Below are 57,103 nucleotides of genomic sequence, written 5' to 3'. Positions count from 1 at the left end.
CGCATTTCGCCGTATATGTTGCGGCAGTATTTAAAAGAAGCGTGTGCCCGCGGCATCTTGGAACACAAAGGAAAAAATCGCTACAATTTTCCGAAGCAAGAAAAAAAATCTTCGGATACAGAAATTCTTTTCATCACGCGTTCAACAGCGTGGGGATCTTTTTATCCGGCGAGTGAGCGCGAAATGGATTTTCTGCGGTTCACTTATCGCTTGGGCGCAGAGAAACATTATAAATTACGCCTTCTCGGATTTGATGAAGACGCAGAACGTTTCGTCGATCGCAACGGCAATGTGCGCCATTTTTCGGATTACCCGAATGCGGTGGGCGCAATCGTTTCGACCCTTTTAATTTTAAAACCATTTAAATTATTGCACGCACTTCTCGCGGCGAATTTTCCTATTTCCATTTGGTGGGAGCACCCTGCAAATTCTTTGGAAAAAATTTTTCTTAAACAAGATGGCTGGGCATTTTTCAATTCATCGTTTGGGAAAAATCCGGGAAAATCCGTCGGCAAATTTTTGAAGCAAAAAGGCATTTCGCAAATCGCATACATTTCGCCGTATCATGCGAGTTCGTGGTCAATCGACCGTTTGCAAGGTCTGCGCGAAAGCGGCATCGAAGTGGTGGAATGCGTCGATTCGAAATATGCGAGCCCGTGGGATTTTCGTCATCTCGCCAGTCAAAATGGTCCGAAATATACGATTGAATTGCGGGCAAAAAAACATGAGAAAGAAATTTTGCGACGACTTTTAAAAGAAATTCCCGCCGAGATGCCGTGGGTCACCGTGAATGATGAAGTCGCGGGTCTTTTGCGGGAATTAGAAGAAGAAGGGGAATTAAAAAATATTCCGTATTTAGTCGGCTTTGACAATTCCGCAGAAAGCTTTTTGCTTCGCTTGGATTCGTTTGACTTCAATACGGAAAATTTGGTTATCCAAATGTTTTACCATTTGGAACTTGGAAAGAATGATCCTTTCCGCACCGGCCTTCTGCGGGAAATTCCCGGGAAGGTCGTGGAAAAGTAATCGTTACTTTAACGCATCCAATTTGAGTGCATCGAAGAGGGCGAAGACCATTCCCGGACGGAAATATTTTCCGGCGGTGTATTTGAGCGCAGTGCTGTGCAGCAATGTGAACAAATCTTCTTCGGAAATTTTCGCTTTCTTGGCGAGTGTGCCGTAAGCCTTTTTGAAGGCGGCGAGATTCTTCGGAAGCTTCGGCGAAATGCGTTGATCCGCGAGAAGTGCGCCTTTCTTCACGAGTTCTGCGATGAGAGATTTTGCCGCGGTCATCGAAACTCCCGCTTTTACGAGAGCGTCTTCGTGGAGGCGGCAACTTCCGTTAAAGCCTTCGGGTGCGGCGAACGGAATCTTCGCTTCTTCGTAAAGATTTTGAATCATGCTATTGACGATGTCGCGGGCTTCGTCAATTTCTTCGTGGAGAATCATGCCGCTTGCGATGCTGTATTGAATGCCAATCCAAACATCGTGAGCTTGGAAGTTGAATTCATCGAGCGGGGAACCGTCTTTGTGCACCAAGTTGGCGGCGCCGAGAAGCGGCGTGTTCGCTTTATAATTGGTGCGGTAAATGCGGTCGAGGGTGCTTGCTCCCTTTTCGAAATCGGTGAGAGGCGCAAGTCCGAGAAGGCGCAGATACGTGTCCGCGAGCATCGAGTCGGCGAAGACATCATCGGAATCCAATTCCAATTTTTTCTGGAAAGATTCGGTGAAGGCTTCGGGCGCTGTGCCGTAGAGCCATTCTTTTTTGAACTTGCGAAGTTCGAGCTTCGAAAGTTCCACATCTTCGGGAATTTCAGAGAAGTTTAGCCAATCGTTGAGCTCGGCGAGTTTCTGCGCGTCGGAACCGGAAAGCGGAACTTCGTCAGCGAGCGCTTCCACGATTTTGTCGAAGTGTTCGAAGTGAACGTCTTTCGCTTCAATCGGAGTGGCAAAGAAATGGAAGTAGCCTTCGTTTTCATCCCACAAGGCTTCGTGGAATTCGGCTTCGGCTTCGTCGGCTTTCTTTTCCCAATCGAGAGCGCGGGCGCTGTCGCCTTCGAGTTCTGCGATTTTTGCAGCGGCGCGGAGGCCTGCAATCCAAAGAGATCCGCAGTAAACCGAGATGCCGTTCGACGAAAGATTGTCGAAGGTGTCATCGGTTCCGTGGGTGAGCGGGAAGTTTTGTCCTTCGTCCACCATCTTCTCTAAATATTCCATGCAAGCGTAAACGGCATCTTTGCAAGAATCGACTACAGACTTGTCGCCGGTGAATTTGTAATGGCGTAAAACCATCAACACATATTTCGGAGCGAGATCTTTCCATTCTTTCACATTGTGCCAGTCGTAGGCATCGGGCGCCGGATTAAAGGGGCTGCCGAGATCGTGAATCACGGCTCCGTGAACGGCGCGCGGACCTTCCAATTTGGCTTCGGGCAAGTCGGCGTAAGGATGGTTCACATATTCGTGGTGACGGCGAATGGTATTATCTTCGGCGAGAATCGCATCGGCAAAGCGCTTCATCACAGCACCGTCTAAGCGCGGCATCAAAGCGAGAAGCGAGAAGCTGCCGTAGAAGTAAACGTCGAGAGAATTGAAGAACGGATAGTCGGCGCATTCGCGGACGAGGAAATTATCGTCTTTATCCCAAACAGTTGCTTCGGGAATAAAGCTCAGCGTGTTCAAAGCTAAGCTGCGGAATTCCGCTTGTTTCTTCTTGTCTTTCGGGAAAAGTTTTGCGAGTGCTTTTTCCGGAGCGAGTGCGCGGTAAGCTTCGCCAAATGTATTTTCAAATTCGGCGTCAAACGAAAGCGCTTCCGAAAGCATCGCTTGAACGCGGCCAAACGGATCCGGATAGAAGACGGTGTATTTCTTCAAATTTTCTTTTTCTTGGAAGCGAATGTGCGCAAAGTCGAGAACGGTGTTCAGTTGAATCGTTGCTTTGGCGCGCGGTTTTAAGCGCACGGTCACGGCGATTGCGCCGGCGACAGTTTCGCGTCCGCTGTAAACATTCTTCACAAAATTCTGCGAAAGGCGTCCGCTGTGGAGCGCTCCTGCGAGAACTGTTTTTTGATCATCGCGGTAGAAGAGCGGTTTCGTCGAAACGTTTACATCGTCCTTCGGATTCCATGCTGCGCTAATTCCCATGCAACCGTCAAAGTCGCTTTCGGAAAGCGGCGTCTTGTTGTAAAATTCAACGCCTTTAACTTGACGACCGTCGGCGAGATTTGCCGAAAATTCAACGCCTTGCGGATTCTTCGCAACAGGCACGAGGACGAACGAAGAATCTTGAACGCCTTCGCGATCTTTGCGGACTTGGTAACCGCAATAATTTTCTTGCACTTGCACGAGAGTGATTTCGCGGACATCTTTCGTCGGGTTGACGAATTCGTAACGCGTTGCGCTCACCGGAAGACTCGAAATGCGTTCGTTATTCGGCAGCACGTAGCTGTATTGATAACGGGTAATTTGAATTCCTTTGGTCGCTTTGTATTGGGTGCGAGACAGCGGATATTCTGCGGTGTATTCCATCTTTTGCGCATCGTATCCCGCTTCGCCGAGGAATTCGGTATCGTTTCCAAATGCTGCGGTGAGAGCGCCTTTGCTTTCGACTTTTTCGCCGAGTTCACCGTCAAAGAAATCGATGAGAACTGCGCGATTAAATTCAGGAGTTGTCGTCTTTCCCGCGGCGATCATCGCTTGTGTGCGCGGGCTAAATTCTGTATGCCAACGATAAAGCGCTTCTTGATTGGTCGCAAAGAAATTCTTGTCGGCGAGAACTTTTTCAATTTTTTTTAACGCTTCTTTTTCGGTCGTTTCTGTAAAGAGCGGTTTTCCTTCGGAATCTTTCAATGTGTAAAATTGATTTTTACGATTGAATTCGAAGAAATTGCGAATGGCGAGGGGCGCATTTTTGACAATGACCGATTCGCGGTAGAAAACATTTTGCAAACGCAAATCGTCGGGATTGGTCGTGCGCACTTGAACGCCCGGGATTACGCCCGTCACCGGAGTTGTGCCGGCAGGCGTTACGGTGTAAGTGCTTCCGATGCCGCCGACAGCAATGCCCGTTGTCGCAGGAGTTGTGGTGAGCGGAGTGTACCACGGCTGAATAAATTCAACAGCGAGACCTTTTGTCATCAGGTCTTTCACGTTTCCATGAAGTTTCGCGGATTCAAGATACTTGTCAAATGTCATAGCATTCCTATTGATTTAAGTTGAGTAGAATTTAAAAAAGAATTTCTTCAAAATAAATTCTTTCGGGATAAAATTCTATCTTTCGTTTATGTTTACTTTTGGCGTTTTTGCTTCGGGTGGCGGCAGTAATTTTAAGGCTATCCTTTCGCATGAAAAAGACGGAACATTGGGCGGTGAGTGCCGCTTTTTAATCACGAATAACGCGGGCTCAGGCGCCGCAGAAATTGCAAAAAATTTTGGCATTCCGGTGTATCATATTTCGGGAAAAACGCACCCGAATCCCGCCGAATATGAACAAGCGATTTTAAAAGTTTTAAAAGAAAATGCGGTCAATTTGATTGCGCTTTGCGGCTACATGAAACGTATTCCCGATGCGGTTTTACAGGCGACAGAAAATCGCATGTTGAATGTGCATCCGTCGCTTTTACCGAAATTCGGTGGCGCAGGATTTTTCGGAATTCATGTTCACGAAGCGGTCATCGCAGCGAAAGAAAAAGAAAGCGGAGCGACGATTCATTTAGTCAGCGGCGATTACGATAGCGGAAAAATTTTAGCTCAAACAAAAGTTCCGGTTTTCGAATCGGATTCGCCGGCGGATTTAGCGGCGCGCGTTCTCGTGCAAGAGCACGCGCTTTATTGGAAAACTTTAAAAAATTACGCTGAAAATTTTTTGCACAAAAACGGAAAAGTTTAAAATGAAATTTGCACTGCCCGAATTTTTGCAAGGCATTTCTTCGCCTGTCGATGGCGAAATCGCTTTGCGCAAAAATTATCCGAATCAAATTATCGTCGGCGTCGATGAAGTGGGGCGCGGACCGTTGGCGGGGCCAGTTGTCGCATGCGCTGCGATGTTAAAAAATCCGACGGCGGATTTCGCTTTAAACGATTCTAAAAAACTCACGCGCAAAAAACGCGAAGCGATGTTTGAAACCGTTAAATCCGAATGTCTTTGTTATGCGATTGCGAGTGCGAGCGTTTCAGAAATCGATGAACTCAATATTCTCAACGCAGACTTTTTAGCGATGCGGCGCGCACTTTCTGCGTTAGGCGTTTCGGGCTTAGAAATTTCCGCTCCAGAAATTCCGATTGAATCCAGCGGAAAAATTCCCGCGGGCGCAGAAATCTTGATTGCGGTCGATGGCAATTTGAAAATTCGCGGAGTGCCTTCGAATTTGCAACTGGCGATTATCAAAGGCGACGGTCGCATCGCAAGCATCTCAGCGGCGTCTATTTTAGCCAAAGTTTTCCGCGATCGCTATATGGATTCTCTCGCCGAAAAATATCCGGGCTATGCCTTCGAAAAAAATGCGGGCTATGGCACGAAAGCGCATTTAGAAGGCATTCAAAAATTCGGCTTTACTCCGGAGCATCGAAAAAGTTTTCATCCCAAAACTTTCATGGAAAACGATTTGTTTTTGAATTCTGAAAAATCGGAATAATTCGGAAATAAAAAAGCACCGCGAATGCGGTGCTTTGAATTTTTCTGGTTATTTAATCCATGGGAAAATTTTGTGCATCATTTTGTGGAAGGTGTCTTTCTTTTCGCTTTCGGCCTTGGGAATGTCGGCGGATTGAATTTCAGAAACGGTTTCGGCGATAACTTCGGTCGTTTCTTCAGCGACCTTAGCGTTTGCATTTTCCGGAATCCACGGCTGTTGCACATTGTGTTCCCAATCGACGCTCGGCGTTGTCGGCTTCGCTGCGACAAGCGGGAGCCCGAGAATTTCGCGGGCGCGGTTTAAGGCAGCGTCAATATTTGCGAGAACATTTTGTTCGCCGATGTCTTTTAAAAGTCCCGATTTCGAAAGGGCGACGATCGGCTGCGAATGCACACCCGAAAGGAGAAGTTGCGTTCCTTCGGCGCGGCACTTTGCGAGTAAACCTTCGATCATTTGAACTCCCGCTGCATCGATAGAAGGCACTTGGCGCATCCGCAGAATTAAAATTTTCGGATGGCTGCTCGTCATATCGAGAGCGGTTTTAAATTTTTCAACAGCGCCAAAGAAAAGCGAACCCATGATTTCGAAAACAGCAACGCCGTGCGGAACATGACGGCTTCCGATATTATTCGGGTCAGCGAGTTCTTCATCATCTTGCTTCAAGTCATCGTCTTCCATCACGCATTCGACTTCTGCGACATCGGACATGCGACGGATAAAGAGAATTGCCGCGAGGAGAACGCCGACTTCAATTGCAATCGTCAAATCCATAACGACGGTAAGCACAAACGTGACGAGCAAAACGGTTACATCGCTTTTCGGAGCGCCTTTAATCAACTTGATGAAATTTTTGTAACCGCACATATTAAATGCTACTTGGAAAAGTACCGCAGCGAGCGCCGCCATCGGAATCATCTCGGCGTATTTTCCAAAAATCAGCATAATCAAAAGAAGAATGACCGCGTGAATTAAGCCCGAAATCGGACTCACGGCACCATTTTTAATATTCGTCGCGGTACGCGCAATCGCACCGGTCGCAGGAATTCCGCCGAAAATCGGAGAAAGCACATTCGCAATGCCTTGCCCGACAAGTTCTGTATTGGAACGGTGGCGTGAACCGGTCATGCCGTCCGCGACAACTGCCGAAAGCAAAGATTCAATCGCTCCGAGAATGGCAATCGTTAACGCAGGCTGGAACACTTGTCGCATCATATCCAAGCCGATATTTGGCAAATGCGGAGTCGGAAAACCAGTCGGAATGGAATTCTTTGAACCGATTGTCATCACACCGTGCGCTTCATCCCAGCCGAGGATTTTTACCAAAGCGGTAGCAAAAATAATTGCGATTAAAGAGCCCGGAACTTTCGTCGTAATTTTTGGCCACAAGAAGCAAATCGCCAAAGCGATGATGCCGATAATGACCGCATACAAATTCGTCGTGTCCAAAGATTTTGCGTATAAAGTCACTTTGCCAATCGCATCAGCGGGTTCTTTCGCCCCCATGAATTGAAGCCCGAGAAAATTCGGCACCTGCCCGAGTGCAATGATAATCGCAATTCCCCCGGTAAAACCGACGGTCACGGGGAACGGAATAAATTTGATGATACCGCCGAGTTTTGCAATGCCGAAAATGATGAGCATTACGCCCGCCATTAAAGTCGCCGTCGCAAGGCCATCGTAACCGAATTTGGCGACGATGCCGTAAACGATTACAATGAAAGCGCCCGTCGGCCCGCCGATTTGGAAGCGGCTACCGCCGAAGAATGAAATTGCAAAGCCCGCGATAATCGCCGTATAAAGGCCTTGTTCGGGACCAACTCCCGAAGCAATCGCAAATGCAATCGCCAGAGGAAGCGCTAAAATTCCGACGATTAAACCGGACATCAAATCTTTCGTGAAGTCCTGTTTGGTGTAACCTTTGCGGAGCTGTTTGAAGAGTTCGGGAGTGTAATGAGGGAGCTTTGGCATAAGTGCTGCCAAATTTAGGAAAAGTCCGATTTGTTTTAAAGAGTTTACAAAAATAAAATTTACGGAAAATTTCGGACCCCTCTTTCCGCATGTCTAAATTTTCATTTTTTTATTAGCGCATCAAAATTGATATCTGAAACTTGTTCAGCGATGATATCGGGCTGACGAGCTAAGCGTTGCACATCGCGGGCTTTTGTTTCGCCGCAGAGGACGAGCGCAAAATGGCAGCCGGCGCGAATTGCGAGTTCAAAATCGGTATATAAACGGTCGCCGACAAATAAAATTTCTTCGGGCTTTAAAGTTTCTGTTAACGGCGAAAGCATCTCGGGATTAGGCTTCCCAAAAATATGCGAAGGTTCTCGGCCTGTCGTCGCTTTGAACATCGCCATAAAACTGCCGATATCCGGAACGGGTCCGAGTTCATCGGGGCAAACGAAATCTGCATGCGTGACCCAAAAATCGGCGCCGCGTTCTAATCGCCACGAAACTTCGCAAAGGTCGCGGTAATTAAAAGAAGAATGATACGCGACGAGAACGAGTTCTGTTTTATCGAGCGGAGCGTGGAGATTCAAAGACGGATCTTCCGAAGCGACCCATTCTTCCACTTCGGGATTTGCAAACAGATAAATATTTTTAATTCCGCGCTTATGAATTTCCGAAAGTGCAAAAGTCATCGCCGACAAAATGCTTTGATGATTTTGAATGGGAAGTCCCATGCGCAAAAGGCGATTCGTATAAAAGACGAGCGATTTGCTGGTATTATTCGAGAGATAATAAACGGGAACTTTTTCGGCGACAGCGCGGACCGTTTCAACCGCACGCGGATAAGGTTTTCCCGAAAGGTAAAGAGTTCCATCTAAATCGAATACAACAGCTTTGATTTGCATAAGCGCAATTTAGTATTTATCTTTGCACCATGAAATCTCCCGACACTCGATTTTATGTTCCAAACTTGGTCATCGGTTCTCAAGAACTTTCGCCCGATGAAAGTTCGCACGCTATCCGCGTTTGCCGCGCCCGCGAAGGCGACGGCTTAAATTTAACCGATGGCAAAGGCCATTTTGCATTGGGCATTGTCGAAAAAGCCGATGCGAAATGCACGCAAATTCGCGTGGAAAAAATCGAAGATTCGCCTCGCCCGAAACCGCTTTTGCATTTGGGAATCGCTTGCCTTAAAGATGACGCAAACGAAGAAGTCGCTTTGCACGTGAGCGAAATGGAAGTCGGAAGCATTACATTATTTCGCACGGATCATTCCGAAGAACCGAAAGATTCGAATTTGCAAAAAGTCGTGCGCCGCTCCGAATTAAAAGCGCTCGTGAGTTTAAAACAATCGATGAAAGCGTGGCTTACCGAAATCCGCGGGCCGATTCCTTTTGACGAATGGCTGAAAAATTATACGGGTGATATTATCCTATGCGATTTAGGTGGCGAAAAAAATTTGCCCCCGATAAAAAAAGAAACCACCCTTCTTGTCGGTCCTGAGGGTGGATTTTCTCCGCGTGAAATTAACTTGGTAAAGAATTATCAAAATGGCGAAATGAAAATTTTAGGCTTAGGTGAAACGCGTCTCCGCGCAAGAACCGCAGCCATTGTCGGCATTGGAAAACTCGTCTAAGCCGCGAAAAAATCGCGGCAAAATTTCTAACTATTTTTCTCGTTAACGATTGCGCAAACGCAGGAATCGGACCAAACATTTTCTGCGGTTTCGACCATATCGATAATCGCATAAAGCGGAAGAATCACACCCATCACACCGATATTTGCGTTCATCCCGACCATTAACGAAAGGGTTAAAAAGTAGCAGCCCATCGGAACGCCTGCGTTTCCTACAGCAGAAACGACCGAAATGACAAGCCAAAGAAACATCATTCCGAGAGAAAGTTCAACGCCGGTATTTTGCATCACAAAAAGCGACGTCACCAAAATAAATGCCGCGCAGCCGTTCATGTTAATCGTCGTGCAAATCGGGAGAACAAAGCGGGCGATTTCCGGCTTGACTTTTAAATTGTCTTCGGCAGATTGCATCGTCACGGGGAGAGTTGCTGCAGAACTTTTTGTGAAAAATGCCATCATCACAGCGGGCGACATTTTCTTAAAAACGGTGAGCGGATTTAATCCGCGGACAAATAAAATAAGCGGCAGCACGATGAAGAATTGAATCGCATTTCCGCCGAGAACAACAGCGATATATTTTCCGAGAGAATCGACGACAATTCCCGCGTTCATTTGATTGGAAAGTTGAGCCGCGAAAGCGACAATGCCGAGCGGAAGCGCCCAAACCAAAGCGCGAATCAAAGTGAAGAGAAGTTCGCGAAGCCCGAGAATTCCTTTTAACAAAGTGGATTTATTTTCGGATTCGGGCATAAAGGCGAGGCCTAAACCGACTGCCGCTGCGACGATTAAAATGCCGAGAACATTTCCGCTTAAGAATGGATTCACCACATTATTCGGGATGACGCCGAGGATGTGATCGTAATACGAAAGGGTTTCCAAATTTTTCGGGACTTCGGCAAATCCTTCCGAAACGAGACTCTGCGGAAGAGTTCCCGGTTCAATTATGGTATAAAGCAAAAGCCCGACGAACGCTGCCGCAAAAGTCGTGAGCAGCGTATAAAAAATTGTATGCGCAAAAATGCGCCCCGTGCTCTTTTTTAAGCCGAGCATCGAAAGAGTTGTCGTGAGCGCAATCGCAATCGTCGGCACTGCGATGAATTGAAAAAGCCGCGTGTAAACCGAAGCGATGAAATTGAAAAATTGCATCAGACCTTCGGAATTGAGAAGCCCGAGTCCCGCGCCGAGAATTAGTGCGGAAAGCCAAATGATGACTTGTTTTTTCTTAAATGTTTTGACTTGAGTCATAAAAATCCTTTTTTAGAATCTGCGCAATTTTTCCATTTGATTTTTTATGCGCCTAAGGCGTATGCGAGACCGTAACCGCCAAAGACGAGCCAGACGAAAAGAATCGTCGCCAAAATAAATGGCTTCGGACCGGCTTGTTTGAATTTATCGAGACTCGTTTCTGTACCGAGAGCGGTCATCGCCATCGAAAGGAAGAAAGTATCGACTGTTTCAATTCCCTTGAGAAGGCCAGTGCCAAAGAGTCCAAACGAATTGAAAATTACGACAGCGAGGAATCCAAAGGCAAACCAAGGAACAGCGATTTTGCGTTTTGTATTTGCAGAGTCGCCTTTTTCATCGTCCGATTTTAAGCGGCCTGCGACAAAGAAAGCGAGAACGAGAAGAACCGGAACGAGGAACATCACGCGAATCATTTTCACGACAATCGCATTGGCAGCGATGACCGCATCGCCCGTAGCATTTCCGGCACCGACGGCGTGCGCCACTTCGTGAATCGTTGAACCGATGTAAAGGCCTGTATTTTCGGGGCTCAAATGAAGAATACCATTCCGATAAAGAATCGGGTAAAGGAACATCGCAAGAGTTCCGAAAAGCACGACGGTCGAAACGGCGACCGCAGTCTTATACGGTTTACTTTTGATAGCGGCTTCGGCACCGAGAACGGCAGCAGCTCCGCAGATAGCGCTTCCACAAGAAGTGAGAAGAGCGGTTTCTTTATCCATCTTCATGCATTTTGCGCCGATGAAGTAACCGCCGACAAGAGTCACGGAAACAATAATGGCGTCGACCATCAGAGCCGGAATTCCCACATCGATAATTTGTCCAAAAGTCAAACGGAAGCCGTAAAGGATGATGCCCAACCGCAGAATTTTTTTGGAGCAGAACGCAACACCGGGCGCCCAAGATGTAGGTGTAAATTTGCGCAAGGTATTCGCATAAATAATACCGAGCAAGAGACCGACGATAAGCGGGCTCAAAGACAAGGCTTTGACCGCAGGAATTTCGGCGATGAAGAAGGCGATTTCCGTTATCAACGCGATAAAGAGAATTCCAAAGAAGAAGTTCCGTTTATTTTCGCTGAGCATAAAGCACCTCATTTTTTGTGCGCAAATTTAAAATAGGAAGGAGGAAAAAATGAGGAATGAGATCTTAGAACTTAGAGTTTAGAGCTTAGAGATTTCTAAGATCAAAGTTCTTACCGAGGCCTCCGCTAGTATGCTAGCAAATCAAATGAAGGTTTCCGAGGTCTCTGCTAGCTTGCCAGCAAATCAAAAGAAGGCTTCCGAGGCCTCCGCTAGCTTACTAGCGTTTTTTAGACGCTTCTCCTGCGTGCCATCATCTTCATTTCTCATTTAAAAGTGTTCCCGCAGCGTTGCAAGGACGAATTTAACGTGTTAAATGGCTTCCCGCAGCGTTGCAAGAACGAATTTGACGTGTTAAATGGCTTGCCGCAGCGTTGCAAGAACGAATTTGACGTGTTAAATGGCTTGCCGCAGCGTTGCATGGACGAATTTGACGTGTTAAATGGCTTGCCGCAGCGTTGCAAGGACGAATTTAACGTGTTAAATGGCTTGCCGCAGCGTTGCAAGAACGAATTTGACGTGTTAAATGGCTTGCCGCAGCGTTGCATGGACGAATTTGACGTGTTAAATGGCTTCCTGCAGGCGGAGCACGGCACAGAGGTGCGCCTCATACCTCATTTCTAATTAACTACATTGTTCTTGGAGGTTTTATGAAACTTTTGACGAAAACAGCTTGTGCTTTGGCTTTTGCAGCGACCGCGGCAATGGCTGGTGAATCTTTTGGCGGTATCGGTGTCACCATTTATGCAACGGATGACGGCGTTCGCGTTGTCGAAGTCATTCCGGGTTCACCGGCTTTCGAAGCGGGACTCGAAAAAGACGACCGCATTATCGCGGTGGACGGCAATTCTCTCGCGGGAAATGACCTCGAAGAATCGAAGGACATTCTCCGCGGCACCGTCGGAAAGCCCGTTGAACTTTCCATCGTCCGCGAAAAAGAAAAGATGTCGGTGACTTTACGCCGCGCACAAATTGCGGTGAACGAAATCGACGCGGCTTCTGTGCAAGAATGGTATGACGGATCCTCTTCGAAGGCTTATTCTGCCGCAGAAATCGCAGAAGTTGCCCGCAAAAATCTCGGCGAAAATTATGAACTTCTCTCGGTGATGAAAGAAGGTCGCGTTATCCCCGAAGATATGACCGTCGGCGCTTCAGAACTTTCGGCTGTCGCCATTGAAAAAGCGGATGCTTCTTTCGAAATGCCGCAGACAAAATCGCAAGTCCGTTCGGCGGGTTCTCTCAAAGGATTTAACCGCAACCAAGTTTCCTTTGACCTAAAACGCGAAGGCTCTGCTATCATTCGCATTGTGAGCGCAAACGGCGAAGAACTGGCGCGCTTAACAGCGGATCACGCCAAAGCGGGATTCCAAACTCTCACTTGGAATGGCAAGAACGCAGCCGCTGGCCGTTACATTGTTCACATCGAACAAAACGGCGCATCTTCTGCAGCCGCAGCCGAATTGAAGTAATTTTGCAAAGCCTTTTCGCTTTCTAAATTTTACTCGTTACGAATTTCTCATAGCACGCCGTGGGCGTGCTTTTTCTATACTTGCGCTGTGATATTTCGCACATTTCAGCCAAGGCACCTCTGGCGCGTAGTTTTCTATGCGCTTTTTCTCGTGTCTTTGGGATTTGCGCAAGAACTCACCAAAATCGATCTCCCCGAAAGAGCAGAACCCGATACGACTTCAAAAGATTCGTCAGCGGGCGATTGGTTTGGCTCGGCAAATGATTCGACGCAAACGGATACGATAGAATATCACGCTGTCGATTTACAATACGACGTGGAAACATCCACATTCAATTTGAATAATAAAGCGCAATTAAAATATCGGACAGCGACATTGGACGCCGATACCGTTTTATTTAATCAGAAAGATCAAGTGCTTCAAGCGAGCGGGGATCCGGTTTTACGCGAAACGAAAAATCCTTCTCTCGCCGGCTATCGGATGAAGTACAATATGAAAACGCGGGTCGGGGAAATTTATTACGCGACGACATTCCAAGATAATAATCAGCTCAACGGCATGGAAGTGCGAAGGCTTCCCGATTCGAGACTTCTCATCGCCCGCGGAGATTTTAGCACTTGCGACGATACCACGCATCAGCATTACTTTTTTTATAGCCGCCGCATGGTCGTCAAACCCAAAGAAAGTGTGACCGCGCGCCCCGTCGTCTTAAACATCGCAGACGTTCCAGTCGCCGTTCTCCCGATGATTGTAGCGCCTCTCAAAAGTGGCCGCAAATCGGGACTTCTCACGCCGAAATTCGGCGGTGACCAAGTGCAAGGCTTTTACATTAAAAATGTCGGCTTCTATTATGCGCCGAACGATTATTGGGATGCGACGACTTCGGGCGATATCGTCGAAGGCTCTGCGGCAAATTTCGAAAAGACAACTCTCACCGAAACCGTGCGCTATAAATTGCGGTATTGGTTAGACGGTAGCGTGACCTATACGAGTTACCTCGAAGAATTTGACATGGCGAATAGCGGTTACGACATTTCCTTTAATCACAAGCAGAATTTAACTCCCGACGGCAAGCATTCTATCTCGGGTTCGGGCTCGTTTGTTTCGGATCAAACCGTGCGCAAAGAAAACGGACTCGATGCAAAAACGATTCTCAACCAACAAGCGAATGCGCAGATGACTTATTCCGGGCAATTCGGAAAAAACAAAAATCTCACGGTGAAAGTTTCGCAAAATTACAACTTGACGACGGGGCACAAAGAACGGCAAATTCCCGATATTCAATACCGCATGAGCGGACCGCTTTTTGAATTTGAAACCGACGAAGATGAAGTCGCTGAATCTTCGTGGCTCGATAATTTCAATTATTCGTTTACGAATCGATTTAATTTATACGAAAAAATTGCTCCCGATACAATTCGCGATATCGATACCGCAGCGTGGTATTCGGGCTACATCGGAACATTTGCATTGGATTATTCTGCGTCGCTATTCGATGTCATCAACATTACGCCGAAGGTAACATTCACCGGCATGTGGACGGGAAACCGTTGGATCAATCCCGATGATTCTTCGAAGTATTGGCGGCAGCGCAACGGCATCGATCCCGAGCACGATGAATACGGCGAATTCTTTTACAATCACAATTATAGCATTACCGCCGACACAAAACTTTATGGCATTTGGATGCCCGAAATTGGGAGTTTCACCGGAATTCGCCATGTTCTTTCGCCGAGTATTTCTTATACCTATGCGCCCGAAATGGATACGAACAAATACTTTGTGAAGCATCCGCTCTTAGGACAAACGCCGTATCAAACCGAACAAAAAGCAATCGGATTTGGACTTTCAAACGATTTCGATATCAAGTATTTGCGCGTCGTCGGGCACACGAAAAAAAGCGAAGACGGAAAAGATTCGACCGAAGTCGAAGATTCTTACGGCACGCGCAGACTTCTCACGACATCGCATTCGACGTCGTATAATTTTGCCGCGGATTCTTTGCAATGGTCCGATATCAATTCGAGTTTTGGTTTGCAGGTTTTACCGAATTATTTATTCACCGTGCGAACGCGTCATAGCGTCTATCATAAATTCGAAGAAAATCCCAATAAAGTCCGCGTTCCCGAACTCACGTATTGGGCGTATGATCTTTCGAAGACTTTCAATTTTTCGGGAGACTTCAATTCGGGCTTAGCATCGCAAATGGGGAAGTATAAAAAAGATTCTTGGTCTGCGAGTTTGGATTACCGCTATTCTTTCTCGAGCACGCGAGTTGGGAAAAAAGTTTTCCGCGATAATGTTTCGCATTCGACGGGATTTTCGGCATCTCTTCATCCGACGCCAAATTGGTCGATGACTTATTCGACGCGTTACAGTTACACCGAAGGGCGTTTCGCTTCGCATGAATTTACCTTTGATCGTTCTCTTCATTGTTGGATGCTCAATTTTACGTGGACGCCGACGGGTCCTGCGGCTGGCTGGAGCTTTACCGTTTACGTGAAGGATTTGCCGGATATCAAATTGAATGCCGCGAGCACCGATGATACCAAGTAGCGCTTTTCTTTTTACTACATTATTGCCATTATGAAAGTTATTTTACCTGTTGCCGGAACTGGAACGCGACTTCGTCCATTTACATTGTCGCTTCCGAAGTGCTTGCTCCCCATCGCAGGGAAGGCGCTGATTGAACACATCATCGAATCGTATTCATCGTTATCGGTATCAGAACAAATTTTCATTATTGGGTATAAAGGGGAGCTGGTGGAAGATTTCATCCGGCAGCGGAATTTTGCAAATGCACACACCGTGCGTCAGCGCAATCCGCAAGGGCTTGGAGAAGCGATTTCTCTTTGCCTTCCGTTTTTGTCCGATGACGAACCTGTTCTAATTATCTTGGGCGATACGCTTTTTGATGCAGACCTTTCGTTCCTCAAAAACGAAAAAGAAAATGTCCTCATGACCCGCGAAGTCGAAAATCCAAAACGCTTTGGCGTTGCGGTAACAGATTCGACGGGACATGTGACGAAGCTCGTCGAAAAACCCGAAACATTTGTTTCGAACGAAGCGCTCGTCGGCATCTATTACATTACCGATGTCGCCGCTCTGCGCAAAAGTTTAACGCGGCTTATCAAAGAAGATATCCGCACCCGCAATGAATATCAGCTGACCGAGGCGCTCCAAATGATGGTGGACGCTGGATCAAAATTCCGCACAGCACCGATTCGTTCTTGGCTCGACTGCGGCACCGCCGAAACTTTCCTCGAAACGAATGCAAAAATTCTTTCGGAAAAGCCAGAAGTCAATCGGGTATTTCAAGGCAGTAAAATTATTCCGCCTTGTCACATCGACGAGTCGGCGACGATTCGCAATTCGGTTGTCGGTCCCAATGTTTCTGTGGGACCCGAAGTCGTCATCGAAAATTCTAAAGTGGAAAATTCCGTGATTTCAGAACACACTCTTCTCGTGGATTCCGAAATTTCGCATTCCATCTTTGGCGGCGAATCCGAAGTTCGGGGTTTTAAAGGGTCATTACTTTTGGGGGATCATTCCAAAGTCATCTCGGGGGTTTTGTGAAAAACTTCATCTTGGCAAGCGCATCTCCGCGCCGTTCCGCAATTCTTTCTCAAATTAAAATCCCATTTCGCGTCGAGCCTTCTAAGTTCGAAGAAGTCGCCGGGGATCTAGAACCCGAAGATCGTCCGCAGAAATTTGCCGAAGGCAAAGCGTTGGATGTGTCGAAAAAATTCCCCGAGGAATATGTTCTCGGCTACGATACTCTCGTTTACTTAGACGGCGATGCACTTGGCAAACCGAAAGATAAAGCCGACGCTGTGGCGATGCTCAAATACTTAAACGGCAAACGTCACAAAGTCATCTCGGGAGTTGCAATTGCTCGTGGTGGAAAAGTGATTTCGTCCGCGCGCGTCGTGACCGATGTCGTCTTCCGCCATGTGACGGATGCGTTCATCGAAAATTATGTAGAATCGGGCGAATCGTTAGACAAAGCGGGCGCTTATGCGATTCAAGGATTGGGTGCAAGCCTTGTCAAAAGCATCCACGGCTGTTATTATAATGTCGTCGGTCTTCCCGTTGCCAAAACGTTGGATTTGATCGATCGTTTAGGAGATGAAAATGTCTGAGTTAGAAGGAAAAGCGGCTGAAGAAACTCTCGGCGCTTACTTAAAAAGAATCCGCGAATCCAAAGGACTTTCCTTAGAAGAATTTGCGCAAAAGACGCGCATTTCCGAAACTCATCTGCAAGAAATTGAAGCGGGCGAGTGGAATAAATTCCCCGTCGAAGCGTATGTCCGCGGGTACTTAAATTCTATCGCGGTCGCCCTCGATTTGGATATGCCGAAAATTCTCGAATGCTATTCGAAAGAAGTCGGCTCTTCTTATTCGCAGGAATTTGTTGCACAAGAAACTCTTTCTTCGGATTCCGATTCGTTCGCCGGAGGAAAAGTCGGCGGCGGAAAGAGCAGCGTCAAAACGATTATCATCGTCGTTTTGATTTTAGCGGTTGTCTTCTTTGCAGGCATGAACTTTTTGAAGAAAATGGAACAGCCCGCAGCGCCGGCTCCGGTAAATCCAACTCCCGCTGTCGTTGAAGATGACACTTCGTCTTTTGAAGCGACCGTTCCCGATGGCGCAGAAAATGTCCCGCCCGAATCGCTCACCGTTTCTGCTCCCGTCGAAAATGATTCCGCAGCGATCAAAGCGCCGGTGAAGAGCAATTCCGCAACGACATTTGTGACTTCGTCCGATTCGAAAAAAGATTCCGTCGCCGAAGTCGTCGAAACCGGAAAAATCCGCATCGCCATTTCGGGAAATGATTCCGCTACTTCTTGGGTTGGACTTTACCGCAGCTTGAACGATAACAAGGTTTTGAAAGAAGCGAATATTACTTCGTCTAAGTCTGCGATTCGCTACACTTATAACGATACGCTTTGCGTCGTCATCGGCAATTCCGATGCAGTCGGTCAAATGACCGTCAACGGAAAAGTCACCAAAGTGCCGGTGCGCAAAGGTTATGCAAGCCGCTTCTGCTTAACGACGAACGGAAAATTCACAAGGAGATAAAATGCGTCAAGCCGAAATTGTCCGCAACACAAGCGAAACGCAGATTTCTCTTTCGTTAAATTTAGACGAAGCTTCTCGCGGAAAAATTCACACGGGTTCGGGCTTTCTCGATCACATGTTGGATTTATTCCAAGTCCACGGCGGCTTCACTTTAAACGTGGAATGTCACGGCGATACCTACGTTGATATGCATCATTCCATCGAAGACATTGCGATTTGTTTGGGCGAAGCTTTCGTCAAATGCCTCGGCGATAAAAAAGGCATTGAACGTTACGGCTTTTACTTTGTCCCGATGGACGAAGCGCTCGCACGCGTCTGCATCGATTTCTCCAATCGGATTGGCATCGTTTGGAATGTGAAACTCCCGAATGCAACGGTCGGCGCAGAAAATATGCCCGCAAGTCTTTTCGAACATTTCTTCAAAACTCTCGGTGAAAATGCGCGCATGAATTTGCACGTAGAACTTTTCTACGGCGCCGATAATCATCATTGCTTAGAAGCGATTTTCAAAGCATTTGCGCGGGCGGTTGCAAAGGCTGTTTCGCCTTCGCGAAATGTCAAAGGCGTCCCGAGCAGCAAGGGAAGTTTATAATTCAATCGTTAAAGTTTTGGAATTCTAACCGCTTCGCCGGCGGTTAAGTGTTCTAGTTTAACGCCGGGATTGACTGACTGTAACGCAGAAAGAGTATAAAAACGGGGGAGTTTTGCTGCATTTTTCCCGTAAGCGCGGGAAAGTAGCGCAAATAAATCTTCGCCATCTTTGACAGAAACTGTCTTATATTTTGCCGCATTATTCGGGTCAGATTGGAGTTCGCTTAACGCTTTCATAAAGGCATCGGCGAAGTTTTCGGCGTTGTGGACTGCGGGCTTTTCTGTTGAACCGGCAGGGGCGGTGCGCTTTTTAGAATGTGATTTTACTGCCGCTTGCGATTTTGCAGATTTTTGTCCGGGAAGTGTAATCGTCGGAATCGTTCCCGAGTAAATGGTTAATTCTGTTTTTTCGGAATCGGCGTTTGCCTTTAACGGTTCTGCGTGCAAAATAGAATCGAGGTCTGCAATGTAAGCGCTATCGGGCCACGATTGAAGAGTGTACTTTTGATTGATTTGCAACCGATTTGCTTGATTTTCGTTGCCGCAAGCTGTAAAAAGGAATCCCCAAGCGCAGCTAAAAAATAAAAGAGTGAAAATTTTTCGTTTCATAGTGTAAAAATACTATTTATGAATTGCCAAAACGAGAAAAAACAGCTAAATTTGCTTCACCTAACGTTTAATCAGTAGGATTAAAAAAATGAAAAATGGTATTCATCCCGATTACAAACCGGTCGTGTTCGTTGATGCGAATACGGGTAAAGAATTTGTCACCCGCTCCACGAAGCAGTCTGCCGAAAAGAAAGTGATCGATGGCGTCGAATATGGTGTAGTTACTTTGGAAATCACCAGCGACACGCATCCTTTCTGGACTGGCAAGCAGCACCGCGTGGATACCGCTGGTCGTATTGATCAGTTCAACAAGCGTTTTGCTGGCGAAGGCAAGCTGAACATCTCTGGTGCAAAGCGCAAGACTCGCCGCGTCGCTCCGAAGAAAGACGAAGAATAATTTTATTCTTGACGAATTTCAAAAAGACTTCCCACCATCTTGGGAAGTTTTTTTATGAAATCATTTTTTGAAATTTCCCTTTTCATTCTTCGCCTTTTCAAAAATTCATCTTGCCAAAGAAAAGTTATTTTTGTGCCGTGAATCGGCATTTTATTTTCATCCTTTTGCTTGTGCTTTTGCAGCTTTCGTTTGCGCAGGAAAATTGCGTCGATGGAAAAAAGGTGATGCGGATTCGGTATGCGGGGCTTTCTCAGACAAAATCGCATGTCGTCGATCGGGAATTGTTAAATGCGGTCGGCCGAGAATTTTCGCACGCCGATTTTGAAACCGAAAAATTGCGATTCGAAAGTTTGGATTTATTTTCGGAAGTGTCGCTTCATTGTGAACCGAACGCTGACGGTGTGAATTTGGAATATCGTTTTACGGAATTGCTCCGTTGGATTCCTTCGCCCGCAGGAAAGAAGACAGATCAAGACGGTTGGATGCTCGGGCTTGCGCTCGCAAATTTGAATGTCGCCGGAGAAGACATCCGCATCGAAACGCAATATCGCACATCAATTGACCCGCTTTTTGATTCCAAAGAATTTGCCATTTATGCGAGTTCGCCGTGGCTTTTTAATTTGCCGATAGCTTGGAATTTTGAATTTTTGCGCACGGATTCTTGGGATGATTTGCGGAATTTTTATGACCGTTCTTGCTATTTGCATTTAGAGCTCGACGGAAAATTGTGGAATGATTTTTCGTTGATTTGGGCGCCCTCTTACCGTTACGTAGAAGATTACGGTTCGGTTCCCGATTTGGGTGTTGGAATTATGTTAGATAAACGCGATTCTAAATTAGACCCGCATCGCGGCGCTTACGAAGAATGGCGTGTGACGCGTTACGGCGTCTTTTACGATGACGTAGAAAATTACATCGAATATCTTTGGGACAATCGCATTTACATTCATTTTGGACGCTTTATTACGGGAGTTTCTTCTCTCGTACGTTATCGTCCGGGAACGCAAAAATTTTTCGATCGTTTGCATCAAGGTGGCGCCAATACGCTGCGGGGCTTTGAACCCGATTCGAGCATTAACGGTCGGCACGAAGCGATTTGGAATGTCGAAGAACGCTTTGAATTGGTGAAGCGTCGCCCGTTTTCGGTGATGGGCGCAAATTTATTTTGGGGAATGCAAATTGTCGCGGGCGTCGAAGGCTCCTTTCTTTGGAACACGAAAAGCCCTGATTGGGAAGATTACCGCCAAAGCATTTACGGCGGCGTTCACTTCTTAATTCCGGCGTTGGAACGGATTCGTTTTGAAGCGGGCTATAGCCCCGATGGCGGTTCTGTAAAAATTGCCGTGGGTCTCTATGACAAAAATGTAGCGATGCGTTGGCGCTCTCGGTAAGCATAATTTATATTTGAACTATGCCTATCAATTACTTAGAACTGCCGATTGGTCCGAAGTATCCGTACGAAGTGGACTGTGTTGTAGAAATCCCGAAAGATACGAATGTCAAATATGAATACGATGAACGTTATCATGTATTTCGTCTTGACCGCTGTCTGCTTTCGTCGATGAGTTATCCTTGTAGTTACGGTTTAATTCCGAGTACACGAGCCGATGACGGGGACGCACTGGATATGCTGGTCTATTGTTCTTCGCCACTTGCCACGGGAACGGTCGTTTCTTGTCGCGCAGTCGGCGTCTTAGACATGACCGATGGCGGGAAAAAAGATTACAAGGTTTTAGGCGTTCCGCTTTATATTCCGCATCCGATTCGCGATGTGCAAGATGTCGATCCGATGTTCTTAAAAATTACGCGGAATTTCTTCCAGTATTATAAAGAACTCGAAGGCAAGTCGGTGCAAATTGGAGATTGGCTTCCCGCCGAAGTTGCCCGCGAAAAAATCGTCGAAGCGCATCGCAATTTTTTTGCGACACAAGTGCAAGCTCCAGAAACGTGTTATCAAGAACCGGAAAATTCTTCGGACTCCAATCCGAACGCAGACTTGATGATGATTTAATGGCGACGAAATTTTTCGGACAAGTCAAATAGTTAAACAAGTCAATTCCATTTTTCGAACAAGTCAAATAAAAACGCCCCGCTTCGCGGGGCGTTTGCAGTTTCGTCATCGGAAGCAGAAATTATTCTGCAGCTTCCAAATCTTCGTTGCTGATTTCTGCGTTGTGATAAACATCTTGAACGTCATCGTCATCTTCGAACTTGTCGATGATTTTCAAAAGTTTCTGCGCATCTGCATGTTCGAGCTTCACCGGATCATTCGGAATGTAGCTGATTTCTGCGCTGAGCATTTCAATGCCAGCAGCTTCCAAAGCTTTCGTCACAGCGTCGAAAGATTCCGGAGTCGTCGAAATTTCATGCACACCGTCTTCGGTGGTCATGTCATCGGCACCGGCTTCAAGAGCGGTATCCATCACCTTGTCTTCGGGATACTTTTCTGCGTCGACATCGATCACACCTTTGTGCGTGAATGCCCACGAAACAGAGCCAGCTTCGCCAAGGCTTCCGCCGTTCTTGTTGAAAATGTTGCGGATGTTCGAAACGGTGCGGGTCTTGTTATCCGTCATGCACTTGACGAAAATCGCAACTCCACCAGGACCGCGTCCTTCGTAAATCGGTTCTTCCATCACCACATCTTTACCTTCGCCGGTACCCTTGGCGATAGCGGATTCGATGTTCTTCGCAGGAAGGCTCTGGCTCTTGGCCTTAAGAATTGCAGCGCGGAGACGCGGGTTAGAATCTGGGTTTCCGCCGCCGAGCTTTGCAGCGATGGAAATTTCCTTAATGAATTTGTTCCAGGCTTTTGCGCGGGCGACGTCGGTCTTTGCTTTTTTGCGTTTAGTGGTTGCCCATTTAGAGTGTCCGGACATAGATACCTCGGTGTTATCAAAATTTGTTGCTCAAAAATAGAAAAATTTAAGCGCAATTTTATAGCAAATCTTTGCTTTCTTTACGCCTAAAATTCATTTTTTCTGGCTTAGTTTCTCGCTTTGAGGGTTTCCAAGTATTCGTTCATCGCTTTTTTGTAATCGATGACGCCGTTTGCGATGCGTTTCGCCATATCCACTTGGCCTTTTTCGCTATTCATGAATTTTTCTTCATCGGGATTGCTGATAAAGCCGAGTTCGATAAGAGTCGCTGGCATAAAGGCGCCGACGAGAACCATAAATCCAGCACCGCCTGCGCCTGAGCCCATCTTGGGAATTTTTCCTTTTTCGTAGGAGCGGATGACTTTTTCCGTAAATGTGTAACTCGCTTGTTTGTATTGTTCCAAGCGGGCTTGAATTTTTAACCAATCGAGAGGCGAAAGTTCGTCTTTTGAATTTTTATCGCCGTAAGTTTTGGCGACTTTGTTTTCGCGGCGAGCGATGGCGCGGTCTTCTTCGCTTTCGGGATCGCGAAGCACGTAAATGCGGAAGCCTTTTGTCTTCTTTTTGCGTTCTTTGTTGCCGTCAATTGCATTGCAATGTAAACTGATGAAAAGGTCGCCGTTCCATTTATTGGCGAGTTGCGGACGTTCCGAAAGCTGAATAAAAATATCGGTGCTGCGGGTGAGTTTGACTTCGAATCCGTTTGCGGTCAATTCTTTTTGCAATTTTTTGGCAACGGCTAAGACGATATCTTTTTCATTGGAAAAAAGTCCAATCGCACCGGGATCTTTTCCGCCGTGACCAGGATCGATGATAATTGTTTTGACTTCGCGCGAGCCCGCGGGCGCATTTTTGTTCGTGCGAACGGGAACGGATTCTACGACTTTTTCTTTTGCAGGTTTCGTTTCTTGTGCGGTCGATTTTACAGTTGCTTTCTTTTCGGAAGAATCTTTCTTTTGTAAAATTTCTTTCTTTTCTACAGTTACTTCCTTTTGGAGAGCAACTGTATTTTGGGGAGTGCTTTTTGCTTCAACAATTTTTAAAACTTTGTTTGCAGAATCGAGAGTGTAATTTTTGGAAAAGGCTGCGCTAAAAATTTCAATCGTTTCTTGCGCTGGCGCCCAAACCGTATCGTCTTCGTAGGTGGTCGAAGAATTTAATTTGACCGCTTTTCCATTGGCTAAAATATACGGAAACCCGATGACAAAGGAACACGAAAAAGTTTTTCCTTCGGCTTTGAAGCGCCTTTCGACGGGCTGTAGCGAGGTCGTTAAATTTTCACTTTGCGAAAGCGCATCAATATCGACCATCCAAGCGCCGTTCTTTTGCGCAATAGAAACCGCAGCGGCCGCTTCCGAGAAAAGGCCGAAAAGCAAAACGCAACCAAGAAAAATTAGCGCCGACCGCCGGCTTTGACAATTCTTGCAATCGCGAGTTTTTCGTCTCGGGCGATGATATCGGCCCGCTTGTCTCTTTGATCTTTGCCTCGGCATAATCCTATTTCAAGTTTGGCGTAGCGATTTTTAAAATACAATTTGAGCGGAATCAGCGTGAGCCCTTTGATTTCGGTCGCTTTCCGCATTTTTTGAATTTCAGAAATGTGGGCGAGAAGTTTGCGCTTGCGCTGCGGTTCGTGCCCAAAACGTTTTGCAAAAAAATATTCGTCGATATGCGCGCCGACGAGCCAGAGCTCATTTTTGTCCCGCGAAACTTCGACCCAAGCATCGCTAAAAGTGCATTTCCCTGCGCGGATGGATTTGATTTCGGAACCGACGAGCATAATGCCCACTTCAAAACGGCTTTCTACAAAGTAGAGATGTTGCGCTTTGCGGTTTGTAATGGTCGGCGTTTTTGCAATGTCTTTTTTATCGGCCATATTCGTCTTCGCTTCTGTTGGAATCGTCGTCGAAGGAATCATCGCTTTCAATTTTTTCGATGAATTTTGCATCGGCAGATTTCGAATCGAACAGTTTACTCAATTCTTTGCTCGCTTCAAAAACGGGGCGAATTTGAGCGTCGATATTGACAGGTTCGCCCGTCCGCGGATTGCGTGCTTTGCGGGCGCCGCGCATGCGTAATTTGAAACGTCCGAATCCGCGAATTTCAATATTTTTGCCTTCGATTAGCGCTTGTGAAATGGCGGCCAGAAAATTTTCCACGATGATTTTTGTGTCGACTTGAGTCAAGCCGGCGCGGGAGGCGATTTCCTCCACGAGATCTTTTTTCGTGAGATTGTTTCCGGAATTTGCCATTTTACTTTCCCCAACCGACTGCTTTTTTGCGCTTATCGGGGACGAGGTTCGAAAGAATTTTATTTAATTCTTTGACGCCTTCGCCGGTAACGGCCGAAGTCGAAACGAAATTTTCTTTTTTTGATTTGAAAATTTTTTCGGCTTTTTCAATTCCCAAGTCCGCTTTGTTGAGCGCAATCGTGTAAGGCTTTTCGACGAGCTTCGGGTGGAATTTTTTCAATTCTTTCCGCAGAGTTTGGAAATTTTTCCAAGCGTTTTCGTCAAAGGCATCGATGACAAAAAGAAGCGCATAAGTGCGTTCAATGTGTTTTAAAAATTCGTGTCCGAGGCCTTTGCCTTCGCTTGCGCCTTCGATCAAACCCGGAATGTCTGCGACGACAAAACTGCGGGAATTTTCTGCGACAATGCCTAAGACCGGTTCGAGAGTGGTGAACGGATAATCGCCGACTTTGGGGCGTCCGCTCGAAATTTTATTTACGAGAGAAGACTTGCCCGCGTTTGGGAAACCGACAAGTCCGACATCGGCGACGAGTTTGAGCTCTAAGAAAAGTTTGCGGCGTTCTCCGCGTTGACCTTGCGTCGCTTTTTCGGGGCCTTGCAATGCGGGAGTTACAAAGTGGACGTTTCCGAGTCCGCCTCGACCACCTTTCGCGGCCACCCAACGCTGATTGGGTTCGGTTAAGTCGGCGAGAATATGCCCTTCGGAATCTTTGACGAGAGTTCCGCACGGAACATCGACGATTAAATCTTTCGCCGATTTTCCTGTGCTGCGCGAAGGACCGCCATCTTCACCGTTTTGAGCTTTGTAAACGTGAAGATTTCCCATATCAAGCAAAGTGGTGTACTGTTCGTTTGCTCGCAGAATTACGCTACCTCCGCGACCGCCATCGCCTCCGTCCGGACCGCCGAGCGGTACGAATTTTTCACGACGGAAACTGCTTAAGCCGTTGCCGCCTTTGCCCGAGCGAACTTCGATCGTTTTTTCGTCTAAAAACATGAAAGACCAGATCCTTCGTCGATTCCGAGTGCGATGTTCATATTTTGAATCGCAGCGCCCGAAGCGCCTTTCCCCAGATTGTCGATAATGACGGAGACTTGAATGGATTCGCCTTTGCCGAACACATAAACGTGCGCTTCATTCGTTCCATTGCATTCCGTCGGGTTGAGTGAGCCCGCATCCAAAGTGGGTTCTTCTTCGTAGGGAAGCACTTTGACAAAGCGGGAGCCCGCGTAATGTTCCGCGAGAATATTTTGAATATCTGCAGCCGTTGCACTTTTCGAAAGCGAACTTTGGAAAATCGCCGTGGAAACCGCCATGCCTTTGTAGAAAGGTCCGACGACCGGATTAAAAATGGGCGATTTGGTGAGACCGCAAATCAGTTGCATTTCGGGTAAATGCTTGTGATGATGTCCGAGGGCGTATGGACGCGGAGCAAAAAGTCGCGGAGATTCGCCGGGATGCGAAATTTGTGCGCCTTCGGCTTCGTAAGTGGCGATCATTTTTTTGCCACCGCCCGAATATCCGGTCAAACTATAAGTCGCTAAGTCCGCCGATTTTTTGAGAAGACCTGCAGCGATTAACGGATAAACGCCCAAGATAAATCCCGAAGCGTGACAGCCGGGATTTGCAATGCGCGTACCGGTTTGAATTTTCTGACGAAATTCCGGAGAAAGTTCCGGAAGTCCGTAAGCCCAATTCGGATTGGTTCTGTGCGCTGTAGAAGCGTCAATAATTTTCGTCTTTGGGTTTGTGCAGAGAAGCGCGCTTTCTTTGGAAGCGGCATCGGGAAGACAAAGAAATGTAACATCGGATGCGTTAATGAGTTTCGCACGTTCCGCTGCATCTTTGCGCAGTTCCGGATCGATATGGAGAATTTCTACGTCATCGCGTTTCGCAAGACGTTCATTGATCTGGAGCCCTGTGGTTCCTGCTTCGCCATCGACGAAAATTTTGAACATTTTTTATTTATCCTTGCCGCAGCACTTTTTGTATTTGAGACCCGAACCGCACGGACACGGATCGTTACGGCCGATTGTCGGCGTTGTGTTGTGAACGGTTGTCGGCTTTACCGCACGTCCATCGTAGAAGAGCCACGCGCCTTTGACTTTGTGGAATTCCGAAAGTTCGTGATGTTCGCGGGCGAGATTTCCTTGCTTGTATTTGCAAATAAATTCCACCCAACCGATATTCTTGTCTTCTTCGGTTTTGGTCTGGAGAATCTTAAAGCCCATCCACTGCGAACGCTTGCTCCATTCTTCGACGCTCTTTTCATCGTAGTCGGTTTGCTGAGACGGTTCGAGAGAATCCTTGAGCCACTTGACTTCATGCTTGGCGTAGGCGGTGTAGCGAGAACGCATCAACGCTTCTGGAGTCGGCGCAAGAGTAGTGCCTTTGATAATCGGTTCGCAGCATTCGGAATATTTCTTTCCGGAGCCGCACGGGCAAAGTTCTTCGTCTGCCATAATCAAAATCCTTGTTGTTTTAAAACACGATAAGTCACCCCGCAAGGGGTGACCTTAAAAATAGAATTATTTTATTCTGCAGCCTTCTTCAAAAGCCAGATTTCTTCCTTGCCTTTGCGAGAAGGAACACTGTCGTTTACGGCGATGCGTTCTGCCACATCAAAGATGCCGCCGAGACGCGCCATCAGCTCGCCTTCGGAAGTCGGATGCGGAGGACCTTGGAGAGTATTTGCATTCAAGAATGGGTAGAAGAATGCGATGACAACGCCGTCGTCTTTTAACATTTTGTGCCACACTTCAAAGCATTCGTCGCGGCGTCCCGGATGAATTGCGGTAAATGTGCAATAGTCATAAATAATGTCAAATTGCAAGCCGCCTTTTTTCGGGTCTTTCGGACTCAGTTCAAAAAGATCCAAATCCAACGATTTGAAATTCTCATGCTTTCGAGAAATACGATCCAATTCATCGACGGCAGTTGGCGCAAAGTCAACGGCGAGCACATCGTGTCCGCGCATTGCCCAAGCTTCTGCATCGTAGCCGAATCCAGCACCGGGTACAAGAACATTTCCCGTTTTCGGGCAACTAGGATGGTTGAAAAAATCTAAGAGAGCGGGAGTCGCTTTCTTCAAATTCCAATAATCTTTGTGTTCCGTGTAGAGATTTTCCCAGAATTCAGAGAGATTCTGTGTGAGCATTGACTACCTTCTGTTGTTTTTTGTAAGCGAGCTGACCGCAGGCTGCGAGAATATCGCGTCCCCGCGGGTTGCGGATAGTGATTTGAATTTCGGCGGCACGAACTTTCTCGAGGAAATGGTCCACTTCTTCTTGTGTTGGCGCTTCCAAGTTGGGATCGTCCATTTGATTGAGGACAATCGCATTGACTTTGCAGCGGCGCGGGGCGCAGATTTTGATCAGTTCTTTGGCGGCTTCATCGGTGCACGTGACGCCTTTCATCAAAACAAATTCAAAGGTGACGTAATTGTCGGTGCGGCGGGTATATTCGTCCGTCGCTTCTAAAAGTTTTTCAATCGGCCAAACTTTATTGACGGGCATTACAGAACTGCGACGTTCATTGTTTGTGCTGTTGAGGCTAACCGCGAGGCAGCAAGGCGTGTTTCTATCGACGAGTTCTTTGATTTTCGGAACGACGCCACTCGTGCTTACGGTCATTTTTTTACGGCCGAGATTAAATAATTTTTGGTTGTGGAGAGTGCAACAAGTGCGGTGCACATTTTCCAAATTATTGAGCGGTTCGCCCATTCCCATGAAGATGATATTCGTGACTTGGGCGGGTTTTCCATCGGCGTCAATTTCGCCGGTTTCTTTGAGATATTCGTTGACCCGGATGATTTCTTCGAGAATTTCGCCGGCTTCGAGATTGCGGATGAATCCCATTTTTGCGGTGCGGCAAAAGGCGCAATTTTGTGCGCATCCGATTTGCGTCGAAACGCAAACCGAGAACCGTCCATTCGTCGGAATGAGAACGGTTTCGATGAATTTTTCATCGGGGGTTTTGAAAAGCCATTTGACGGTTCCATCGACAGAAACGAGGTGCTGCACTTCGGAAAGTGAGCGAATCGCAAAAGCTTTTGATAATTTATCCCGCGTTTGCTGCGGAATATTTTTCATCTGGTCATAACTCGAAACTTGACCGCAAAAGAGCCAATTTTCGATTTGATCCGCGCGGTACGTCTTCTCACAGTTGGCAGAAAGCCATTCTTTGAGCTCGTCCACAGTCAGAGATTTGATATCTTTATAATTTGTCACCGAAAAGCAAAAATAGAAAAAAATTAGAAATTAGGAATGAGAAATTAGAAATGTAGATAGCGTGTGGCAAAGCTGCGCGGGGGAAAAGGCGCGAAAGGGGAGTCGTGATTAGTTGTTAGTGGCTAGTGGTTAGGGGGAACCGTAAAAGTGCAAGGACGCATTTGGTGGGTAAAATGTCACCTTGCCAAATGCATGGACGCATTTGGCGGGCAAAACAGCATCTTGCAAAAGTGAATGGACACATTTGGTGGGCAAAACAGCATCTTGCAAAAGTGAATGGGCTCATTTGGTGGGTAAAACAGCATCTTGCAAAAGTGAATGGACACATTTGGTGGGTAAAACGGCATCTTGCAAAAGTGAATGGACACATTTGGTGGGTAAAACAGCATCTCGCAAAAGTGAATGGACGCATTTGGTGAGTAAAACGGCATCTTGCAGAATTGTGTGGACGAATTTGACGTGTTAAATGGCTTCTCGCAGAATTGCATGAGAGAAAATGAGAAATGGGCAATGAGGAGTTAGAAATGTCATCATGGCGCGACTTTGTCGCGCGGTAACGCAAGATCTTAGAACTTGTATTTCTAAGCTCTAAGTTCTCAGCTCTAAGTTCTCAAAACCCCGCGAAGCGGTGCGCACTCATTCTTCATTCCTAATGAAAAAGGCGCCTCTGGCGCCTTTAATTTCAATTAGAACATTTGTCTCGTTTTCTTTTTCGGGGGCGGAGCGTCTTTTTCTTTTTTCGTTTTCGCTTTCATCGAGCCTTCGGCGGTGCTTTTGCTCGAGAAAATCGTCGCATCGTCTGCAGACTTTTTATTCGAAAGATGATTGCCGTCGCAGAATTCAGAAGGAACATGTCCCGCGGAATAAAGACAGTAAGAAGTAGTTCCGCAGAATTCACCTGCAATTTTTCCCGTAAAGTTACACATTTTTTTGCTTACAACGCCGGGTGCCATCGCAAACGTTTTAATCGGCAAATCCTTGTGCAATTCTTTCATCACTTCAATCCAAGCGGGGAGCGGATCTTCGGAACCGGTATGTCCCGGGCCCATCGGAGCGGGCGAATCAGTCCCAACCCAAATGCCGAGGGTGTAGTAACGGGTAAAGCCGATGTACCAAGCGTCTGCGTAATTATTTGTCGTTCCGGTTTTTCCTCCGCTCGGGTGGCGGAATCCGCTGGCGCCGACGCGGGCTGCGGTTCCGTGGATGTTGACATCTTTCAGCATATCGACCATAATGTATGCGCTCGCCGGTTTTAAAACCGTCCGTTCTTCGCTTTTATGTCTTTCGATGACGTTTCCCGCTTTATCGACGATGGAATCGATCATATACGGTTCAATGCGGACGCCTCCGTTCGGGAATACGGTATACGCCGAAGTCATTTCCATTAACGTGCTGCCGATGGATCCGAGCGCAAGACTGGGGACTGGCTGTAGCGGTGCTTTGCGAATGCCAAACTTGCGGGCGTAGTTCACCACATTGGGGAGGCCGTATTTAATGCCGGTGAGAACGGCGGGTAAATTCATCGAACGATAAAGGGCGCGGCGGAGAGTCATCATCCCTTCAAATTCTTTTTCAAAGTTCGCGGGACGCCATGTTTTTGACGGATCGCTTTCGTCTTCAATCGTTACCGGTTGGTCGTTAATCGAATCGCAAGGAGAGGCTCCGGCTTCGACTGCAGTCGCGTAAACAATCGGCTTAAAAGAAGAACCCGGTTGGCGTAAGGATTGCACTGCACGGTTCCAGCGGGATTCGTTAAAGTCGTTGCCGCCGACCATTGCGCGGATTGCGCCCGTTCCGTTTTCGATTAAAATCATCGCCATCTGCGGGGCGTGGTAACGCGAAGAATCGGGATAACGCCACTTGGACGGATCGGATGCGGTATCTTTTGCCAAGTATTCTTTTTTGAAAAGAGCGTAAACGCTATCGAAGTGTGCGACGATGGAATCGCTATCCATCTTGTATTTGCTTGTGAGTCCGAGCTTCCAAACGGCACGCTGCTGAATGCGTTTCCGGATGCGTTCAATGTGCTTCTTTTCGACTTGTTCTGCGAACGCTTGAATTTCGGGATCGATGGTGCTGTAAATGTTCACGCCGTCTGCGTAAAGGGATTTTTGACCATATTTATTTTCCATGAATTTGCGAATTTCTTCGTAGTAGTAAAGTCCGGAGCCGTTTCCGACTTTGTGCTTCACCGTTTCGACGGGAGTTTCAATGTAACGCTTGTAATCTTCTTTGGAAATGTAGCCTTCGTCATACATCGCATAGAGAACGGTATTGCGACGTTCTAGTGCGAGTTTCGGATGGCGATCGGGGCGGTAACCTTCGGGGCGCTGTAACATGCCCGCGAGAATTGCATACTGCGGAACGGAAAGACTATCAAGAGGTTTTCCGAAATAAAAATCACTCGCCGCTTGGAAGCCGTAATTGCCTCCGCCCAAGTAAACTTCGTTCATGTAAAATTCCATGATTTCGCGCTTGGTATAAGTTTGTTCAATGCGAACCGAAGTCATCGCTTCTTTGATTTTACGCGAAAGTTTGCGCTCGGGAGTGAGGAAGAGAAGCTTGGAAAGTTGCTGCGTTAACGTGGAAGCTCCGCGGATTTTATCGCCGCGGGTCACGGACTGAATCACCGCTTTCGGAATCGCCAAAATGTTCATGCCCCAATGGCTGTAGAAAACGCGGTCTTCCGTCGCCATCACCGCATTCATCGCCATCTGCGGAATTGAATCAATCGGCGTCCACATGCGACGTTCTACAAAGAATTCGTGCACCGGAACGCTGTCTTTATCGTAAACGGTTGTCACGAGTTTCGGGTCGATATCTTCGAGTTGCTCGAGCGAAGGAAGAGTCGGCACAAGACTTGCAAAATACAGATAAATTGCAACGAAGATAGCGATACACGGCAAAAGGAAAATGCCGAGCCAAATGAAAACCTTTTTCCCAGGAACTGGGAAGACGCGAGAAATCAGCGAAAGAATTTTTTGAAATGCGTTCATTTTATCACAAATCTAAAAAGGGGAGTGGTAAAAATTTTGAATAAAATGTAACTTTATGCAGAACAAAATTTAGATGGAGTTTTTTGAAATGCGCCCTTTTAAGCATCTCCTTCCTGCAGCACTCAGTTTCTCTTTATTCGGCCTTGCCGCTTGCGGTTCTGTCGATCACGATCCTCCGCGCCTCGAAACAGTTTTTGGTTCGGTTTCTCCGATGGATACTCTCATCGCTTACTTTGATAAAAGCATTGACGACTTTGACGAAGAACAAGTGACATCGAATGTAAAAATCCGCGTCGTCAAACAAAAAGGTTCCAAAATTTACATCGTCGGCGCAGTCGATACGGTTGCGGGTATTCCGCGTTTAATGCCTTCGAGCGATTACGATACACTCCGATTCATCAACATCGAAGATGACGACGGCAATAAAGAAAAATTGCAAACGGTAACTTTTTCCACGTATCCGTATCTCGATAGCGATGAATACGAAACAAATGAAGCGGGAAATTGCCGCTCCAATTCCAAGCCGAAAGATGCCGAAGTTTTAATGGATTCTTCCCTTAAATTCTACGACGGTTCAAAACTCACGAAAGGAATCACAGTCACCGGAATTCTCGGCGGACAGTATAATAAGAACTGCCGCGATGATGAAGACCTTTTCAAAGTCTATTTGAAAAAGCGCGACACTCTTTCCATTCAACTCGCCGGCTTAACGGATTCGATTCCTTTGGAACTTGCTGTTTTAGGTCCCGCAAAAATTGATGGTGCTCCCGCAGAATGCATCTATGACAACGATGAATTTGTCTCGGTCGATGCAGCAAAGCGTAAAAAGACAGTGGTAATCGATACGACAATCGGCATCGGCGATATTCATGAATGCGGAACAAATACGGTGACGGATTACCTTCCGTATTACATTGTCGTGCGTTATTCGGAAACTCTTCCGACGAAGGGACAGCTGCCGCAACCGTATAAACTCACGGTCACCGTGGATCAGAAATAAAAAAATGAAAAAAATGTGCGAACAACCCTTGACAAGATTTCTGAAAAATCTATATTTGGGTCGTTCCAATGCGAATGTGGCGTAACTGGATAGCGCAACTGGCTACGAACCAGTAGGTTGCAGGTTCGAGTCCTGCCACTCGCACGAAGCCCTGAGAGAAATCTCAGGGCTTTTTTGTGTTTAAAGCTTTTCCGCATTTTGGCGGATTTTGAAAATGCGACTTTAAAATCGCAAATCATTTTGAGCTTCAACAAAAAAGGACGCTTGACGCGTCCGAGAAAATTTAATCGGCTTGCAGCAAAAGCCCTTTGAGATATTGTCCTTCGGGGAAAGTTGTTTTAATCGGATGGTCTGCGGGTTGTCCGAAACGCTTGATGATTTGCACATCGCGGTGAGCGTCAAGAGCTGCGTCGGCGACGATTTTTTGGAAAAGTGACATTTCCATAAGACCAGAACAGCTGAAGGTCGCGAGCATTCCTTGCGGCGCTAAAAGTTTGAGCGCGAGCAAATTGATGTCTTTGTAACCGCGGGCGCCTTTTTCTAAATGCGATTTGCTTTCGATAAATTTCGGCGGATCGAGGACGATTAAATCAAAAGTTTTCCGGCTGTCGCGGCATTTGCGAAGATACGCAAATACATCGGCTTCGACGAGTTCGGTTTTGCTTTTGTCAAATCCATTTTTCTGAATTAACGAATCCGCGATTTGGAGCGCATCTCGGGAAACATCGACTTCGGTGACAAGCTTCGCGTCATTTTGTAAAGCAAAAAGTCCGAAGCCTCCGGTGTACGAAAAACAGTTGAGCACGTGTTTTCCGCGGGCGAATTTTCCGACTTCGAAACGCGCGTCGCGCTGATCCAAATAGTAACCGGTTTTGTGCCCATTCCAAACGTCAACGTCAAAACGAATTCCGTTTTCGAGCATTTCGACGGGAGTTTTTGGCACATCGCCGTAAACGATTTCTTTTCTCTGCGGAAGTCCTTCTTTTAAGCGGACGTCGGCATCGCAGCGTTCTAAAATGCCGCGTGGATGCACTTTTTCGACGAGAATTTCGTAGAGGATTTTGCGAAATTTTTCTGCGCCGGCAGCGAGGATTTCGATGGAAAGAATGTCGGCGTATTTATCGACAATGCAGCCGGGAATGCCGTCATTTTCGGCGTGAATTAAGCGGAAAGCGGATTTCGGGTCTGCGACATCAAAGCCGCGGGCACGGCGATTTTCAATCGCCTTGTCGATGAGAGCTGCAAAAAAATCGCGGTCGATCGGTGTGCGTTCGCGGAAAGTCCAAAAGCGTGCGCGGATTTGCGACGTCGGCGAAAATGCCGCGTAGCCTAAAAATTCTCCGTGAGCGGAACGCACTTCGACGGTATCGCCGGCTTGCGGATTCCCGAGAACTTGATGAATGGCGCCGCTAAAAATCCACGGATGATTGCGCACCGCCGATTTTTCTTTTCCCGCTGTTAAAACGATGACCGGAATTTCCGCTTTAGCCATTACAGCGTATCCTGAAATTGATGGAACGAATCGAGCAATTCTTTGTAGGAATTTGCCGCTGCGAGAGTGGGGAATTTGGCGGTTACATTTTCGGGCGCAAAGAGAAAGGAACCTTTGTCGGCAGCGAGAAGCATTCCCGTATCGTTAAAGGAATCGCCCGCAGAAAATACTTTGAAATTTAATGTTTTGAGCGCTTCGACGGTTTTGCGTTTTTGATCTTGTAAACGCAAATGATAACCGATGATTTTATCGTCTTCGACAATTAAATTGTGGCAGAAAATCGTCGGCAAATTCATCTTCTTGACCAGCGGATACGCAAATTCTTGGAAGGTATCCGAAAGGATGATGACTTGCGCTTCGTTGCGGAGAGTGTTTAAAAATTCTAGAGCGCCGTCCAAAAGCGGAAGGCTTCCGATGACGCGTTGAATATCCGAAAGCTTCAAATGATTGCGTTCCAAAATTTTCAAGCGTCCGCGCATCAGTTCATCGTAATCTTGAATATCGCGGGTGGTTAAACGCAGTTCTGGAATTCCCGTTTTTTCGGCGAAGGCAATCCAAATTTCCGGAGTTAAAACCCCTTCCATATCCAACGTGACAATGCATTGTTTCGTAAACATAAGCGCTACTTTATTTGAGAAGTCGATCGTTTAAAATTTCTTGAATTTCGCTCGGCGTGATAATGTATTTGTTCCGGCAAAATTCGCAGACGAGTTCCACATTTTTTCCGTCTTGGATTAAGTCTTGCAAATCTTCGGTCGGAATCGTTGCAAGGGAAGCGAGAGAGCGGACTTTGCTGCACGGGCAATAAGGCTGCGGCTTAATTTCGCGGACGATTGTCGTCGGATATTCGCCCGAAATCGCTTCCATTAAACGGTTCAAATTGTATTGGTTGCCGTCAAAAAATTCCGAGAATGCAGGAAGTTTCGCAATTTGCTTTTCGAGTTGTGCGAGTTCATCGTCGGCGATATCGGCAAAAGGTTCCAAATAAAATCCGACCGCATAATCTAATTTCTGCGGATCATTTTTGTTTAAGCGCGCTTCAATGCCGACTGCAGAACGAGTCTGCGCCGATTGCAACATGTAGACAGAAAGGTTGCGCCCCATGCTTTCGGAAACCGCTTCGATAATGCTTTCGCGGACGCGTTTTCCGTGTTCATCCAAGGTGACGACTTCAAAACGCTGCGGGGAAAGTGCGGGCTCGTATTGTTTATTTTTTTGAATTTCGTCTTGCGGAATCATCGCACGGAAAAGTCCTTGCGGCGTGGAATCGGCTTCGGTAAACGAAATATCGCCCGAAAACGAAACTTTCACGCAGACCGTTCCCGCAAATTTTAAACTTGACGAAAGGAAAAGCGACGCAAGAGAAGTTTCTGCCAAAAGCTTTAAAGCTTCCGAAGAAGCGCCGTGCATTTTGCCGATTTCTTCGGCGGATTTGGTAATGTCCGCGAGAACTAAACGAAAAGGAACGTGCGAACCGGTCGCACGAATTAAACGGTCTAGGGAAGAATTTTGCATAAGTCAAATATAGAAATTGCGAGAATGCTAAACTTTCGTGTAGCGTTTGAACCATTCCGCAAATTTTGCAATGCCTTCGTCCAAATCGACAGCGGGCTTATAACCGATATCTTTTTCCAAAGCTTCCGTATCGGCCCAAGTGACTTCGACATCGCCCGGTTGCATCGGCAGCATAATTTTTTCGGCGACTTTTCCAAAATTTTTTTCGAGAGTCGCGATGAAATCCATCAGTTTAATCGGCTGACCGCGTCCGATATTATACAAACGATTTAAAGGTTCTTTTTTCTCGACGCCATCGTAAGCGATGCGTTTAATGCCTTCGACGATATCATCGATATACGTGAAGTCGCGCATCATTTTTCCGTTGTTAAAAACTTTAATCGGGCGGTTGTGTGTAATCGCATCGGCGAAAAGCCACGGTGACATATCGGGACGGCCCCACGGACCGTAAACGGTAAAGAAGCGAAGCCCCGTTAAATTCAGCTGAAAAAGATGATGATAAGTTTCTGCCATGAGTTCGTTTGCACGTTTTGTCGCGGCATATAAACTCGACGGTTTTTCAACGCGGTCAGTTGTGCGGAACGGCGTCTCGGTATTTCGACCGTAAACGCTCGACGAAGAAGCGTAAACGAAATGTTTCGGCGGAACAGCGCGGGCGCATTCTAACAAATTCACAAAGCCTGCGACATTTGATTCCACATAACTTTGCGGATTGATCAAACTGTAACGCACCCCAGCTTGCGCCGCTAAATTCACGACGATGTCAAAATGATTTTCTTGGAAAAGCGGTAAAAGAGTTTCTTTATCCGAAAGATTGCATTCGACAAAGCGGAAATGTTCCGTCGGAATTCGGCTCAAACGATCCCGCTTTAATTGAACGATGTAGTAATCATTCAAATTATCAATGCCTACGACTTTGTGCCCTTCTTTCAAAAAAGCAAGAGCGGTTTCGCATCCGATAAATCCGGCAACGCCTGTGACGAGAATTTTCATATCACCCCTTAAAATCCTATGCCGACAGAGAAGAATGGGCAGGACATCGTGTCAAAGTCGAGCATAAATCCGTAATCGTCATTGTCCCAATGGCTGCTATCATACGTGTGGAAATAATAGTGCGTGCTGCGAACGCCGGCGAAAATGGCAACGCGATGAAAGGCGACTTGTAAACCGATGCCGCGGAGATATCCGAAAATTAACGGATTCATATAATAGTCGTCGTTGAGGAACGAATAGCCGAACATTCCGCCCAAAAATCCGAGCGCGCGGATTTGATAATTCTGACTGTGCAGGAAAGAAAATCCGATTTGGAATCCGCCTTGGAGCAGTAAATTGTTTGCGGTAATCGAGCGTTCTTTATCGGACTTGTCCCGCGGCGTATAATCGATATCAAAACGGTTATATGCAAAGGCACCGAAGAGAGAAATCCATTTGTTGATGTAATATTGAGAAGCGATACCGATTAAATTGGAAATGTCTACATCGACGTCGTAATTTTTTCCTTTGCGGCGCATATTGCTTTCGACATTGGACGCTTTCACATTCGTGATTTCGTAAATCAAACCGAGTCCCATCGGGCGGCGTTTTTGGTAAAGAATCGTGTCTGCGTTAGAAGAATCGGTTTGCGCTTTCGCGACCGCGGAATCGGGAATTGTAGCGGCAGAATCGCTCGGGGCTTTCGCGACTGCGGAATCGGGAATTGTAACGGCAGAATCACTTGGGGCTTTCGCGACTGCGGAATCGGGAATTGTAACGGCAGAATCACTTGGAGCTTTCGCGACCGTGGAATCGGGAATTGTAACGGCAGAATCACTTGGAGCTTTCGCGACCGCGGAATCGGGAATTGTAACGGCAGAATCGCTCGGAGCTTTCGCGACCGCGGAATCGGGAGCAGAATTTTCGGTTAAATTTTTGGCTTGTAAAGAATCCGAAACGGGGAGAGCGGTTTCGTCGGCATAGCTAAAACTAGTTCCGATGAAAAGCGCCATCGCAACGGGGAAAAGTCGAAAAAGTCGATGAGAGTAGAACATTGCGTCATAAGTTTACAATTTTTTGCGGGATTTTGCCAAGTTTTTTTCAAAGTATCCTTGAAAAAGTGGCGACAAAAATGGAAGAATCCGTCGAAAATGGGGGCAAATGTGGACTTTTCTCTCGAAAATTTTACAAAAAAATGCGCATTTTTGTAAAATGAAATGTATTTTCAAGAAGCAAATCCCTTTTTTGGAGTCTTTCCGCATGAATAAGAAGTTTTTCGTTCTCGGCGCTTGCGCTTTGTCTTTGATGTTTTCCGCTTGCTCCGACGAAATGGATCCGAATGATCCGGCCTCTGTCCGCAAGTATTTAACCAAGCAGAGCATTCCGTTTACCCCGAATAAATTTATCTCGTATATCGGTCAGAACGATACCGCTAAGATGACTCTCTTCTTGCAGGCGGCTTACGATATCAATTCGACCGATGACAATGGAAATTCTGCGGTGGCGATTGCCGTGAACAAAGGCAAACTCGATATGTTGCAGTATTTAGTCAGTCACGGGGCAAAGCTCGATGGCACGAATAGCGCAGGCAAAACCTATTTGGAAGATGCGATTGAAAATAAGCACAAGGATGTGGCGCAATTCCTCATTACGAAATTGCAAGAATCCGGCGAAATTCAATCGACAGCTCCGGCGGTGGCTTTGACCGCAAAAACCGGCGACGCAGAAATTTTGAAAATGCTCGGCGATGCTGGCGCACCTCTTGAAACCCGCGGCGCCGATTCGTATTTCCCGATTCATCTCGCGGTGAAGGGCGGCAATTATGACGCGATGGTTTATTTGATTTCGAAAGGCGTCGATGTTAACGCAAAATGCGGTCAAGGTTATTCTGTTCTCGATTGGGCAAAGAACGAAGGCTATACGCGTTTAATCGCTTACTTAAAGAAAAACGGAGCCAAGAATACGCCGAAATACATGAAAGAATTCGGAAAGTAATTTTTGATTTCTCAAATTTTAGGGCACGCCTTCGGCGTGCTTTTTTTGTATCTTATACGCTATGAAGAAATTCCTTCCTTTATTTTTGATTTTGAGCCTTGGCTCTGTCTTTGCTGCCGAAACGGTGGACGGCATTCGTCGGCAGATTCAGACGGTGAATAGCGAAACCGAACGCGAAAAAAAATTACACGCCGATGAAAAAAAACGCCACGAAGACTTTATCAAATCGGGGCGCGAAAAAGTGATTTCTCTTTCGAATCAGAAGAAAACTCTCCGCGCCGAAATCGATGAGATGAAAGCGGAACTTTCTCGGTTGAACGAAGCGCGGAATAAGTCTGCGGGAATTTCTCGTTGGTATGATTCTCGGAAACAAAAATATGCGCAAGAATTGGCTGCGGTCATCGAAGGCTTAGCGCCGTTTTTTGAAGCGGACTTTCCGTATCGCAATAGCGAAACCGTCGAAAGTTTAAAAGCGATGGCGGGAGAATTGCGCAAAGGCGTTGTCGCGCCCGATGATGCGCTCAGCCGTGTGATGGAAGTTTTTGTCGAACGCATTCGGATGGGCTCGACGACAGAAAGTTGGGATGGTTATCTGACGGACGCCGAAACCGGAAAACAAGTACAAGGAAAATTTTTCCGCTACGGTGCAGTCGCAGCTATTTTCGAAAGCGCCGACCAAGTCGATTATTATTGGCTTGATCATTTAAATAATGTTTATTCTTGGAAGAAAATTCCCGAATCGTTAGCGCTGCGCGCCGATGTGAAAGAATCGTTCCGCGTCGCCGAAGGAAAGGCAGCTCCGCACATTGTGAAAATTCCGGTGCCGACTTCATCGTTTGATAAAGTGAATCAGGAAAAGGCGGATGCGAAAACCGAAAAAGTTCAGAAGGCTGGGGAGGTGAAAAAATGAAAATTTCTCTCTCAAAAATTTTTGCGATTACCGCTATTTCAACGGGAATTCTCTTTGCGCAAACTCCGCTTGGAGGCTCTGCAAATGGCGATAATTTAGTGCGGGAACGCGCTGAATTGAATAAAGCAAAAGCCGACTTAGAAGAAGCGCGCCAAAAGCGCGATATGGAAGTGGCTGCGCGTTGGAATGACCGCGAAAAAGCGAATCAAGAGCGCGAACTTTTCAATCAAAAATACGAAGAAGCGAAAGATGAACTCGATCGCTTAATGGAAGAACGGGTGCGCTTGGAAGAAAATGTCCGCGTCGCCCGAGAAGATTTGGCGCAGGTGAAAGAAAACGCCGAAGCAAAACGTTCGGAATTTTTAGCGCTTTCTGCGGACAAAAGCATTTTGGAGCCGCTGAATCAATTAAAAGATCACGGCATTCCGTATCGGCTTCCGCAGCGCATTGAAAATTTCAATCGCACCGAAAAAAATATGGCACTTTTCCGCGATGATCCGCTGAAAGTGGCTAAAACAGTCATCGATTTGGCGAAGAAAGAGCTCGCGTTCACCCGCGAAATGGAATGGAACAAAGGCGAACTCGTCTTCGGAAACAAAGTGGCATTTGGCGATGAATTGCGACTTGGAAATATTTTTGCGATGCGAGCATCCTCGGGCGCAGATAGTTCGGTTGCGTTAATGCTTCCTTCGGCAGGCGATAAAGGCCGCATTTTCTCGTGGCAAGAGATGAATACCGCAGAACCCAAAGCCGAAGTGAATGCGGCATTTGAAATGGCGAAAGATTCTGCCTTTGCGATGATTCCGGTCGATGTTCTTTTGAGCACAACTCTTTCGTCGGAATTGGCGAGCGCCGAAGAAAAATCCTTCTTCGAAATTTGCAAAGAAACTTTTAAAAGCGGTGGCATTTTAATGTATCCGATTGCTGCGCTTTTCGTGCTCGGGCTTTTGCTTGTGCTCGAACGCTTGATCGTGCTTTCGATTAAAGGGGCGACGTTACGCTACCGCAAAGTGCTAGACCTTGCCCGCGAAGGAAAGCTGGAAGAAGCCCGCGAAAAAGCGAAGAAACTTCACGGCTCTGTCGGTCGCGTCATTAAAACGGGAATACTCAAAGATTATCCGGATAGAGATTCGGCAGAAAAAGCGTTGGAAGAAGTTTTTGCAGGCGAAGTGCCCGCACTCGAACGCGGACTTTCTTCGATTTCGGTGATGGCGACGACGGCTCCTCTCATCGGACTTTTGGGAACGGTGATGGGAATGATTCAACTTTTCCAAGTGATTACGATGCACGGAACTTCGGATCCAAAATTGCTCGCGGGCGGAATTTCTGTGGCGTTGATTACGACGGAAGCGGGACTAATCGTTGCGATTCCTCTCCAATTTTTGCACACTTTCGTTTCGAACCGCGTGGACGCAATCCGCAGTCGCATGGAAAAAGCGGGACTCGCTGTTCTCAATTCGCGCTGGCTGAAAGGTTAAACGATGACGCAACTTTCGGCACTCGAAGAAATTCGTGCGCTGCTTGTGCAGGGCGGTTGGGTAATGCTTCCCATTTTTCTGCTCGGACTTTTTGCGTGGATTTTAATTTTTGAAAGATATTTTACCTATCGCCGCGCAAAAAGCAAAGGAGAATTTGGAATCATTTCGCAATTTCAAAAATCGATTTTAGATTCTTATGCATTCGGAAGACGCGCCGTGAATTTTCGCTTAGAAGAAATTCGCCATTTTATCGAAGTGGATTTTGACAAAGCGTTTCCGACGATTGCTTCTTGCGCAGCGCTTGCGCCGATGCTTGGTCTTCTCGGAACGGTTTCGGGAATGGTTCACGTCTTTCAAACGATTCAACTTTTTGGATTTGGAAATCCGGTGCTTATCGCTGACGGAATTTCCGAAGCGCTCTTGACGACGCAGGCGGGACTTCTCGTCGCATTTCCTATTGTGCTTGCAAACAATCATCTGCGCGCTCGCATGGAACGCTTAAAAGCCGAAAGTTGGAAGCGCGCTTTGCAATTGGAAAACGAAAAATTTTCCGCGGAGGGCAAATGAGTTTTATCCGACGCAAACGCCGAAACACCGGCGGAATTGATATTTCTCCGATGATGGACATGACGTTCATCTTGCTCATCTTTTTCATCGTCACTTCGACATTTACCCGCGAAACGGGAATTGATGTTTCAAAACCGAAAGCCAGTTCCGTCAAAGAACTTTCGAAAGAAAGCATCTTGATTGGAATTACGCGGCAAGGAACGATTCACATTAACGAAACGCAGGTGAATCTTTCGTCGCTGCAGACGATTTTGCGGCAGATGATGAACGAAGCTCCGGATCGTCCTGTGATTATCGTTTCGGATAGAGACGCTCCTTCGGGAAAAATCGTCGACGTCTTGGACGAATGCAATTTGGCGCATGTGCGGAAAGTTTCTATTTCGGCGGCGAAGGAGTAACGCTTGAAAAAACTCTCCGGCATTTTCTTTCATTCTCGGTGGTTCTTCGCGGTGATTTTCGCCGTGGTCGTGAACACATTTTTCTTCTTGGCCATTCCGGTTTTGAACGTTCTTCTTTTTAAGAATGACGGCGCTCCGCGAAAAGTGCAATTAGAAGAATTGACCGAAGTGGAAACGGTTGTGCGCGAAAAAAAGAAAACGCAGCCGCAGAAAATGATTCATAAAATTGTGCAGCCGAATAAATTCAAACTCAACAGCACAGCGAATAGCGCACGTTCGCATTCGAATTTTAGCATGGATTTATCGCTTGCCCGCGGAGACGGAAATGGCGACGGCGTTGAAGTCGGCGCTGGCGGCGGTATGCAAAATGTCGTCTATGAAGCGGGCGATGTGGACGAAGAAGCGCAGGCATTAAAAATGGTAAATCCCGTTTATCCGGAGCGTGCAAAAAAACTCGGCGTTGCGGGTTATGTAAAAATTTATATGGTCATCGATGTCTATGGAAATGTCACCGATGTAAAAGTGCTTTCTATCGATCCGCCGGGATATGGATTTGAAACGGAAGCGCTCAAAGCGATTCGCTCTTGGAAATTTGAACCCGCAAAACTCGGACATTATCCGGTGGCGCAGAAAGCGACGAAGGAGTTCAAATTTGTTCCGTAATTTTCTGAAATTTTCGCGCAAATTTTTTGTGCTCGTCATTTTTACTTTTGCTTCTTTCGCATCGGCTCAAGATTTTTTCAAACAAGCCAATGAACTTTACGACAAAGGCGAATACAAAAAAGCAGTAAAAGTGTATCGCGCAGCCATTCAAGAAGGGCGCTATGAACCGTTTGCCTGGTTCAATTTAGGAAACACTTTGGTGCAACTCGGAAAAAATAATATCGCTATGGTTGCATACAAACGAACTGTTGAACTCATGCCCGATTTTACAAAAGCGTGGGTGCTCCTCGGCGATTTATATTATCTCGGTGGCGATTACGGACTTTCGATTGTCGCTTACAAACGGGCGCTCGAACTCGGCGAAGATTCGGATCACATTCATTATGCGCTCGGCGAATGCTTTATCAAATCGCACAGTTTAGCGCTTGCACAAAAACATTTTGAAGCGGCGACGCGTTTAAATCCCGATCGCATTGACGCTTGGTATGGACTAGCCGAAGTCTATGAAAAACTCGGCGATTACGAATATGCGATTAAAACTTTGAAGCGCGCGGTCGATAATACAGCAGCCGCTGGCGCCGATGTGCATTACACGCTTTCGCATTATTACAGCAAAATGGATTCGTCAAAAAAAGCGATTCGCGAAATGGAAAGCGGACTTTTAATCGATCCGCAGAATACATCGGCGAGGCGTTTTTTGGCGCAGATGTATTTGCAAGATGCGTCTCCGTGGATGGCGATTTTTACACTCGAAGAAGGTTTGCGTTTCAAGAAAAATAGCGATCAACTTTATGTGGATTTAGGACAAATTTATTTTTCGCAAAAGCGTTATGACGAAGCGTTAGAAAATTACATGAACGCTTGGAAAATGGGAAATTCTCAAGGGCGCATCGGCGCAGAAAATGTGGGCAATGCAATTTACAATGCCGGCGATGAAGCAAAAGCCCAAGAAATTTATCAGCGTGTGATTCAAAAACGCTGACGAAAAATCTTCATTTTATTTTTATTTTTGGCGCATGAAAAAGAAAAAAATTTGGCAATCTTCGTCTTTGAACGAAAGCAATCGCAGCGCATCGGATAAAATCCGCGATACACTTCTCTCGGTTTTGCACGGAAAAAATTCAGCGCTTTCGGAGCCGGATAAACTTTTTGATTTGCTCGTTAGCGAATTTGAAAAAATTGAAAATTTAAATGGTCGCGAAGAATTAGAAATGCTCGCTTGGTTTCTTAACTGCAGCGCATTTTGCGATGTGGAATGCAGCGAAGATTTGGCGGAAGATTTTGAAAATCTCTTTTCCGATGCCGTTGCGCTTTTTACGGAAAAAGCAAAATCATTTGATGATCGCGAATATGTCGTCAATTTATTGCACGATTTAATTGTCAATTCCATCGGCGAAGAAGCGCGTGAAGAAGTTTTCCTTTCGGCAAAAGAATTTCTTTCCGAAGAAGAAATGCGCCGAGTCATCGACGATGTTTTAAATTCGATTCGCGGACGCGGGCTTGAAAATGAAGACGAAATTTTTGCAGGTCTTCTCGATGTCGCTGATAGTTTAGGCGATCCGTCGCTTTATGAAAAAATTTCTCTTCTCCGCGATCCGGATGTTTCGAATCATACGAAAATCGAAGTGGCGAACGCTTATTATGTTGCAGGCGATGTGGCAAATGCGAACCGCGTTTTGAATGAAGTCGAAAATCCGAAGAATGAAGATGAAGAAGAATTTTTGGATTTGAAAGTGGGAATTCTTTTCCGCGAAGAGAAGAAAGACGAAGCGTTAAAACTCGCCGAAGAATTATACGAAAAATTTCCGAAGGCTTTCCATTTGATGAGCCTTTGCAATGTCGTTTCGAAATCGCGGAGAGAAGAACTTTTGAATGCGCACGAAAATTTCCGCTCGGGCGAAAACGTGGACGCAGATTATGTGAATATGTTAATCACTCTCCAAGAATTTGATCGCCTTGAAAATTATTTGGGAAAACGCCAAAAGCAAATTCATCAGTTGGATGCCGAAATTCGCGAAGGCTTAGCGGAGCGTTTGATTAGCGTTAACCAAAAAGCGTTAGCGAAAAAATTTAGATCCATTTAATGCGAAAAAATTTTGCAGCGTTTGGATTTATTACATTTGTTTTCGTCTAAATTAACGAGGTTCTTATGAGCAAGAATTATAAAGTTGCCGTTCTCCCGGGCGACGGAATCGGTCCGGAAGTGATGAAGGAAGCTGTCCGCGTTCTCGATGCGGTGGCAGATAAATTTGGTTTTACAACTGAAAAAGAATGGGCGGATGTAGGCGGCATCGCTTACGATCATTTCAAGAATCCGCTTCCGGAAAGCACCCTCAAAACGGGTGAAGCCGCTGATGCGATTCTCTTCGGTTCTGTTGGTGGCCCGAAATGGGAATCTCTTCCGCCGAATTTACAGCCGGAACGCGGCGCACTTCTTCCGCTCCGCAAACATTTTAAGCTGTTCTGCAATTTGCGTCCGGCTCGCGTTTACAAGGAACTCGCTCCGGCATGTCCGCTTCGTGCAGATATTGTCGGCGACGGCTTTAATATTCTCACCGTTCGTGAACTCACCGGCGACGTTTACTTCGGTCAGCCGAAGGGTCGTGAAGGCAGCGGCAAAGATGAAATCGGTTTTGACACGATGAAGTACAGCCGCTACGAAGTTGAACGCATTGCGCGCTTTGCATTTGACGCCGCCAAACTCCGTCACAAGAAAGTGGCGAGTATCGACAAAGCAAACGTTCTCACGACTAGCGTTTTCTGGCGCGAAATTGTGAAGGAAATTCACGCTAATGAATATCCGGAAATTGAACTTGAACATCTTTATGTGGACAACGCTGCGATGCAGCTTCTCCGCCGTCCGCGTGAATTTGACGTTCTTCTCTGCCCGAATCTTTTCGGCGATATTTTGACCGATGAATGCGCAATGCTCACCGGTTCGATGGGACTTCTCCCGTCGGCTTCGATCGCAGAAGGTTCTTTCGGTTTGTATGAACCGGCAGGTGGATCGGCGCCGGATATCGCGGGCAAGGGAATTGCAAATCCGCTCGCTCAGATTCTTTCTGTAGCCCTTATGCTCCGTTATTCTTTCAAGGAAGAAGAAGCGGCAAAGGCGATTGAAACCGCAGTCGAAAAAACGATTACCGCAGGATTCCGCACCGGCGAAATTTGGAAAGAAGGTGACACGAAAGTCGGGACAACCGGCATGGGTGACGCAGTTCTTTCTTTCCTCAAGTAAAATGAAAGGCTCGCCGAAGGCGAGCCTTTTTTAATCAAAAGCCCGCCGCAGCGGGCTTTTCTTTGTTTAACACCGCCGGCAAAGCCGGCGGTGTTTGAAGTTTTATTTTTGAATTTTCATCAACTGCGTTCCGTTTTCTGTGACCGCGCGGATAATGTACATGCCGCGAGGAAGATTGCTCAGATTCAATTCTTTTTGACCATCAGCGCGCAATAGAACTTGACCATTTGCCGAAAGAATCGCAACATTTTTCACGCGGGCGCATTCAATGCTCAAATGATTCGTCGCCCGAGAGAAACGCATCGTCGCAGTATTTTGCTTCACCGTCGTAATCGCTGTTGTCAAAGAACTGCTGGATTTATTTTCGGTGCTGCTTGAACTCAAATCGGCTACAGAACTCGATGACGAAACGTTTCCGATTTCAACATCGATGACGAAGAGATTTGCCATGTAGCCTTTTGTAATCGTGTAATCGCCGGCGTCTAAATTCACTTTTACAATGCCCGCGTTTGCTGTATAAGCTTTGCCGTTGACTTTCACTTTTTTTGCAAAGTCCGCGTTGAAAGTCAAAGTCACTGTCGCCGCTTTTTCCAAAGTAAATTGAATGCTCGTAGCCGATTCCATTTTCAATGCTTGAGTGAGTTCTTTTCCGTTGACGGTTGTCGAAGCCTTTGTCAAGTTTCCGCTAATCGCAAAATATTCGCTCGAATTTCCGCTTTCGGTAAAGTTGTGTGAAACGCTTTCGAAAATCGGTTTGACGCTCGCAGCAACTGAACTGCTCGAAACTTTTTCGCTGCACGAAGAACTGCTCATCGAACTGCTCGACTTTGCTTGCGAACTTGAAGATTTTTCAGCTTCGCTGCTCGAACTTGTAATGATGATTGCGCCCGTTCCTTGGATGCTTTTGAGCGCACTCGTGTAATTATTCAATTTATTTTTGAGCGCCGTATTCACTGCATACGATTCATCGTCGGCTGCGGTGAATGTCCACTGGAAATCGCCGCCGTGCATACGACCTGCATAAGTTGTGACCGTTGTCTTTGCCGCAGCAGGTTCTTCTGCTTTGTAAGAATACATTTTTGAGCCGGTGTCAAAGTTGCTGTAATAATGCGCTCCGGATTTTGATTTTACGGAATTCGGAACGGTTTCTTTTGCGCTCTTGACGACGTAAGCATCAAAATCGGTTTGCGTGTTCACATTCATTGTCGCAGCCGAAACGGATTCGCCTTTGTTCACATAAGAAGTTGCGCCGTAAGGAATGAAAGTGTAACCGCCTTCCATGAAATTGTTGAACGCTTTAATGGATCCGCCGGGTTCTTTGCTGAATGTGGCATTTTCCGTCGAGCTTGTCGCTGTGCCCGCATACAAATCCGACCCTTGCATCGAAGTGAGCATCGGATATTTGCAGTTGCGGAAATAATTGCCTTCCATAAAGACCGACGAACCTTGAGTGCTTCCAGCTCCGTATTTTGCGTTGCCATCGTAATAGTTGTTGTAAACGTGAGCATTGTAAAAGCGCACGCGCGGATGACGACTATCGGAATGATCGTACCAGTTATGATGATAAGTAATGTAATAGTCGGTGGAATTGTAGCTGTAGACGCCTTCCGAAAGGCCGAGTAAATTGCTCTTGCCGTTATCCCAGAAATGGTTGTAGCTAAATGTGACGTACGAAGATTTTTTGCAATCGAGAGCGCCGTCGCCCTTTGCTTGGTCTGCGTCCGAGCCTGCGTCTCCGTAGAAGAAATCATTATTGTGCACCCAAATGTGAGCGTTTCCTTGCTGAAGCCCGATGTTATCGCCTTCGCCCGAATTGACGTTCATAATGCCCACATTGCGGACTTCGACATTCTGCGCATTTTTAATGCGAATGCCCCAACCGTTCACGGTCGCGTCTTCGCCAATGCCTTCGACAGTAACATAAGAATTCGTCGAATTTCCTAAATCAATCATCATATCGCCGCCGACCAAAGAATCGGAATCGGTGACATTTCCAATCAAGCGGATATCAAGAGGCCGCGTTTCGTAACCTTTCTTGTAACAATTCAAAATGCCTTGAACGCTTTTGCAAGTCGTCTTCGTGCCTTTCGAATTGGTGGTCACATCCATCGTCACCGTTTCTTTCGTCGCTTCGGACATATAAATAATCACCGCGCCATTTTTCAAAGTGCCGTCGGCTTTATAAGCGCCCGGAACGCGTCCGTCCGAAAACGCAAAACCGCTCCGATCGTGCGCAATCGCTGTGATGGTTTTCGTCGTGACTTCTGAGGAACTCTCACCGCTCGCCGTCACCGCAGCAACTTTGATAGTGTGAGAACCTGCAGAAATTCCCGGAATGTCCGCGCGGACATAACCGCTATAAGTGCGAATCAGCGCATCGTCAATTTTAACGCCGTCGCAATAAACATTGTATTTGGTAGCGCCGCTTACCGGAGTCCATTTGGCGTAAGCGGTTTCAAACCAACCGCCCGCTTCTTGAATGGTAAGCGCATTCGCTGCAGTTGCCGCAAGCCCGAAAGCGATTGTCGAAACCAAAAGTGAATTTTTGTGCGATGAATTCTTCATACAACACCAATCCTTGGAAAAGTTTTCCCGTTTTGAGAATGTTCTCAAAAATAATTTAAACTAAAGCGGAGAAAAGTCAATAGAGAAAAGTGAAAAATTTTAAATTTCTTTGAAAAATAATGGAAAATTCTAAATTTTGATAAAAATGAAATGATTAAAATGTTCTCAAAATTATTTGCAAATTGTAAAATTAAACCCTGAATTTTGCCGAAAATTCTCCAAAAAACGGCGAAAATTGTAAAAATGCAGAAACGAAGGTGCGCTTCCGCAATTCGGTAAAGACAAAAACGTTTTTTCTAACTATCTTTTCAAAAAAGGGTTGGACTCGCTATTTCTTAGCGGGTCGGATTGGTTATAAGAAGGAGAACCAATGAAAAACTGTATGAAGTGTCTTGCGCTTCTCGGTTTAACGGCTTCAATGGCTTTTGCGCATGAAACCTTTAACCGCGATGCACAACTCGGTTTCGACAAAACCTATTCAGCAAAATCGATGAAGCACGGTCAGTTGGGAATCACCGTTTTGGGTGACTTCTCCAATGATAAGAGTGTCTTGGACGGTTTTGACAATGGTCACGCTGTTGACGGCGACAAAATTTCCGAATATTTTGGCGGAAGTGGTTACTTCGGTATGGCTTTTGGCATGTTCGAAGTGGTGGACGTGTCTATTATGCTTCCGGTTTACTATGACCACGTCGGCTTTAAGAAAGCGGATGCTGCGAACCAAGGTTACCTCGGTAATCTCCGTGCGAGCATGAAATTCCGCGCTCCGCTTCCCGAAGATCAGCTCTTTGATCTCGCATTGATTCTCGGCGCCGACTTCCCGACCACCGATAAGAACAAACGCGGTGCTTGGATTCGTCAGCCGGATTACATTAACAAAGATAATGGTCGCGCTTATTCGTTCGGTTCGAGCAATTCGATTATGCGGATTACCGCAGCTGCAACGATGGACCTTCGTAAAACCGATGCCGCTCCGCTCCTCATCCATTTGAACGGTGGCTATCGCTTTACGGTGGGCAATGACGCTTTCCCGAACTTCTTCTCGTTTGCCGCAGGCCTCGAAGTCTATCCTCTTCCGGTGGTCTCGGTCTTCGGTGAATATTATATGGATATCGCCGACGGTTCTTATGACCTCGTGAAAGATATGGGCATGAACGAAGCTTCTGTCGGTCTCGTGTTCCACATCGGTTCGCACTTAGACTTGCAGGTCGGCGGTCATTTCGCTCTCGCAAAGAGCCATACGGCAGCTCCGGTTTCGGGCGCATTCTCGCATGACGGAACGCATAAGGGCAGCGATGGCGCATCGGAAAAGGAATGGACATACAAAGCTCGTACGACTCCTTCCGCTGCTGGCTTTGGCGGCATCACTTGGTCTGGCTTCTTGATCGATCCGGATCGTGACGGTGATGGTGTTCCTGACTCGGACGATAAGTGCCCGGACGAAAGAGGCGACAAGCGCAACGACGGTTGCTCGTGGCCGAATCCGGACTTGGATGAAGATGGTATCTGCGATCCGTGGGTGGCAGAAAAAGGTTTGAACGCTGAATTTGCTGATATTTGCGAAGGCATTGACCGTTGCCCGAACGAAGCCGGTAATGGTTCGGACGGTTGCCCGCTCGACAATCCGGACGCCGATGGTGATGGCGTTTGCGATCCGTGGGTAGCTCAAAAGAATATGCTCGCCCAGTTCAAGGATGTTTGCGAAGGCATTGATGAATGCCCGAACCAAGCAGGTTCTCTCGCCTTTAACGGTTGCCCGTCGAAGAATCCGGACCCGGATAATGACTCGATTTGCTCTCCGTGGGTGACTGACGAAGGTCGTCTCGCTGACTTTGCAAATGTTTGTAAGGGTTACGATATGTGCCCGGGCGAAAGTGGTCCGGTTGCTAATAAGGGTTGCCCGTGGCCAGATCCGGATGTGGACGGTGACGGTCTCTGCGATTCTTGGGTTACCGAAAAGGGTCTCGGTTACTTCTTTGAAAATCCGACAGATCCGAACGTGAAACAGTGCAAGGGCGTTGATAAGTGCCCGGCTGAATACGGACCGGTTGAAAATGATGGCTGCCCGCTCGAAAATCCGGACCCAGACCAAGATAGCGTCTGCTCTCCGTGGGTTACCGAAAAGGGTATGCTCGATGATTACAAGAGCGTTTGCACTGGCCTCGACAAGTGCCCGAATGAAAAGGGTCCGCTCGCAACGAATGGTTGCCCGACCGAAGATCCGGACGTGGATAAAGACAGCGTTTGCGATCCGTGGGTAACGCAGAAGGGTATGCTTGACGTCTTCAAGGATGTCTGCACCGGCCTCGACAAGTGCCCGTATGATTCGGGTGCAGTAGCCAATAACGGTTGCCCGCTCGATAATCCGGACTCGGATAACGATAGCGTTTGCGATCCGTGGGTTTCTCAGAAGGGCATGCTTGAACTCTTCAAGGATAAGTGCTCTGGCATTGATAAGTGCCCGCTCGATTCTGGCTCTGTCCAGAACAACGGTTGCCCGCTTGATAATCCGGACTCGGATAACGATGGCGTTTGCGATCCGTGGGTAACGCAGAAGGGCATGCTCGAAGTCTTCAAGGATAAGTGCACCGGCCTCGACAAGTGTCCGTTCGAAGCGGGCTCGTTGGATGCTGACGGCTGCGCTGTTGAAGAAATCAAACTTGAAGTTTACTTCGCAAGCGGTAAGGCAAAACTCACAGCGAACTCGAAGAGATCTCTCCGCGAACTCGCCAAGAGCTTGAACACGAAGGAACGTAAGAATGAACGTTACCAGATTCTCGGTTACACCGATGACCGCGGTAACGACAAGACGAACCTGAAACTTTCTCAGAAGCGTGCTGATGCCGTTGTCACCGAACTCGTGAAGAACGGCGTTGACAAGGGCCGCTTGGAAGCAATCGGTAAGGGCGAAGCCGATCCGGTCGCAGACAACAGCACTGCAGAAGGTCGTGAACTCAACCGCCGCATTATGATGAAGCGCGTTCAGTAATCGCTAAAAGCGTAACGTAAAAATCCCCGGCATTCGCCGGGGATTTTTTGTTGTAAAATTTATTTCCAAATTTTAATTGCCCTTAAAGCGGGATAATCATTTTTCGAAAGCAAAAAATTGTTCATTTCTAATTTAAATTAGTGTCATGGAAACCTTCATTTTTCAACATGTTGAATTCGAAGGACCGGGTGCCATCCTTCCGATTTTAGAAGCCAAAGGGCATCGCATTCACCGAGTGAATTTATATGCAGGCGATGCGGTTCCAGATTCCTCAGCAGTCGATTTTGCCGTGTTAATGGGCGGACCGATGAGTGCGTTAGACGAAGATAAATTTCCGTTTCTCTCAGCCGAAAAACAATTTTGCCGCGAAATGTTTGCGGCGAATAAACCGCTACTCGGAATTTGTTTGGGTGCACAATTACTCGCAAATGCATTTTATGCGCCGATTCGAAAAAATCCGGAAAAAGAAATCGGTTGGTTTCCGGTGACTTTTGAAAATGGATTATCGTTAAACGCTTTCCATTGGCATGGCGAAACATTTGATATTCCAGAATATGCGGTGCCGCTTGCTTACAGCGAAGCGTGTAAAAATCAAGGTTTTAAAATCGGACGATCTGTCGGGCTTCAATTTCACTTAGAAACGACCGCAGAATCGATGAAAAGCATTTTGGAAAATTGTGCGGATGAACTGAATTTAGAACTTTCCAATTATCGTCAATTCGTCCAAACAAAGCCGCAAATTTTAGAATTGGGTGAACGTTACATCCCGCAGGCAAATATTGTGTTGAATGAATTGCTCAATGCAATTCTCGGGTAAAAAAATGAAAAATCTTTTGCAATTTGATAGCGAATATTTGTGGCATCCTTATGCCGCTCTCAAAAATACACCGGCGCGATTCCTCGCAAAATCGGCGCACGGAACGACCATCGAAACCGCAGACGGTTATCATTTAATCGACGCCGTTTCAAGTTGGTGGAGCATGGCTCATGGTCATAATGCGCCAGAAATTGTCGAAGCGATTCAAAAGCAAAGTGAAAAAATGTGCCACGTGATGTTCGGCGGATTCACTCACGAGCCCGCAATTGAACTCGGAGAAAAATTGGTTCGCTTTTTGCCCGCGGGATTGAATAAAATTTTCTTCGCCGATTCGGGAAGCATTTCGGTAGAATGTGCTGCGAAAATGGCGGTGCAATATCAGTATGCAAAAGGGCATCCCGAAAAATGCAAATTGGTCGCGCTCAAAGGCGGCTATCACGGTGACACTGCGGGTGCGATGGCGCTCAGCGATCCCGATGGAATGCATGTACTTTTCCGCGGAATTATGCCGCAGCATTATTTTGCAGAGCGTCCCAACTGCCGCGCGGACGGTGAATGGAACGATGAAGATTTTCGTTCGATGGAAGAAGTGGTTGCGCTTCACAAAAAAGAAATCGCAGCCGTCATTTGCGAGCCCGTTTTTCAAGGCGGAAACGGAATGTGGCTTTATCATCCGCAGTATTTAAAACGCTTGCGCAAATTGTGTGATGAAAACGGAATCCTTTTGATTTTGGACGAAATCGCCGCGGGATTTTATCGGACAGGTCCGCGCTTTGCAATGGAACACGCGGGAATTGTTCCGGATATTATGTGCATCGGAAAAGCTCTCACCGGCGGAAGCATTACGATGGCGGCTTGCGTCGCTTCGGAAATGGTCGCCGAAACGATTACGAATAGTAAAATTTCTGCGTTCATGCACGGTCCCACTTATATGGCAAATCCGCTCGCATGTGCTGCGGGAATTGCTTCGCTTTCGCTCTTTGAAAATCGCGATTACAAAAAAGAAGTTGCCCACATCGAAAAACGGTTAAAGCAAAATATTTTACCGCTCAAAAATTTGGAAAACGCTGCCGATGTCCGCGTCCTCGGTGCGATTGGCGTTTTGGAACTCAAAGCAAAACCATCTGCCGAAGATATTTTAAAAGTCATCCGCGAAACCGGAGTTTGGTTGCGTCCATTTTGCAATTACGTTTACACGATGCCTCCGTTCATCACAACGGATGCAGAAATCGATCGCATTTGCGAAGCGATAAAAAAAATCGGAGAATGTGAACCTGCGCCCGTTACGGACGACGATGAATTTCACGAATAAATTTTCGCAGAGGAAAAGATGAAAGGATATTTTGTTACAGCGACTGGAACCGATGTCGGGAAAACTTTTGTCACAGCACTTCTTGTCAAAAAATGGCGCGATTTAGGAATGGATGCGGGCTATTATAAAGCTGCTCTCAGCGGTGCAGAATTTCGCAATGGAAAATGGATTGCAGGCGATGCAGATTATGTGAAAAATTTTGCAGGCCTTTCCGATTCTGAAGAAGAACTCGTCAGCTACGTTTACAAAGAAGCGGTTTCTCCGCATCTCGCAGCCCGCAAAGAAGGAAATCCCGTTGAACTTTCTCAAGTTCGCGCAGATTTTGAAGCTGCTTGCAAACGACATCAGTTTATCTTTGTCGAAGGCAGCGGGGGAATCATTTGCCCGATTCGCTACGACGCAGAAAAACAAATTTTTTTGGAAGACATTATTAAAACGGTGAATCTTCCGATTTTAATCGTCACCACAGCAGCGCTCGGATCTATCAACGCCTGCGTTTTAACTGCCGAATACGCCAAAAGTCGAGGCATTTCAATTCGCGGCATTATCGTCAACCGTTACGGCGAAAGCGGCAATGTAGAAATGGAAGACGATAACATTTTAATGATGCAAAAATTAACTCGCTTAGAAATTCTCGCTAAAGTTAAATCGGGCGATAAAGAACTTCACTGCAGCGCATTTTAAAATCGTTGAAAAGTTAGATTCGCTATTTAGAGCCAATTTTTCCGTGCGGTATTTTGAAGATAAATTCTTTTTTGTCTTAGAGCAGCCCATGCGGCAATGCGCTCGGCGATGATTCGCTCTTTTTCGGCTTTGTGATTTTCAAGTTCTTGTTCTCGATGAACAGCTCGTTCCATCGTCATCCCAAATTCGAACCAATTTTTTTCAAGTCCTGTAATAATACTTGCAAGAGAAGTGAGAGTGGGGGATTCTTGTGCATTTTCCAAACGATACACTTGCTGGTTCGAAAGAGAACAATGATGCGCCACGTGATTTTGAGAGAGATTTCTTTCTGCGCGCCATTCGACAAGAACATTGCGAAATGCACGACGCATAAATTGTAGTTCTTCTTTAGAAATTTTTTCCATACCGATTTTAAATATATTTTAATTGATTGAAAATGCGTGTAACCAAAAAGGAGGGAATTTTGCTGTCAGCGTTTCATTCAAATCAAAAAGAACCCCGAAGGGTTCTTTGTTACAGAGCTTTAATTTCGTCAATTGTAAGGCCGGTAACTTTTGCAATAGTCTTAATCGGAATTCCCGCTTTCAAGAATCCTTTGGCAAGGGAATACTTTTCTTCCTTACGCCCTTTGGAAAGTCCTAGAGAGTATGGAACGAATGCTGTGTCATTCTGAGCGTAGCGATATATGAAACTTGGAAGTTCTTAGTTCTTTAGTTGAATTAAGTTAGTAGGACTATGAGGCAAGTGTTTTACTTCCATAAATTTTCAAAAAATTTGTAAAAAACATTGACAAATGTATTTTTTTTTACAATGCTATTGTAACATTGCTTAAAAGGAGCATTCTCTATGATTAATCCTATTGAAGTTCATCCATTCGGACCCTTTTTACCTCAAAATACGAAAGTTTTGATGTTTGGGTATTTTCCTACGCCAAAAGAAAACCGCACAATGGATTTTTATTATTCAAGCTCCACTAATGAAATGTGGGAAATGTTGGGGGCAATTTTTTTTAATGATGAAAAGCATTTTATAAAGCCTGCCTCTAAAAAGGTTTATGACCAAAGTAAAATTGAAGAATTTTTGCGTGAAAAAGGAATCGGATTGTATGATGTTGTCACAATCGCTCATCGAAAAGAAAAAGGAGCTGCTGATAAAAAAAATCCTTGTGTTCAAGCAACAGATATTAAAGCTTTGTTAGAATTTGTTCCTGATTGTAAAGCTTTGTTTATTTTAGGAAAAGGTGAACCTGCAAAAATTGTCAATGAACAATTTAGCATCAAGCTTTCAAAAATCGGTGATTCTGCAGAACTTGAAAAAATAACAATCTATTGCCTTCCAAGTTCAAGTCGAGAAACTCAAAAAAGCGGCCTCTGGACAAGAGAAAACAAAATTCAATTGTATAAAGAAAAATTTCAAGAGATTGGACTTTTGCACATAAAATAGTATTCTCTATAAAAAAGGATTAAATGGTGAAAAGTTTAATCCTTTTATTGGCTATTTTATTGGTAGTATGTACGTGAGCGACAGCCGCCGCTACTACGGACTATCTGTTCGCCCCGTCTTAGCAGAATAGCGTAGCGCATTCGTTTCATTTGATTTATTCGATTTATTTGTCGCGGGCTTGCAGGTCCGCGACCGCAAGAAACGAGGAATCAAATCGAACGAGAACGGTCACAAATATACGGGATTTCGTATAGTCAAAAGCTTAACCTAAAACAACAAATTCAAAAGGAGATTGTAAATATGGCAAAAAAATGCCCCCAATGTGGAATGGAATTGAATTTTCCAGAAGAAGTTCTTGCAAAATTACAGCAGTGTCCTTTTTGTACAGCACCATTGAGTGCAAAACCAGTGGTGGGTGAACCAGTTGATTTAGGCTTGTCAGTTCGGTGGGCTGATCATAATGTAGGGGCTACAAATTCCGAAGATTATGGAGATTACTTTGCATGGGGCGAAATAGAACCCAAAGCAGAATACACCGATGAAAATAGCCTAACATATCAAAAGGATGACTTCAATTTTGATATAGCAGGCAGCCCGAAGTATGACGCAGCTACAGCCAATTGGGGCGGAAAATGGCGCATGCCAACAGAAGAAGAATATCGAGAATTAGTTGAAAAATGTGAATGGAAGTGGACAAGCAAAAATCATAGAAATGGTTGTAAAGTAACAGGTCCGAATGGAAATTCAATTTTCCTCCCAGCGGCAGGGCTCCTTCCCGATTCTGGTTTGGACGACGCAGGGAGTATCGGCCGCTGCTGGAGTTCTACTCCGACCGAGCGCGGCAGCGAGAGCGCTTACAACTTGGGCTTCGGTTCGGGCGGTCAGATCGTGGACGACTACGCCTGCCGCGACTATGGGTTATCTGTTCGCCCCGTCTTAGCAGAAAAGAATGAAGAAAACGAATCTTCACAAAATACGGAGTTTCAACAAACATCTAGAGAAGCTGTTGATTTAG

General features: G+C 46.4%; 54 protein-coding genes and 1 tRNA gene (1 of these 55 cut by a window edge). 32 read left to right on the top strand and 23 right to left on the bottom strand.

What is annotated here, in order from left to right:
- Positions 1 to 1,026, top strand: partial view of a GntR family transcriptional regulator gene (locus B0H50_RS05755; RefSeq protein WP_106197752.1) — the 3' portion only. Its footprint begins 324 nt before the window's first position; the window shows 1,026 of its 1,350 coding nt (coding positions 325-1,350); its start codon lies off the left edge, out of view; it ends in the stop codon at positions 1,024 to 1,026.
- A 3-nt stretch (positions 1,027 to 1,029) separates the two neighbouring features.
- Here B0H50_RS05755 and B0H50_RS05750 read toward each other — a convergent pair whose 3' ends face one another.
- A complete protein-coding gene (locus tag B0H50_RS05750; RefSeq protein ID WP_106197751.1) occupies positions 1,030 to 4,194 on the bottom strand; it encodes a GH116 family glycosyl hydrolase in 3,165 nt (1,054 codons plus the stop codon).
- Positions 4,195 to 4,282: 88 nt separating this feature from the next.
- Here B0H50_RS05750 and purN point away from each other — a divergent pair, with 88 nt between their 5' ends.
- Positions 4,283 to 4,888: a phosphoribosylglycinamide formyltransferase gene (gene purN, locus B0H50_RS05745; protein ID WP_106197750.1), complete on the top strand. Its 606-nt coding sequence runs from the start codon at positions 4,283 to 4,285 to the stop codon at positions 4,886 to 4,888.
- Position 4,889: 1 nt separating this feature from the next.
- Positions 4,890 to 5,633 carry a ribonuclease HII gene (locus B0H50_RS05740; RefSeq protein ID WP_106197749.1) on the top strand — a complete coding sequence of 248 codons (744 nt, stop codon included), beginning with the start codon at positions 4,890 to 4,892 and terminating at the stop codon, positions 5,631 to 5,633.
- A gap of 48 nt (positions 5,634 to 5,681) precedes the next feature.
- Here B0H50_RS05740 and B0H50_RS05735 read toward each other — a convergent pair whose 3' ends face one another.
- Together B0H50_RS05735 and B0H50_RS05730 are read right to left on the bottom strand one after the other, a co-directional pair.
- Positions 5,682 to 7,601 carry a SulP family inorganic anion transporter gene (locus tag B0H50_RS05735; protein WP_106197748.1) on the bottom strand — a complete coding sequence of 640 codons (1,920 nt, stop codon included), beginning with the start codon at positions 7,599 to 7,601 and terminating at the stop codon, positions 5,682 to 5,684.
- Positions 7,602 to 7,702: 101 nt separating this feature from the next.
- On the bottom strand, positions 7,703 to 8,488 hold the full coding sequence (locus B0H50_RS05730) for an HAD-IIA family hydrolase (protein WP_106197747.1): 786 nt from the start codon (positions 8,486 to 8,488) through the stop codon (positions 7,703 to 7,705).
- A 29-nt stretch (positions 8,489 to 8,517) separates the two neighbouring features.
- Here B0H50_RS05730 and B0H50_RS05725 point away from each other — a divergent pair, with 29 nt between their 5' ends.
- A complete protein-coding gene (locus B0H50_RS05725) occupies positions 8,518 to 9,219 on the top strand; it encodes an RsmE family RNA methyltransferase (RefSeq protein ID WP_109587402.1) in 702 nt (233 codons plus the stop codon).
- A 26-nt stretch (positions 9,220 to 9,245) separates the two neighbouring features.
- Here the strand turns inward: B0H50_RS05725 and B0H50_RS05720 are convergent, their stop codons facing one another.
- Together B0H50_RS05720 and B0H50_RS05715 are read right to left on the bottom strand one after the other, a co-directional pair.
- Positions 9,246 to 10,463: a dicarboxylate/amino acid:cation symporter gene (locus tag B0H50_RS05720; protein WP_109587401.1), complete on the bottom strand. Its 1,218-nt coding sequence runs from the start codon at positions 10,461 to 10,463 to the stop codon at positions 9,246 to 9,248.
- A 44-nt stretch (positions 10,464 to 10,507) separates the two neighbouring features.
- Complete coding sequence (locus B0H50_RS05715) at positions 10,508 to 11,548, bottom strand: YeiH family protein (protein ID WP_106197744.1); 1,041 nt, start codon at positions 11,546 to 11,548, stop codon at positions 10,508 to 10,510.
- Positions 11,549 to 11,821: 273 nt separating this feature from the next.
- Between B0H50_RS05715 and B0H50_RS05710 the strand changes: the two genes are divergently transcribed.
- From B0H50_RS05710 to hisB, 7 genes are all read left to right on the top strand, one after another.
- Entirely contained in the window at positions 11,822 to 12,169 is a 348-nt protein-coding gene (locus tag B0H50_RS05710; protein WP_109587400.1) for a hypothetical protein, read from the top strand.
- A gap of 26 nt (positions 12,170 to 12,195) precedes the next feature.
- Positions 12,196 to 13,014: a S41 family peptidase gene (locus B0H50_RS05705; protein WP_106197742.1), complete on the top strand. Its 819-nt coding sequence runs from the start codon at positions 12,196 to 12,198 to the stop codon at positions 13,012 to 13,014.
- Between the two features lie 156 nt (positions 13,015 to 13,170).
- The gene (locus tag B0H50_RS05700) at positions 13,171 to 15,570 is read left to right on the top strand and encodes a putative LPS assembly protein LptD (protein WP_106197807.1); all 2,400 of its coding nucleotides are present in this window, start codon (positions 13,171 to 13,173) and stop codon (positions 15,568 to 15,570) included.
- A 30-nt stretch (positions 15,571 to 15,600) separates the two neighbouring features.
- On the top strand, positions 15,601 to 16,590 hold the full coding sequence (locus B0H50_RS05695; protein ID WP_106197741.1) for a sugar phosphate nucleotidyltransferase: 990 nt from the start codon (positions 15,601 to 15,603) through the stop codon (positions 16,588 to 16,590).
- On the top strand, positions 16,587 to 17,156 hold the full coding sequence (locus B0H50_RS05690) for a Maf family protein (RefSeq protein WP_106197740.1): 570 nt from the start codon (positions 16,587 to 16,589) through the stop codon (positions 17,154 to 17,156). The genes B0H50_RS05695 and B0H50_RS05690 overlap by 4 nt, the downstream gene beginning before the upstream one ends.
- On the top strand, positions 17,149 to 18,096 hold the full coding sequence (locus B0H50_RS05685; RefSeq protein ID WP_158256423.1) for a helix-turn-helix domain-containing protein: 948 nt from the start codon (positions 17,149 to 17,151) through the stop codon (positions 18,094 to 18,096). Before B0H50_RS05690 ends, B0H50_RS05685 begins: the two co-directional genes overlap by 8 nt.
- 1 nt (position 18,097) lies before the next feature.
- Positions 18,098 to 18,688 (top strand): imidazoleglycerol-phosphate dehydratase HisB, encoded by a 591-nt coding sequence (gene hisB, locus B0H50_RS05680; RefSeq protein WP_106197738.1) that lies wholly within the window; start codon positions 18,098 to 18,100, stop codon positions 18,686 to 18,688.
- An 8-nt stretch (positions 18,689 to 18,696) separates the two neighbouring features.
- Here the strand turns inward: hisB and B0H50_RS05675 are convergent, their stop codons facing one another.
- A complete protein-coding gene (locus B0H50_RS05675; protein WP_106197737.1) occupies positions 18,697 to 19,296 on the bottom strand; it encodes a hypothetical protein in 600 nt (199 codons plus the stop codon).
- An 88-nt stretch (positions 19,297 to 19,384) separates the two neighbouring features.
- On the opposite strand from B0H50_RS05675, the gene B0H50_RS05670 reads away from it, so the two are divergent.
- The 3 genes from B0H50_RS05670 to B0H50_RS05660 all read left to right on the top strand — a co-directional run bounded on the left by B0H50_RS05670 (position 19,385) and on the right by B0H50_RS05660 (position 21,704).
- On the top strand, positions 19,385 to 19,693 hold the full coding sequence (locus tag B0H50_RS05670) for a type B 50S ribosomal protein L31 (protein WP_106197736.1): 309 nt from the start codon (positions 19,385 to 19,387) through the stop codon (positions 19,691 to 19,693).
- Between the two features lie 137 nt (positions 19,694 to 19,830).
- On the top strand, positions 19,831 to 21,084 hold the full coding sequence (locus B0H50_RS05665) for a BamA/TamA family outer membrane protein (RefSeq protein WP_109587399.1): 1,254 nt from the start codon (positions 19,831 to 19,833) through the stop codon (positions 21,082 to 21,084).
- Between the two features lie 20 nt (positions 21,085 to 21,104).
- A complete protein-coding gene (locus tag B0H50_RS05660) occupies positions 21,105 to 21,704 on the top strand; it encodes an inorganic diphosphatase (protein ID WP_106197734.1) in 600 nt (199 codons plus the stop codon).
- A 121-nt stretch (positions 21,705 to 21,825) separates the two neighbouring features.
- On the opposite strand, the gene B0H50_RS05655 is transcribed toward B0H50_RS05660, so the two are convergent.
- The 9 genes from B0H50_RS05655 to rlmN form a co-directional block, all read right to left on the bottom strand.
- Positions 21,826 to 22,572, bottom strand: coding sequence for a YebC/PmpR family DNA-binding transcriptional regulator (locus B0H50_RS05655; RefSeq protein ID WP_109587398.1), 747 nt, complete (start codon positions 22,570 to 22,572; stop codon positions 21,826 to 21,828).
- A 107-nt stretch (positions 22,573 to 22,679) separates the two neighbouring features.
- The gene (locus tag B0H50_RS05650) at positions 22,680 to 23,948 is read right to left on the bottom strand and encodes an N-acetylmuramoyl-L-alanine amidase family protein (protein WP_233244534.1); all 1,269 of its coding nucleotides are present in this window, start codon (positions 23,946 to 23,948) and stop codon (positions 22,680 to 22,682) included.
- 17 nt (positions 23,949 to 23,965) lie between these two features.
- Positions 23,966 to 24,520, bottom strand: a complete 555-nt coding sequence (gene smpB / locus B0H50_RS05645; RefSeq protein ID WP_233244533.1) for an SsrA-binding protein SmpB — start codon at positions 24,518 to 24,520, stop codon at positions 23,966 to 23,968.
- Positions 24,438 to 24,824: an HU family DNA-binding protein gene (locus B0H50_RS05640; protein WP_109587397.1), complete on the bottom strand. Its 387-nt coding sequence runs from the start codon at positions 24,822 to 24,824 to the stop codon at positions 24,438 to 24,440. The genes smpB and B0H50_RS05640 overlap by 83 nt, the downstream gene beginning before the upstream one ends.
- A gap of 1 nt (position 24,825) precedes the next feature.
- Entirely contained in the window at positions 24,826 to 25,821 is a 996-nt protein-coding gene (gene obgE, locus B0H50_RS05635) for a GTPase ObgE (RefSeq protein WP_109587396.1), read from the bottom strand.
- Positions 25,812 to 26,783 carry an N-acetyl-gamma-glutamyl-phosphate reductase gene (argC, locus tag B0H50_RS05630; protein ID WP_109587395.1) on the bottom strand — a complete coding sequence of 324 codons (972 nt, stop codon included), beginning with the start codon at positions 26,781 to 26,783 and terminating at the stop codon, positions 25,812 to 25,814. The genes obgE and argC overlap by 10 nt, the downstream gene beginning before the upstream one ends.
- A gap of 3 nt (positions 26,784 to 26,786) precedes the next feature.
- The gene (locus B0H50_RS05625; protein ID WP_106197728.1) at positions 26,787 to 27,287 is read right to left on the bottom strand and encodes a YchJ family protein; all 501 of its coding nucleotides are present in this window, start codon (positions 27,285 to 27,287) and stop codon (positions 26,787 to 26,789) included.
- 71 nt (positions 27,288 to 27,358) lie between these two features.
- A complete protein-coding gene (locus tag B0H50_RS05620) occupies positions 27,359 to 27,982 on the bottom strand; it encodes a methyltransferase (RefSeq protein WP_106197727.1) in 624 nt (207 codons plus the stop codon).
- Entirely contained in the window at positions 27,960 to 29,054 is a 1,095-nt protein-coding gene (gene rlmN / locus B0H50_RS05615) for a 23S rRNA (adenine(2503)-C(2))-methyltransferase RlmN (protein WP_106197726.1), read from the bottom strand. Before rlmN ends, B0H50_RS05620 begins: the two co-directional genes overlap by 23 nt.
- A gap of 173 nt (positions 29,055 to 29,227) precedes the next feature.
- On the opposite strand from rlmN, the gene B0H50_RS05610 reads away from it, so the two are divergent.
- A complete protein-coding gene (locus B0H50_RS05610; protein WP_146193691.1) occupies positions 29,228 to 29,473 on the top strand; it encodes a hypothetical protein in 246 nt (81 codons plus the stop codon).
- Positions 29,474 to 29,740: 267 nt separating this feature from the next.
- Here the strand turns inward: B0H50_RS05610 and B0H50_RS05605 are convergent, their stop codons facing one another.
- Entirely contained in the window at positions 29,741 to 32,050 is a 2,310-nt protein-coding gene (locus B0H50_RS05605) for a penicillin-binding protein 1A (RefSeq protein ID WP_106197724.1), read from the bottom strand.
- An 88-nt stretch (positions 32,051 to 32,138) separates the two neighbouring features.
- On the opposite strand from B0H50_RS05605, the gene B0H50_RS05600 reads away from it, so the two are divergent.
- Together B0H50_RS05600 and B0H50_RS05595 are read left to right on the top strand one after the other, a co-directional pair.
- Positions 32,139 to 33,050 (top strand): hypothetical protein, encoded by a 912-nt coding sequence (locus B0H50_RS05600; protein WP_146129118.1) that lies wholly within the window; start codon positions 32,139 to 32,141, stop codon positions 33,048 to 33,050.
- 70 nt (positions 33,051 to 33,120) lie between these two features.
- Positions 33,121 to 33,194: transfer RNA gene (locus B0H50_RS05595), tRNA-Arg, on the top strand.
- Between the two features lie 139 nt (positions 33,195 to 33,333).
- Here the strand turns inward: B0H50_RS05595 and B0H50_RS05590 are convergent.
- From B0H50_RS05590 to B0H50_RS05570, 5 genes are read right to left on the bottom strand one after another with little or no spacing between them, the layout of a single operon-like run.
- Positions 33,334 to 34,542, bottom strand: coding sequence for a class I SAM-dependent rRNA methyltransferase (locus B0H50_RS05590; RefSeq protein WP_173315552.1), 1,209 nt, complete (start codon positions 34,540 to 34,542; stop codon positions 33,334 to 33,336).
- Complete coding sequence (gene thrH, locus B0H50_RS05585) at positions 34,542 to 35,159, bottom strand: bifunctional phosphoserine phosphatase/homoserine phosphotransferase ThrH (RefSeq protein ID WP_106197683.1); 618 nt, start codon at positions 35,157 to 35,159, stop codon at positions 34,542 to 34,544. The genes B0H50_RS05590 and thrH overlap by 1 nt, the downstream gene beginning before the upstream one ends.
- Before the next feature lie 10 nt (positions 35,160 to 35,169).
- Positions 35,170 to 36,057, bottom strand: a complete 888-nt coding sequence (locus B0H50_RS05580; protein ID WP_106197682.1) for an Hsp33 family molecular chaperone HslO — start codon at positions 36,055 to 36,057, stop codon at positions 35,170 to 35,172.
- A 27-nt stretch (positions 36,058 to 36,084) separates the two neighbouring features.
- Entirely contained in the window at positions 36,085 to 37,050 is a 966-nt protein-coding gene (locus B0H50_RS05575; protein ID WP_106197681.1) for an NAD-dependent epimerase/dehydratase family protein, read from the bottom strand.
- Between the two features lie 8 nt (positions 37,051 to 37,058).
- Complete coding sequence (locus B0H50_RS05570) at positions 37,059 to 38,084, bottom strand: hypothetical protein (RefSeq protein WP_109587393.1); 1,026 nt, start codon at positions 38,082 to 38,084, stop codon at positions 37,059 to 37,061.
- A gap of 205 nt (positions 38,085 to 38,289) precedes the next feature.
- Between B0H50_RS05570 and B0H50_RS05565 the strand changes: the two genes are divergently transcribed.
- The 9 genes from B0H50_RS05565 (at position 38,290) to leuB (ending at position 46,278) form a co-directional block, all read left to right on the top strand.
- On the top strand, positions 38,290 to 39,024 hold the full coding sequence (locus B0H50_RS05565; RefSeq protein WP_106197801.1) for an ankyrin repeat domain-containing protein: 735 nt from the start codon (positions 38,290 to 38,292) through the stop codon (positions 39,022 to 39,024).
- 61 nt (positions 39,025 to 39,085) lie between these two features.
- A complete protein-coding gene (locus B0H50_RS05560) occupies positions 39,086 to 39,934 on the top strand; it encodes a DUF3450 family protein (protein ID WP_106197679.1) in 849 nt (282 codons plus the stop codon).
- The gene (locus B0H50_RS05555) at positions 39,931 to 41,412 is read left to right on the top strand and encodes a MotA/TolQ/ExbB proton channel family protein (protein WP_106197678.1); all 1,482 of its coding nucleotides are present in this window, start codon (positions 39,931 to 39,933) and stop codon (positions 41,410 to 41,412) included. Before B0H50_RS05560 ends, B0H50_RS05555 begins: the two co-directional genes overlap by 4 nt.
- 3 nt (positions 41,413 to 41,415) lie before the next feature.
- A complete protein-coding gene (locus B0H50_RS05550; RefSeq protein WP_106197677.1) occupies positions 41,416 to 41,979 on the top strand; it encodes a MotA/TolQ/ExbB proton channel family protein in 564 nt (187 codons plus the stop codon).
- A complete protein-coding gene (locus B0H50_RS05545) occupies positions 41,976 to 42,377 on the top strand; it encodes an ExbD/TolR family protein (protein WP_109587392.1) in 402 nt (133 codons plus the stop codon). The genes B0H50_RS05550 and B0H50_RS05545 overlap by 4 nt, the downstream gene beginning before the upstream one ends.
- A 3-nt stretch (positions 42,378 to 42,380) precedes the next feature.
- Positions 42,381 to 43,040, top strand: coding sequence for an energy transducer TonB (locus B0H50_RS05540; protein WP_233244531.1), 660 nt, complete (start codon positions 42,381 to 42,383; stop codon positions 43,038 to 43,040).
- A 28-nt stretch (positions 43,041 to 43,068) separates the two neighbouring features.
- Complete coding sequence (locus B0H50_RS05535) at positions 43,069 to 44,022, top strand: tetratricopeptide repeat protein (RefSeq protein WP_233244529.1); 954 nt, start codon at positions 43,069 to 43,071, stop codon at positions 44,020 to 44,022.
- A 34-nt stretch (positions 44,023 to 44,056) separates the two neighbouring features.
- Positions 44,057 to 45,124 (top strand): tetratricopeptide repeat protein, encoded by a 1,068-nt coding sequence (locus tag B0H50_RS05530; RefSeq protein WP_106197674.1) that lies wholly within the window; start codon positions 44,057 to 44,059, stop codon positions 45,122 to 45,124.
- A 65-nt stretch (positions 45,125 to 45,189) separates the two neighbouring features.
- Positions 45,190 to 46,278: a 3-isopropylmalate dehydrogenase gene (leuB, locus tag B0H50_RS05525; protein WP_109587391.1), complete on the top strand. Its 1,089-nt coding sequence runs from the start codon at positions 45,190 to 45,192 to the stop codon at positions 46,276 to 46,278.
- Between the two features lie 102 nt (positions 46,279 to 46,380).
- On the opposite strand, the gene B0H50_RS05520 is transcribed toward leuB, so the two are convergent.
- Positions 46,381 to 48,843, bottom strand: a complete 2,463-nt coding sequence (locus tag B0H50_RS05520) for a pectate lyase family protein (RefSeq protein WP_109587390.1) — start codon at positions 48,841 to 48,843, stop codon at positions 46,381 to 46,383.
- 370 nt (positions 48,844 to 49,213) lie between these two features.
- Here B0H50_RS05520 and B0H50_RS05515 point away from each other — a divergent pair, with 370 nt between their 5' ends.
- The 4 genes from B0H50_RS05515 to bioD all read left to right on the top strand — a co-directional run bounded on the left by B0H50_RS05515 (position 49,214) and on the right by bioD (position 54,645).
- A complete protein-coding gene (locus B0H50_RS05515; RefSeq protein ID WP_146193690.1) occupies positions 49,214 to 51,832 on the top strand; it encodes an OmpA family protein in 2,619 nt (872 codons plus the stop codon).
- Positions 51,833 to 51,977: 145 nt separating this feature from the next.
- Complete coding sequence (locus B0H50_RS05510) at positions 51,978 to 52,649, top strand: type 1 glutamine amidotransferase (RefSeq protein ID WP_109587388.1); 672 nt, start codon at positions 51,978 to 51,980, stop codon at positions 52,647 to 52,649.
- A 4-nt stretch (positions 52,650 to 52,653) separates the two neighbouring features.
- Positions 52,654 to 53,961 carry an adenosylmethionine--8-amino-7-oxononanoate transaminase gene (bioA, locus tag B0H50_RS05505; RefSeq protein WP_109587412.1) on the top strand — a complete coding sequence of 436 codons (1,308 nt, stop codon included), beginning with the start codon at positions 52,654 to 52,656 and terminating at the stop codon, positions 53,959 to 53,961.
- 18 nt (positions 53,962 to 53,979) lie between these two features.
- Positions 53,980 to 54,645, top strand: a complete 666-nt coding sequence (gene bioD, locus B0H50_RS05500) for a dethiobiotin synthase (protein WP_109587387.1) — start codon at positions 53,980 to 53,982, stop codon at positions 54,643 to 54,645.
- A gap of 26 nt (positions 54,646 to 54,671) precedes the next feature.
- On the opposite strand, the gene B0H50_RS05495 is transcribed toward bioD, so the two are convergent.
- Complete coding sequence (locus B0H50_RS05495) at positions 54,672 to 55,049, bottom strand: helix-turn-helix transcriptional regulator (protein WP_106197668.1); 378 nt, start codon at positions 55,047 to 55,049, stop codon at positions 54,672 to 54,674.
- 442 nt (positions 55,050 to 55,491) lie between these two features.
- Here B0H50_RS05495 and B0H50_RS05490 point away from each other — a divergent pair, with 442 nt between their 5' ends.
- Complete coding sequence (locus B0H50_RS05490) at positions 55,492 to 56,088, top strand: uracil-DNA glycosylase family protein (RefSeq protein WP_109587386.1); 597 nt, start codon at positions 55,492 to 55,494, stop codon at positions 56,086 to 56,088.
- A 300-nt stretch (positions 56,089 to 56,388) separates the two neighbouring features.
- Positions 56,389 to 57,103, top strand: a 715-nt coding sequence (locus tag B0H50_RS05485; protein ID WP_146193689.1) for a DUF1566 domain-containing protein, incomplete at its 3' end; no start/stop codon positions are given.

This window comes from Hallerella porci (assembly GCF_003148885.1).
In the GTDB taxonomy this organism is placed as follows: Bacteria; Fibrobacterota; Fibrobacteria; order Fibrobacterales; family Fibrobacteraceae; genus Hallerella; species Hallerella porci.
The sequence above is the reverse complement of the archived record's forward strand: the minus strand, read 5'-3'. Positions and strand labels throughout refer to the sequence as shown.

Excerpts from the sequence above, each read along its gene's own strand:
- B0H50_RS05750 (WP_106197751.1), bottom strand. The coding sequence starts at position 4,194 with ATGACATTTGACAAGTATCTTGAATCCGCGAAACTTCATGGAAACGTG.
- purN (WP_106197750.1), top strand. The coding sequence starts at position 4,283 with ATGTTTACTTTTGGCGTTTTTGCTTCGGGTGGCGGCAGTAATTTTAAG.
- B0H50_RS05740 (WP_106197749.1), top strand. The coding sequence starts at position 4,890 with ATGAAATTTGCACTGCCCGAATTTTTGCAAGGCATTTCTTCGCCTGTC.
- B0H50_RS05735 (WP_106197748.1), bottom strand. The coding sequence starts at position 7,601 with ATGCCAAAGCTCCCTCATTACACTCCCGAACTCTTCAAACAGCTCCGC.
- B0H50_RS05730 (WP_106197747.1), bottom strand. The coding sequence starts at position 8,488 with ATGCAAATCAAAGCTGTTGTATTCGATTTAGATGGAACTCTTTACCTT.
- B0H50_RS05725 (WP_109587402.1), top strand. The coding sequence starts at position 8,518 with ATGAAATCTCCCGACACTCGATTTTATGTTCCAAACTTGGTCATCGGT.
- B0H50_RS05720 (WP_109587401.1), bottom strand. The coding sequence starts at position 10,463 with ATGACTCAAGTCAAAACATTTAAGAAAAAACAAGTCATCATTTGGCTT.
- B0H50_RS05715 (WP_106197744.1), bottom strand. The coding sequence starts at position 11,548 with ATGCTCAGCGAAAATAAACGGAACTTCTTCTTTGGAATTCTCTTTATC.
- B0H50_RS05705 (WP_106197742.1), top strand. The coding sequence starts at position 12,196 with ATGAAACTTTTGACGAAAACAGCTTGTGCTTTGGCTTTTGCAGCGACC.
- B0H50_RS05695 (WP_106197741.1), top strand. The coding sequence starts at position 15,601 with ATGAAAGTTATTTTACCTGTTGCCGGAACTGGAACGCGACTTCGTCCA.
- B0H50_RS05685 (WP_158256423.1), top strand. The coding sequence starts at position 17,149 with ATGTCTGAGTTAGAAGGAAAAGCGGCTGAAGAAACTCTCGGCGCTTAC.
- hisB (WP_106197738.1), top strand. The coding sequence starts at position 18,098 with ATGCGTCAAGCCGAAATTGTCCGCAACACAAGCGAAACGCAGATTTCT.
- B0H50_RS05675 (WP_106197737.1), bottom strand. The coding sequence starts at position 19,296 with ATGAAACGAAAAATTTTCACTCTTTTATTTTTTAGCTGCGCTTGGGGA.
- B0H50_RS05670 (WP_106197736.1), top strand. The coding sequence starts at position 19,385 with ATGAAAAATGGTATTCATCCCGATTACAAACCGGTCGTGTTCGTTGAT.
- B0H50_RS05660 (WP_106197734.1), top strand. The coding sequence starts at position 21,105 with ATGCCTATCAATTACTTAGAACTGCCGATTGGTCCGAAGTATCCGTAC.
- B0H50_RS05655 (WP_109587398.1), bottom strand. The coding sequence starts at position 22,572 with ATGTCCGGACACTCTAAATGGGCAACCACTAAACGCAAAAAAGCAAAG.
- smpB (WP_233244533.1), bottom strand. The coding sequence starts at position 24,520 with ATGCAAAATTCATCGAAAAAATTGAAAGCGATGATTCCTTCGACGACG.
- B0H50_RS05640 (WP_109587397.1), bottom strand. The coding sequence starts at position 24,824 with ATGGCAAATTCCGGAAACAATCTCACGAAAAAAGATCTCGTGGAGGAA.
- obgE (WP_109587396.1), bottom strand. The coding sequence starts at position 25,821 with ATGTTTTTAGACGAAAAAACGATCGAAGTTCGCTCGGGCAAAGGCGGC.
- argC (WP_109587395.1), bottom strand. The coding sequence starts at position 26,783 with ATGTTCAAAATTTTCGTCGATGGCGAAGCAGGAACCACAGGGCTCCAG.
- B0H50_RS05625 (WP_106197728.1), bottom strand. The coding sequence starts at position 27,287 with ATGGCAGACGAAGAACTTTGCCCGTGCGGCTCCGGAAAGAAATATTCC.
- B0H50_RS05620 (WP_106197727.1), bottom strand. The coding sequence starts at position 27,982 with ATGCTCACACAGAATCTCTCTGAATTCTGGGAAAATCTCTACACGGAA.
- B0H50_RS05610 (WP_146193691.1), top strand. The coding sequence starts at position 29,228 with ATGTCACCTTGCCAAATGCATGGACGCATTTGGCGGGCAAAACAGCAT.
- B0H50_RS05605 (WP_106197724.1), bottom strand. The coding sequence starts at position 32,050 with ATGAACGCATTTCAAAAAATTCTTTCGCTGATTTCTCGCGTCTTCCCA.
- B0H50_RS05600 (WP_146129118.1), top strand. The coding sequence starts at position 32,139 with ATGCGCCCTTTTAAGCATCTCCTTCCTGCAGCACTCAGTTTCTCTTTA.
- B0H50_RS05590 (WP_173315552.1), bottom strand. The coding sequence starts at position 34,542 with ATGGCTAAAGCGGAAATTCCGGTCATCGTTTTAACAGCGGGAAAAGAA.
- thrH (WP_106197683.1), bottom strand. The coding sequence starts at position 35,159 with ATGTTTACGAAACAATGCATTGTCACGTTGGATATGGAAGGGGTTTTA.
- B0H50_RS05580 (WP_106197682.1), bottom strand. The coding sequence starts at position 36,057 with ATGCAAAATTCTTCCCTAGACCGTTTAATTCGTGCGACCGGTTCGCAC.
- B0H50_RS05575 (WP_106197681.1), bottom strand. The coding sequence starts at position 37,050 with ATGAAAATTCTCGTCACAGGCGTTGCCGGATTTATCGGATGCGAAACC.
- B0H50_RS05570 (WP_109587393.1), bottom strand. The coding sequence starts at position 38,084 with ATGTTCTACTCTCATCGACTTTTTCGACTTTTCCCCGTTGCGATGGCG.
- B0H50_RS05565 (WP_106197801.1), top strand. The coding sequence starts at position 38,290 with ATGAATAAGAAGTTTTTCGTTCTCGGCGCTTGCGCTTTGTCTTTGATG.
- B0H50_RS05560 (WP_106197679.1), top strand. The coding sequence starts at position 39,086 with ATGAAGAAATTCCTTCCTTTATTTTTGATTTTGAGCCTTGGCTCTGTC.
- B0H50_RS05555 (WP_106197678.1), top strand. The coding sequence starts at position 39,931 with ATGAAAATTTCTCTCTCAAAAATTTTTGCGATTACCGCTATTTCAACG.
- B0H50_RS05550 (WP_106197677.1), top strand. The coding sequence starts at position 41,416 with ATGACGCAACTTTCGGCACTCGAAGAAATTCGTGCGCTGCTTGTGCAG.
- B0H50_RS05545 (WP_109587392.1), top strand. The coding sequence starts at position 41,976 with ATGAGTTTTATCCGACGCAAACGCCGAAACACCGGCGGAATTGATATT.
- B0H50_RS05530 (WP_106197674.1), top strand. The coding sequence starts at position 44,057 with ATGAAAAAGAAAAAAATTTGGCAATCTTCGTCTTTGAACGAAAGCAAT.
- leuB (WP_109587391.1), top strand. The coding sequence starts at position 45,190 with ATGAGCAAGAATTATAAAGTTGCCGTTCTCCCGGGCGACGGAATCGGT.
- B0H50_RS05520 (WP_109587390.1), bottom strand. The coding sequence starts at position 48,843 with ATGAAGAATTCATCGCACAAAAATTCACTTTTGGTTTCGACAATCGCT.
- B0H50_RS05515 (WP_146193690.1), top strand. The coding sequence starts at position 49,214 with ATGAAAAACTGTATGAAGTGTCTTGCGCTTCTCGGTTTAACGGCTTCA.
- B0H50_RS05510 (WP_109587388.1), top strand. The coding sequence starts at position 51,978 with ATGGAAACCTTCATTTTTCAACATGTTGAATTCGAAGGACCGGGTGCC.
- bioA (WP_109587412.1), top strand. The coding sequence starts at position 52,654 with ATGAAAAATCTTTTGCAATTTGATAGCGAATATTTGTGGCATCCTTAT.
- bioD (WP_109587387.1), top strand. The coding sequence starts at position 53,980 with ATGAAAGGATATTTTGTTACAGCGACTGGAACCGATGTCGGGAAAACT.
- B0H50_RS05495 (WP_106197668.1), bottom strand. The coding sequence starts at position 55,049 with ATGGAAAAAATTTCTAAAGAAGAACTACAATTTATGCGTCGTGCATTT.
- B0H50_RS05490 (WP_109587386.1), top strand. The coding sequence starts at position 55,492 with ATGATTAATCCTATTGAAGTTCATCCATTCGGACCCTTTTTACCTCAA.